Origin of the sequence: Pseudomonas fluorescens, from assembly GCF_902498065.1 — a bacterium.
GTDB classification, from domain to species: domain Bacteria; phylum Pseudomonadota; class Gammaproteobacteria; order Pseudomonadales; family Pseudomonadaceae; genus Aquipseudomonas; species Aquipseudomonas fluorescens_BJ.
Genome location: NZ_CABVIR010000008.1, coordinates 1 through 56,543, shown reverse-complemented (window position 1 = coordinate 56,543; position 56,543 = coordinate 1). Strand labels below are relative to the sequence as shown.

The 56,543-nt window shown below is 59.7% G+C and carries 56 protein-coding genes (1 of these 56 running past the window's edge); 24 read left to right on the top strand and 32 right to left on the bottom strand.

Features of this window, described 5'->3' with window-relative positions; genetic code table 11:
• The 4 genes in view from F8N43_RS23885 to F8N43_RS23870 are tightly spaced (at most 60 nt apart) and all read right to left on the bottom strand, a layout consistent with a single transcriptional unit that may run on beyond the window.
• Positions 1–565: the beginning of an NAD(P)/FAD-dependent oxidoreductase gene (locus F8N43_RS23885; RefSeq protein ID WP_150633606.1), read on the bottom strand. Its footprint begins 734 nt before the window's first position; the window shows 565 of its 1,299 coding nt (coding positions 1–565); the start codon lies at positions 563–565; its stop codon lies beyond the left edge, outside the window.
• A gap of 60 nt (positions 566–625) precedes the next feature.
• On the bottom strand, positions 626–799 hold the full coding sequence (locus tag F8N43_RS23880; protein WP_008028730.1) for a DUF3094 domain-containing protein: 174 nt from the start codon (positions 797–799) through the stop codon (positions 626–628).
• 55 nt (positions 800–854) lie between these two features.
• Complete coding sequence (locus F8N43_RS23875) at positions 855–1,382, bottom strand: MOSC domain-containing protein (protein ID WP_150633605.1); 528 nt, start codon at positions 1,380–1,382, stop codon at positions 855–857.
• Complete coding sequence (locus F8N43_RS23870; protein ID WP_017340830.1) at positions 1,379–2,005, bottom strand: DUF1780 domain-containing protein; 627 nt, start codon at positions 2,003–2,005, stop codon at positions 1,379–1,381. The genes F8N43_RS23875 and F8N43_RS23870 overlap by 4 nt, the downstream gene beginning before the upstream one ends.
• Before the next feature lie 194 nt (positions 2,006–2,199).
• Between F8N43_RS23870 and F8N43_RS23865 the strand changes: the two genes are divergently transcribed.
• The 5 genes from F8N43_RS23865 to F8N43_RS23845 all read left to right on the top strand — a co-directional run bounded on the left by F8N43_RS23865 (position 2,200) and on the right by F8N43_RS23845 (position 7,476).
• Positions 2,200–2,667 carry an FAD/FMN-containing dehydrogenase gene (locus tag F8N43_RS23865; RefSeq protein ID WP_150633604.1) on the top strand — a complete coding sequence of 156 codons (468 nt, stop codon included), beginning with the start codon at positions 2,200–2,202 and terminating at the stop codon, positions 2,665–2,667.
• Between the two features lie 309 nt (positions 2,668–2,976).
• Positions 2,977–4,344 (top strand): aromatic acid/H+ symport family MFS transporter, encoded by a 1,368-nt coding sequence (locus tag F8N43_RS23860; RefSeq protein WP_150638284.1) that lies wholly within the window; start codon positions 2,977–2,979, stop codon positions 4,342–4,344.
• Positions 4,341–5,546, top strand: a complete 1,206-nt coding sequence (locus F8N43_RS23855) for a benzoate/H(+) symporter BenE family transporter (RefSeq protein ID WP_150633602.1) — start codon at positions 4,341–4,343, stop codon at positions 5,544–5,546. Before F8N43_RS23860 ends, F8N43_RS23855 begins: the two co-directional genes overlap by 4 nt.
• A gap of 17 nt (positions 5,547–5,563) precedes the next feature.
• The gene (locus F8N43_RS23850; protein WP_150638282.1) at positions 5,564–6,832 is read left to right on the top strand and encodes an OprD family porin; all 1,269 of its coding nucleotides are present in this window, start codon (positions 5,564–5,566) and stop codon (positions 6,830–6,832) included.
• The gene (locus tag F8N43_RS23845; protein WP_150633600.1) at positions 6,829–7,476 is read left to right on the top strand and encodes a methyl-accepting chemotaxis protein; all 648 of its coding nucleotides are present in this window, start codon (positions 6,829–6,831) and stop codon (positions 7,474–7,476) included. Before F8N43_RS23850 ends, F8N43_RS23845 begins: the two co-directional genes overlap by 4 nt.
• A gap of 18 nt (positions 7,477–7,494) precedes the next feature.
• Here F8N43_RS23845 and F8N43_RS23840 read toward each other — a convergent pair whose 3' ends face one another.
• Positions 7,495–7,734, bottom strand: a complete 240-nt coding sequence (locus F8N43_RS23840) for a DUF2790 domain-containing protein (RefSeq protein WP_150633599.1) — start codon at positions 7,732–7,734, stop codon at positions 7,495–7,497.
• A gap of 464 nt (positions 7,735–8,198) precedes the next feature.
• Between F8N43_RS23840 and F8N43_RS23835 the strand changes: the two genes are divergently transcribed.
• Complete coding sequence (locus F8N43_RS23835; protein ID WP_150633598.1) at positions 8,199–8,888, top strand: energy-coupling factor ABC transporter permease; 690 nt, start codon at positions 8,199–8,201, stop codon at positions 8,886–8,888.
• 63 nt (positions 8,889–8,951) lie between these two features.
• On the top strand, positions 8,952–9,167 hold the full coding sequence (locus F8N43_RS23830) for a hypothetical protein (RefSeq protein ID WP_008033212.1): 216 nt from the start codon (positions 8,952–8,954) through the stop codon (positions 9,165–9,167).
• 10 nt (positions 9,168–9,177) lie between these two features.
• Here the strand turns inward: F8N43_RS23830 and yacG are convergent, their stop codons facing one another.
• Genes yacG through pilB form a run of 5 tightly spaced genes read right to left on the bottom strand, consistent with a single transcriptional unit; the run spans position 9,178 to position 13,789 of the window.
• On the bottom strand, positions 9,178–9,378 hold the full coding sequence (gene yacG / locus F8N43_RS23825) for a DNA gyrase inhibitor YacG (protein ID WP_150633596.1): 201 nt from the start codon (positions 9,376–9,378) through the stop codon (positions 9,178–9,180).
• Positions 9,375–9,998, bottom strand: coding sequence for a dephospho-CoA kinase (coaE, locus tag F8N43_RS23820; protein ID WP_150633595.1), 624 nt, complete (start codon positions 9,996–9,998; stop codon positions 9,375–9,377). Before coaE ends, yacG begins: the two co-directional genes overlap by 4 nt.
• Positions 9,995–10,867, bottom strand: a complete 873-nt coding sequence (locus F8N43_RS23815; RefSeq protein ID WP_150633594.1) for a prepilin peptidase — start codon at positions 10,865–10,867, stop codon at positions 9,995–9,997. Before F8N43_RS23815 ends, coaE begins: the two co-directional genes overlap by 4 nt.
• A 1-nt stretch (position 10,868) precedes the next feature.
• Positions 10,869–12,086: a type II secretion system F family protein gene (locus F8N43_RS23810; protein ID WP_150633593.1), complete on the bottom strand. Its 1,218-nt coding sequence runs from the start codon at positions 12,084–12,086 to the stop codon at positions 10,869–10,871.
• 2 nt (positions 12,087–12,088) lie between these two features.
• The gene (gene pilB, locus F8N43_RS23805) at positions 12,089–13,789 is read right to left on the bottom strand and encodes a type IV-A pilus assembly ATPase PilB (protein ID WP_150654467.1); all 1,701 of its coding nucleotides are present in this window, start codon (positions 13,787–13,789) and stop codon (positions 12,089–12,091) included.
• Between the two features lie 225 nt (positions 13,790–14,014).
• Here pilB and F8N43_RS23800 point away from each other — a divergent pair, with 225 nt between their 5' ends.
• Together F8N43_RS23800 and F8N43_RS23795 are read left to right on the top strand one after the other, a co-directional pair.
• The gene (locus F8N43_RS23800; protein ID WP_150633591.1) at positions 14,015–14,431 is read left to right on the top strand and encodes a pilin; all 417 of its coding nucleotides are present in this window, start codon (positions 14,015–14,017) and stop codon (positions 14,429–14,431) included.
• A 327-nt stretch (positions 14,432–14,758) separates the two neighbouring features.
• Positions 14,759–15,112: a BON domain-containing protein gene (locus F8N43_RS23795; RefSeq protein ID WP_150633590.1), complete on the top strand. Its 354-nt coding sequence runs from the start codon at positions 14,759–14,761 to the stop codon at positions 15,110–15,112.
• 197 nt (positions 15,113–15,309) lie between these two features.
• On the opposite strand, the gene F8N43_RS23790 is transcribed toward F8N43_RS23795, so the two are convergent.
• The 16 genes from F8N43_RS23790 to dksA form a co-directional block, all read right to left on the bottom strand.
• On the bottom strand, positions 15,310–15,606 hold the full coding sequence (locus F8N43_RS23790) for a DUF2845 domain-containing protein (protein WP_150633589.1): 297 nt from the start codon (positions 15,604–15,606) through the stop codon (positions 15,310–15,312).
• A complete protein-coding gene (locus tag F8N43_RS23785) occupies positions 15,606–18,554 on the bottom strand; it encodes a DUF748 domain-containing protein (RefSeq protein ID WP_150654466.1) in 2,949 nt (982 codons plus the stop codon). The genes F8N43_RS23790 and F8N43_RS23785 overlap by 1 nt, the downstream gene beginning before the upstream one ends.
• Before the next feature lie 93 nt (positions 18,555–18,647).
• Entirely contained in the window at positions 18,648–19,664 is a 1,017-nt protein-coding gene (locus F8N43_RS23780) for a class I SAM-dependent rRNA methyltransferase (protein WP_150633587.1), read from the bottom strand.
• 156 nt (positions 19,665–19,820) lie between these two features.
• Positions 19,821–20,693 (bottom strand): oxygenase MpaB family protein, encoded by an 873-nt coding sequence (locus F8N43_RS23775; protein WP_150633586.1) that lies wholly within the window; start codon positions 20,691–20,693, stop codon positions 19,821–19,823.
• 80 nt (positions 20,694–20,773) lie between these two features.
• Positions 20,774–22,711 carry an acetate--CoA ligase gene (gene acs, locus F8N43_RS23770; protein ID WP_150654465.1) on the bottom strand — a complete coding sequence of 646 codons (1,938 nt, stop codon included), beginning with the start codon at positions 22,709–22,711 and terminating at the stop codon, positions 20,774–20,776.
• Between the two features lie 192 nt (positions 22,712–22,903).
• Entirely contained in the window at positions 22,904–24,568 is a 1,665-nt protein-coding gene (gene pgi, locus F8N43_RS23765) for a glucose-6-phosphate isomerase (protein ID WP_150633584.1), read from the bottom strand.
• 221 nt (positions 24,569–24,789) lie between these two features.
• Entirely contained in the window at positions 24,790–25,170 is a 381-nt protein-coding gene (gene panD, locus F8N43_RS23760; protein ID WP_003228271.1) for an aspartate 1-decarboxylase, read from the bottom strand.
• 197 nt (positions 25,171–25,367) lie between these two features.
• Positions 25,368–26,228, bottom strand: a complete 861-nt coding sequence (panC, locus tag F8N43_RS23750; protein WP_150654464.1) for a pantoate--beta-alanine ligase — start codon at positions 26,226–26,228, stop codon at positions 25,368–25,370.
• The gene (gene panB / locus F8N43_RS23745) at positions 26,225–27,025 is read right to left on the bottom strand and encodes a 3-methyl-2-oxobutanoate hydroxymethyltransferase (RefSeq protein WP_150633582.1); all 801 of its coding nucleotides are present in this window, start codon (positions 27,023–27,025) and stop codon (positions 26,225–26,227) included. The genes panC and panB overlap by 4 nt, the downstream gene beginning before the upstream one ends.
• 366 nt (positions 27,026–27,391) lie before the next feature.
• Positions 27,392–27,877: a 2-amino-4-hydroxy-6-hydroxymethyldihydropteridine diphosphokinase gene (folK, locus tag F8N43_RS23740; protein ID WP_150654463.1), complete on the bottom strand. Its 486-nt coding sequence runs from the start codon at positions 27,875–27,877 to the stop codon at positions 27,392–27,394.
• Positions 27,878–27,880: 3 nt separating this feature from the next.
• Entirely contained in the window at positions 27,881–29,284 is a 1,404-nt protein-coding gene (locus F8N43_RS23735) for a polynucleotide adenylyltransferase PcnB (RefSeq protein ID WP_150633580.1), read from the bottom strand.
• A 690-nt stretch (positions 29,285–29,974) separates the two neighbouring features.
• Positions 29,975–31,411, bottom strand: a complete 1,437-nt coding sequence (locus F8N43_RS23730; RefSeq protein WP_150633579.1) for a sigma-54-dependent transcriptional regulator — start codon at positions 31,409–31,411, stop codon at positions 29,975–29,977.
• A gap of 22 nt (positions 31,412–31,433) precedes the next feature.
• Positions 31,434–34,388, bottom strand: coding sequence for a sensor histidine kinase (locus F8N43_RS23725; protein ID WP_162556248.1), 2,955 nt, complete (start codon positions 34,386–34,388; stop codon positions 31,434–31,436).
• Positions 34,372–34,548, bottom strand: coding sequence for a hypothetical protein (locus tag F8N43_RS23720; protein ID WP_003176118.1), 177 nt, complete (start codon positions 34,546–34,548; stop codon positions 34,372–34,374). The genes F8N43_RS23725 and F8N43_RS23720 overlap by 17 nt, the downstream gene beginning before the upstream one ends.
• 77 nt (positions 34,549–34,625) lie before the next feature.
• Positions 34,626–35,513, bottom strand: coding sequence for a tRNA glutamyl-Q(34) synthetase GluQRS (gene gluQRS, locus F8N43_RS23715; protein WP_150654462.1), 888 nt, complete (start codon positions 35,511–35,513; stop codon positions 34,626–34,628).
• A gap of 183 nt (positions 35,514–35,696) precedes the next feature.
• Entirely contained in the window at positions 35,697–36,137 is a 441-nt protein-coding gene (gene dksA / locus F8N43_RS23710; RefSeq protein ID WP_007902025.1) for an RNA polymerase-binding protein DksA, read from the bottom strand.
• A gap of 335 nt (positions 36,138–36,472) precedes the next feature.
• Here dksA and F8N43_RS23705 point away from each other — a divergent pair, with 335 nt between their 5' ends.
• Positions 36,473–37,645 carry a pyridoxal phosphate-dependent aminotransferase gene (locus F8N43_RS23705; RefSeq protein WP_150654461.1) on the top strand — a complete coding sequence of 391 codons (1,173 nt, stop codon included), beginning with the start codon at positions 36,473–36,475 and terminating at the stop codon, positions 37,643–37,645.
• Positions 37,645–38,358 (top strand): DNA/RNA nuclease SfsA, encoded by a 714-nt coding sequence (sfsA, locus tag F8N43_RS23700; RefSeq protein ID WP_150654460.1) that lies wholly within the window; start codon positions 37,645–37,647, stop codon positions 38,356–38,358. Before F8N43_RS23705 ends, sfsA begins: the two co-directional genes overlap by 1 nt.
• Here sfsA and F8N43_RS23695 read toward each other — a convergent pair.
• Positions 38,355–38,672, bottom strand: a complete 318-nt coding sequence (locus tag F8N43_RS23695) for a Rieske (2Fe-2S) protein (RefSeq protein ID WP_150654459.1) — start codon at positions 38,670–38,672, stop codon at positions 38,355–38,357. The two genes, sfsA and F8N43_RS23695, sit on opposite strands and share 4 nt — an antisense overlap.
• 165 nt (positions 38,673–38,837) lie before the next feature.
• Between F8N43_RS23695 and F8N43_RS23690 the strand changes: the two genes are divergently transcribed.
• From F8N43_RS23690 to F8N43_RS23675, 4 genes are read left to right on the top strand one after another with little or no spacing between them, the layout of a single operon-like run.
• Positions 38,838–39,710, top strand: a complete 873-nt coding sequence (locus tag F8N43_RS23690) for a heme/hemin ABC transporter substrate-binding protein (protein ID WP_150633574.1) — start codon at positions 38,838–38,840, stop codon at positions 39,708–39,710.
• Between the two features lie 50 nt (positions 39,711–39,760).
• Positions 39,761–40,744, top strand: a complete 984-nt coding sequence (locus F8N43_RS23685) for a FecCD family ABC transporter permease (protein ID WP_191623744.1) — start codon at positions 39,761–39,763, stop codon at positions 40,742–40,744.
• Entirely contained in the window at positions 40,744–41,511 is a 768-nt protein-coding gene (locus F8N43_RS23680; RefSeq protein ID WP_150654458.1) for a heme ABC transporter ATP-binding protein, read from the top strand. Before F8N43_RS23685 ends, F8N43_RS23680 begins: the two co-directional genes overlap by 1 nt.
• 22 nt (positions 41,512–41,533) lie before the next feature.
• Entirely contained in the window at positions 41,534–42,385 is an 852-nt protein-coding gene (locus tag F8N43_RS23675) for a ChaN family lipoprotein (protein WP_150638257.1), read from the top strand.
• A gap of 233 nt (positions 42,386–42,618) precedes the next feature.
• Here the strand turns inward: F8N43_RS23675 and F8N43_RS23670 are convergent, their stop codons facing one another.
• From F8N43_RS23670 to F8N43_RS23655, 4 genes are all read right to left on the bottom strand, one after another.
• Positions 42,619–43,419 (bottom strand): Crp/Fnr family transcriptional regulator, encoded by an 801-nt coding sequence (locus F8N43_RS23670; protein WP_150634707.1) that lies wholly within the window; start codon positions 43,417–43,419, stop codon positions 42,619–42,621.
• A 15-nt stretch (positions 43,420–43,434) separates the two neighbouring features.
• Positions 43,435–43,707, bottom strand: coding sequence for a TfoX/Sxy family protein (locus F8N43_RS23665; protein ID WP_007971093.1), 273 nt, complete (start codon positions 43,705–43,707; stop codon positions 43,435–43,437).
• Between the two features lie 244 nt (positions 43,708–43,951).
• Positions 43,952–44,296, bottom strand: coding sequence for a pentapeptide repeat-containing protein (locus F8N43_RS23660; protein ID WP_150634706.1), 345 nt, complete (start codon positions 44,294–44,296; stop codon positions 43,952–43,954).
• 91 nt (positions 44,297–44,387) lie between these two features.
• On the bottom strand, positions 44,388–45,944 hold the full coding sequence (locus F8N43_RS23655) for an AAA family ATPase (protein ID WP_150638255.1): 1,557 nt from the start codon (positions 45,942–45,944) through the stop codon (positions 44,388–44,390).
• Between the two features lie 117 nt (positions 45,945–46,061).
• On the opposite strand from F8N43_RS23655, the gene mrcB reads away from it, so the two are divergent.
• The 3 genes from mrcB to F8N43_RS23640 are packed head-to-tail and all read left to right on the top strand — an operon-like array spanning position 46,062 to position 49,472.
• Entirely contained in the window at positions 46,062–48,386 is a 2,325-nt protein-coding gene (mrcB, locus tag F8N43_RS23650; RefSeq protein ID WP_150654457.1) for a penicillin-binding protein 1B, read from the top strand.
• Positions 48,387–48,402: 16 nt separating this feature from the next.
• Positions 48,403–49,137: a hypothetical protein gene (locus F8N43_RS23645; protein WP_150634703.1), complete on the top strand. Its 735-nt coding sequence runs from the start codon at positions 48,403–48,405 to the stop codon at positions 49,135–49,137.
• Positions 49,137–49,472, top strand: a complete 336-nt coding sequence (locus tag F8N43_RS23640; RefSeq protein ID WP_150634702.1) for a YqcC family protein — start codon at positions 49,137–49,139, stop codon at positions 49,470–49,472. Before F8N43_RS23645 ends, F8N43_RS23640 begins: the two co-directional genes overlap by 1 nt.
• 18 nt (positions 49,473–49,490) lie before the next feature.
• Here the strand turns inward: F8N43_RS23640 and F8N43_RS23635 are convergent, their stop codons facing one another.
• Positions 49,491–49,913, bottom strand: coding sequence for a DUF4124 domain-containing protein (locus F8N43_RS23635; protein WP_150638253.1), 423 nt, complete (start codon positions 49,911–49,913; stop codon positions 49,491–49,493).
• A 400-nt stretch (positions 49,914–50,313) separates the two neighbouring features.
• Between F8N43_RS23635 and F8N43_RS23630 the strand changes: the two genes are divergently transcribed.
• From F8N43_RS23630 to msrQ, 6 genes are all read left to right on the top strand, one after another.
• A complete protein-coding gene (locus F8N43_RS23630) occupies positions 50,314–52,038 on the top strand; it encodes an acetolactate synthase 3 large subunit (RefSeq protein ID WP_150638251.1) in 1,725 nt (574 codons plus the stop codon).
• A gap of 2 nt (positions 52,039–52,040) precedes the next feature.
• The gene (ilvN, locus tag F8N43_RS23625; protein WP_003176102.1) at positions 52,041–52,532 is read left to right on the top strand and encodes an acetolactate synthase small subunit; all 492 of its coding nucleotides are present in this window, start codon (positions 52,041–52,043) and stop codon (positions 52,530–52,532) included.
• A 48-nt stretch (positions 52,533–52,580) separates the two neighbouring features.
• Positions 52,581–53,597, top strand: coding sequence for a ketol-acid reductoisomerase (gene ilvC, locus F8N43_RS23620; protein ID WP_007948647.1), 1,017 nt, complete (start codon positions 52,581–52,583; stop codon positions 53,595–53,597).
• A gap of 144 nt (positions 53,598–53,741) precedes the next feature.
• Positions 53,742–54,596, top strand: coding sequence for a CDP-diacylglycerol--serine O-phosphatidyltransferase (pssA, locus tag F8N43_RS23615; RefSeq protein WP_150634805.1), 855 nt, complete (start codon positions 53,742–53,744; stop codon positions 54,594–54,596).
• A gap of 59 nt (positions 54,597–54,655) precedes the next feature.
• Positions 54,656–55,669 (top strand): protein-methionine-sulfoxide reductase catalytic subunit MsrP, encoded by a 1,014-nt coding sequence (gene msrP / locus F8N43_RS23610; protein ID WP_150634806.1) that lies wholly within the window; start codon positions 54,656–54,658, stop codon positions 55,667–55,669.
• Positions 55,669–56,289, top strand: coding sequence for a protein-methionine-sulfoxide reductase heme-binding subunit MsrQ (gene msrQ, locus F8N43_RS23605; RefSeq protein WP_150634807.1), 621 nt, complete (start codon positions 55,669–55,671; stop codon positions 56,287–56,289). The genes msrP and msrQ overlap by 1 nt, the downstream gene beginning before the upstream one ends.
• The last annotated feature ends 254 nt before the right edge of the window (positions 56,290–56,543 follow it).

Sequence of the window (56,543 nt, the reverse complement as noted above, 5' to 3'; positions counted from 1 at the left end):
TGTGCAGTTCGGCGGCCAGCTCGACGCCCGTGGCGCCGGCACCTACGATCGCCACGCTGATCTGCTGCACCACATCCGTCTGCCCGGCGTGCGCGCGCAAATAATGATTGAGCAGTTGCTGATGGAAGCGCTCGGCCTGTTTGCGGGTGTCGAGGAACAGGCAATGTTGCGCTGCTCCCTGGGTACCGAAATCGTTGGTGGTGCTGCCGACTGCGATCACCAGCGAGTCGTATGGCACTTCACGTGCTGGCACCAGTTCCAGGCCGGCTTCGTCATACGTGGCGGCCAACTGGATTTTCTTCTGTTCGCGATCGAGCCCGCTCATGCGCCCCAGCTGGAACTCGAAGTGGTTCCATTTTGCCTGGGCAACATAATTGAGTTCGTCTTCGGAAGAGTTCAAAGACCCGGCCGCCACTTCGTGCAACAGCGGTTTCCAGATGTGGGTCAGGTTCGCGTCGACCAGCATCACACTGGCCGTGCCGCGCTTGCCCAGAGTCTTACCCAGACGGGTAGCCAACTCCAGACCGCCGGCGCCGCCGCCAACGATGACAATACGATGAGTCATGGGGATATCTCGCAAGGCTAAAAGAAATCGGTGCAATTACCCGAGCGAGCGCGATGCAGCTCATAGCGTCAGGTAACTGATAAATCGGCTCAACAGGCCCAGGCCAATGGTCACTGCCAGTACCACCACCAGGAGCATCCACGGCCGGAAAGGCCGGCGCTCGACTCGGTGCTGGGACAGGTGCAGGTACTCTTCGACATGCTTCTGGTCGTCGGGGTTCAGGCGGCTGGTCATATCGGGCCTCGTCAGGGGGTAGACGTTGCTGAATGTGTAGAAGCTACAGGGGGTTTTACCCCACATTGAACGGAGCATAGCCGCTGGCCGGAATCGGCTCGACGCTGACTGTATCGTCCAGGCGAATGATTCCACTTTGTAACACTCGGGCGGTGATTCCGCCATGTCCGCGAACGGCCTGAAAAGTGCCGGGGCCGAGGTTGTTTTGCAGGCGTGCGCAAGGCTGGCACCAACCGGTGGTTTCGAAAATCGCCTGGCCGATTTTGAAGCGGCGGCCCTTGAGGCTGAACAGGTTGATCCCACTGATCACGAGGTTGCGCCGCAAGTCATTAGGTGACACCGGATTATCTTCCGGCCGGCCCATCAGCGAGCTGATCACTGCCAGATGCTCCCATTGAATCAACGTCACTTGTCGCGCATTGCGCGCGCCGGGGCGGGCGCGATCGCCGGTCAGGCCGGCCTCGAGCCGCGCCTCCACGGCCTCCAGTTCGATCATCGGCACATGGGGCTGCGGGCGCACGCCGATCCAGCGGACGCGGCCGGTTTGCGGGACTTCAGCGATCAGTTCCTGCAGCGGACTCACAGGCTGATCCCGACATCGAAGACGATGCTGCGACCGAGGTTGCTGCGCAGGAAATCCGGTGCATCCGGATGGGCGAACAGCACACGAGCGAAGGTCGGCCCGACCAGCGACAACGAGCGCCAACCCTGACGCAAGTATTCGGTGGGCGGTGGGAAATGGCTGTTGAGGTCGAGCACTTCGCGCTTGAGGCTGGCGAAGGCGATGATGTCCAGTTCGCCCAGGTCCATGCCGCGCTCTTTGTAGTTGTGCGCTTTTTTGCGCAAGGTCGGCGCCAGTCTCAGCAGGAACTCATTGGCCGGAATGCGTCTGGGCTTGGCCTCACGGCGCACCAGCGAACTCAAGGAAAACGCACTGCGTCGCCGCTGCAGTTCATCGCGCCACTCATCATTGAGGCGCCGGCCCTCGTCGAGCACGAAAAACACTTCGAAATTCGCATCGCGAAACAACACGTCCGGCGGCTCCCCGGCAGGGGCAAATTCGTCGACGCGGTAAGGAATGTTCAGGCCTTGCAGCAGGCGCTGGCACACCCAACGCTCACGCTCCCATTTGCGGGCATTGGAAAGGAACGCGTTGGCTTGCTCGGCCGCAATGGTCAGCAGGCGTAGATAATCTGAGTCATCCATAGGCCCAAGCTTAGCGTTCAAATGCGACAAGCTGAAAGCTTTGCGTTGAAACAAGGTCGTAATGGCCCCGCAGGCGTCAACGGCGGTCGGGTTCCCACGATGTTTCTGTGATCGGTGTTGCGGCGACTGGGTGTGCAATAAAGGCGGTGTAGACTGGATTCATTGCGCTCAAGCGCCTCAACGAGGGGAATGTCGTGAAATTATGGCCCGTGTTATTGCTCAGTCTTGTGCCTCTCTGGGCTCAGGCGCTGGAGGTGGGTGAGCGGCTGGCGCCGTGGACCTTGCTTGATCAGTTCGATCAGGCCTTCACGCTCGACAACCAGACGCAGACGCTGCTGGTGGCGCGCAGCATGGACGCCGCGAAACTGGTCGACGCAGCACTGCAGGGCCAGCCCAAGGGCTATCTGGAAGCCCGGCACGCGGTATTTGTCGCGGATATCCAGCGCATGCCTCGGCTGATCGCGAAGATGTTCGCCGTGCCGGCCATGCGCGATTATTCCTATCGCGTGATGCTCGACCGTGACGGGCGCGTGGCGCCGCGTTACCCCGGGGCCGTGGATAAAGTGTTGTGGCTGGCGCTCAAGGACGGTCAAGTGGTCGGTGAGCACGAATACGCCACGGCGGCGCAACTGCGTGAGGCACTGGAGAAGGCCCGGCCGTGATCGGGCTTCAGTGACGTATGCGTTGACTTGTTCGGCCGCAACGGCCGGCAGGTGAAAGTAGTCGGGGTCATCCATAGACCCCGGCTTGGCGTCCAAAGGTGATCGCCAGAAAGACTGTTTGTCGCGCAGGAGCAAAAGCCTGCCGCGACATTCCTCCCTCCCGCGCCCGATTCAGGGCCCTGCACAAAACGGATAGCGATCTGCGCAAAGCGGATATTGCCCCGCGCCTGGCAACTTTACCCTCGGCTTTACGGGACGTTAGCCGCTTTACCGACGCTCTGAATAAAACAACAACAAGAGATGAATGCCATGCGCAAGATCGACGTACATGAGGTTATCGACAACGCTCGATTCAACCGCTTCCACTGGATGGTGCTGTTCTGGTGTGCCCTGATCATCATTTTCGACGGTTACGATTTGGTGATCTACGGCGTGGTGTTGCCGATGCTGATGAAAGAGTGGGGGCTCAGTCCCTTGCAGGCCGGCGCGCTGGGAAGTTACGCATTGTTTGGAATGATGTTCGGCGCGCTGTTTTTCGGCCCGCTCTCGGACAGGATCGGCCGCAAGAAAGCCATCACGATCTGCGTGATGCTCTTCAGCGGTTTTACCGTGCTCAATGGTTTTGCCCGCAACCCCACCGAGTTCGGCCTGTGCCGGTTCATCGCCGGCCTGGGCATCGGCGGGGTGATGCCCAACGTCGTGGCGCTGATGAACGAGTACGCGCCGAAGAAAATCCGCAGCACGCTGGTGGCGATCATGTTCAGCGGCTACTCCGTAGGCGGCATGCTCTCGGCGGGGCTGGGCATCGTGCTGATTCCGAGCTTCGGCTGGCAATCGGTGTTTTATGTCGCGGTGCTGCCGTTGGTGTTGTTGCCGCTGATCATGTATTTCCTGCCCGAGTCGGTGGGTTTCATGCTGCGTCAGGGGCGTAATGAAGAGGCGCGCGCCATTCTCCAACGGGTGGATCCGGCGTACGTCGCGCAGACCAGCGATCAACTGCACATGAGCGAAGTGAAGGGCACCGGGACCCCCGTGCTGCAACTGTTTCGCGAGGGGCGCGCGCTGCGCACGCTGATGCTGTGGCTGGCGTTTTTCTGCTGCTTGCTGATGGTTTACGCCTTGAGTTCGTGGCTGCCGAAACTGATGGCCAACGCCGGTTACAGTCTGGGTTCTAGCCTGTCGTTCCTGCTGGTGCTCAACTTCGGCGCTATTTTTGGCGCGGTCGGTGGTGGCGTGCTGGGTGACAAACTGAACCTGCCGCGGGTGTTGGCGGTGTTCTTCGCCGTCGCCGCCGTGTCGATCACCTTGCTCGGTTTCAACAGCCCGATGCCGCTGCTGTACCTGCTGATCGCCATCGCGGGCGCCACCACCATCGGATCGCAGATTCTGCTGTACGCCTGCGCTGCGCAGTTCTACTCCATGACCATTCGCTCCACCGGTCTGGGTTGGGCCTCGGGCATCGGACGTAACGGCGCGATTGTCGGGCCTCTGCTGGGCGGTGCCTTGCTCGGGATCAGCCTGCCGCTGCAACTGAATTTCATGGCGTTTGCCTTGCCCGGCGCAGTGGCCGCGATTGCCATGACCGTGTTCGCCATCAGCAGTCAGCGCAGTCACAGGCAAGCGCTGTCGGGCCTGCGCCACGGTTCGCCAGCCGGGTCTGTCGGCGAAGTTTCGTGAAAGCGTTTGTCCGGGATTTTTCCCTGTCGGCGGCCGTCGCCGGATTTATCGCCACGGTGATTTCCTACGCCGGCCCGTTGGTGATTATTTTCCAGGCGGCCGAGACCGCGCACCTGTCGCGGGAAGTGCTGTCGTCGTGGGTCTGGGCGATTTCCATCGGCAGCGCGGTGCTCGGCATCGGTTTGAGCCTGCGTTACCGCGTGCCGGTGATCATCGCGTGGTCGGCGCCGGGCTCGGCGCTGCTGGTGGCGTTGTTACCGGGGATCTCGATGCCGGAGGCGGTGGGCGCGTACCTGGTCAGCAGCCTGATCATTTTCCTGGTCGGGGTGTCGGGGGCGTTTGACCGGATCATCGGCAAACTGCCGGCGGCGATAGCGGCGGCGATGCTGGCGGGGATTTTGTTCAGTTTCGGCACCGGGTTGTTTGTCTCGTTGCAGGGCAAACCGTGGCTGGTGCTGGCGATGTTTGCCACGTACCTGATCTGCAAACGGCTGATGCCGCGTTATGCGGTGTTGATGGTGCTGCTGGTGGGCTGCTCGATGGCGTTTCTCGCCGGTGACTTGCACAGCGAAGCCCTGGTGATCGGGTTGGCCACGCCGGTGTGGATCACGCCGGAGTTCAGCCTGAGTGCAACGCTGAACATCGCCTTGCCGTTGGTGATGGTGGCGCTGACCGGTCAGTTCGTGCCCGGCATCGCGGTGCTTCGGGCCAGCGGTTACGCGACGCCATCCGGCCCGATCATCGCCAGCAGCGCGCTGGGCACGGCGTTGTTGGCGCCGTTCGGTTGCCACGGGCTGAATCTGGCGGCGATTACCGCGGCCATTTGTACCGGTCGCGAGGCCCATGAAAATCCCGGCAAGCGCTACGTGGCCGGGGTGGTCGGTGGGCTGTGTTACCTGGTGCTGGGCATCTTCGGCGCCACCCTGGTGTCGCTGTTTTCGGCGTTCCCCAAAGAGCTGATCGCGGCGCTGGCCGGGCTGGCGCTGTTCGCCGCGATTGCCGGAGCGCTAGCCGGCGCAATGGCGGTGCCGACTGATCGCGAAGCCGCGTTGGTGACCTTTCTCACCACCGCCTCGGGCATGTCGTTGTTGGGGTTGTCCGCGGCTTTTTGGGGACTGATTTTCGGCATGGTCACCCATGTGTTGTTAAACGCCCGTCGCGAAAGCGCGGCGGCTGAAGCTCTTCCAACTGTCGATCAATAAAAATAAGAGAACAAACGATGAAACAGATTTTTCCAACAACCGGGTCAGTGTTGTCCATGGCGGTCGTCTCGGGTTTCTCCGCCAGCGCGATGGCGGCCGAGAGTGGCTTTATCGAAGACACCACGGCCACCTTGCAAGCACGCAATTACTACTTCAGTCGGGACTTCTCCGACATCGTCGGGGCCAACAAACAGTCGAAGGCCGAAGAGTGGGCACAGGGCTTCATCCTCAACGTCAAATCCGGTTACACCCAAGGGCCGGTCGGATTCGGTGTGGATGTGATCGGCCTGCTCGGCCTCAAGCTCGACAGCAGCCCGGATCGGGTGAACACCGGTTTGCTGCCGGTTAAAGATGACGGGCGCGCGGCGAATGATTACAGCCGTCTCGAAGCGGCGCTGAAGGTGCGTTTTTCAAAAACCGAGCTGAAGGTCGGGGAGCTGCAACCCAATCTGCCGGTGCTGGCGTTCAGTGATATCCGCCTGCTGCCGCCCAGCTATCAAGGTGCAAGCATCAGTTCCAATGAGATCAATGGCCTGACCTTGCAGGGTGGCCATTTGAATACCACCAGCCTGCGCAACGAGGCCGGCGACGAAAAGATGCAGGCCATGCTCGGCCACGTGCCGCAACGTCAGGTCAGCAGTGACGGCTTCAATTTCGCCGGTGCCGATTACGCCTTCAACGATAAACGCAGTTCGGTCAGTGCCTGGTTCGGGCAACTGGAAGATATCTACAACCAGCGCTTTCTCGGTCTCAAGCACAGCGAACCGATGGGGGACTGGATTCTGGGCGCGAACCTGGGTTACTACGATTCGCGCGAAGACGGCAAGAAGCTGCTGGGCAACATCGATAACCAGGCGTTCTTCTCGCTGTTGTCCGCCAAGCGCGGTGGCCATACGTTTTATGTCGGGTATCAGGGGATGTTCGGTGACAGCGCATTCCCACGCGTCTTCGCCAACATCTCGCCGCTGGGCAATGAGGTGCCGACCTACGAGTTCGCCTACACCGACGAACGCTCGTGGCAGGCACGTTACGACTACGACTTCGCCGCGCTCGGTGTGCCTGGGCTGACCAGCACCGTGCGTTACATCTCCGGTAATAACGTCGACACCGGGCAGGGCTTCGAGGGCAAGGACCGCGAGCGGGATCTCGACCTCGGTTACGTGCTGCAAAGCGGCAGCCTCAAAGGCCTCGGGATTCGGGTGCGCAACGTGATGGCCCGTTCCAACTACCGCAGCGATATCGACGAAAACCGCCTGATCCTCAGTTACACCTGGACGCTGCTATGAGCCTTGAAAAAGAACAACCGCCGTACACCATCGGCCTGCAGGTCAAACTGGAGCAATTGACCGAGTCGGTGCTGCAAACCGAGGAAGACATGCGCTTTGCCAATCAACTGGCGCGCACGGCCGGCGATCGGGTCAAGGCGAGTGCGCAAAGCATGCAGTCGTCGGCCAGTGTGCTGGAGGATCTGAACCTCTACATGCAGCGTCTGGATCAGGTGTTCGATGAACTCGGCAGTCAGTCGATGCGCATCGGCGCGATTGTCGGCAGCATTCAGGACATTGCCCGTCAGACCAATCTGCTGGCGCTCAACGCGGCCATCGAGGCGGCGAGGGCGGGCAACCATGGCCGAGGGTTTGCGGTGGTCGCCGATGAAGTGCGCAATCTCTCGCGTCAGGCCGCGGACTCCAGTGCGCAGATCCGGCAAATCGCCACGGGGCTGGAACAGTCGGCGGAGCAGGCGCGCCAGGGTCTTCAGCAGTTATCCGGTTCAACCCGTCTGGGGCTGGAAAAGGCTGGAGTGGCTTTGCACTCGATGGGTGAATTGCAAAGCGGTGCGGTGGCCAGGGTCGAGGTGGTCGAACGGATCATGGCGCGTTTGGCCGGCCTGCATGATTTGGCGTTGCAGGCGAAACGGCTGATCGTGTGAGTCGCGGGTTGCCCGGTGTTACAGGCTGCTCGTGCAATTGCCCATGACTGAGTAGGTCACGCTATGGGTCTGGCCCTGATGGTCAATGTAGACCATGGTTGCCGGTACGACGTCGCACGAGGTGGCGGTGTCGGTGATGGAAACCACCTTGGCGATGTCCAGCGGTTGTGCGGGGTCGTACGGGGTGGCGGCGGGCTCGCTGGCGGCCATGGCTGAGGTGGCGATCAGGGTCAGAAACAGGGTGGTCAGGGTTTTCATTTTTGTCGACTCGGTGTTGGTTTTGATGCTTGAAGTTTAGTCCTCGGCTGTGATGGATAAAGGGGGCTGAGGCTGATTCAGCGTTGCAGGAAACGTAACAATCATCCATGCCGGGTTGCCTACTGCGCAGAACCTCCACTTAGCCGCTCGAGGGGGCGACTACCGCCACAGCACCGCGAGGTGGCGTGTCACTTCAAGCGTACGCATTCCCCTGTGGGAGCTAGCCTGCTAGCGATGGACGTCAACGATAACGCGGGCTGTCTGAATGAACGCGGTGTCCGGACTTTTTTTCGCGAGCAGGCTCGCTCCCACAGAGGATCATGGTACGGCTTTCGCTTTTCCTGTGAGACCGTCAGGCGCCATTACCGCAGAAACGGATATGCCCCCAATCGTAGGGCGCACAAACGGCGGTGTAGACTGAGAGCCTGTCCTCTCCCGGCAAAGAAAAAGGAGCAAGCCCAGCCATGATCGGCGCCGAGCTGCTGTCCCCCGAAACCCTCACCGTCGGTTGGCTGATCTACGTCCCAGCGCTGATCTGGGCCATCGCGCGCGCCCCGTGGGTCGAACTCTTCAGCGACAGCCGCCGCCAGCACCTGTTGTTCGGCACCGTATTTGCACTGTTCATGCTGTGGCTGGTGCGAAGGGATTTCGACACCGGCGTGTCCTATCACTTCATTGGCATGACCGCCGTGACCCTGCTCCTGGACTGGCCGTTGGCAATCGTCGGCGGCCTGGTCGCCCAAACCGGCCTGGTCCTGCTCGGACGCCAGGATCTCGCCGCCGTCGGGGTCAACGGTGCGTTGTTCATTCTGCTGCCCGTGCTGGTCACCGAGTGCTGCGCCATCCTCGTGGAGCGCGCGCAACCGCGAAACCCCTTCGTTTACATCTTCGTTTCCGGCTTCTTCGCCGCGGCGCTATCGGCCTTGCTGTGCCTGTTGCTGGCCCTGTGGTTGCTGTGGTTCAACGAGCTTTTCGTCATGCCCTATTGGCTGGAAGATTTTGTCGGTTACCTGTGGCTGATCATCTTTCCCGAAGCGTTCATCAACGGCATGGTCGTCAGCGCACTGGTGGTGTTCAGCCCGGAATGGCTGGAGACCTTCAACCGCACACGCTACCTTTCGGCGCCCTGGAAGGACGACGATCCGAAATCTTGATCCACATCAAATCCAAAAAACGGCGACGAATCCATGCTCCGCAAAACCTTCAGGAGCATCGAAATGAGTGTCTACGAATGGGCAAGGCAGGAGTTGCGCCACAGTCTGGATGCAGCGCAGGAAGTCGGGTTTGATCCGGGGTTGAGCCTGCGCGCCTTGCTCAGCGCGGTGGTGCAGCAGAGCAAGGCTGTGCGCAGTGTCGAGGATCTGGCCGATGAGTTGCAGTTTCTCGCCGAGAACCTCGATGACGGTCAGGACTATGGCTTCATGCGGCCTTGAACGCCGGACGTCAGTGACGTGGGTCGAAATCGCCGCTGAACAACTCGTCCTCGGCATCGGGGGCCACCGGAATCTTGTGTTCTTCCGACGCCCAGGCGCCCAGGTCGATCAGTTTGCAGCGGTCCGAACAGAACGGCCGGAATGTGCTTTCCGGGGTCCATTCGACAGGGGCGCCGCAGGTGGGGCATTCGACGGTTGGGGTTTGGCTCATGACTGGCCTCCACGCAATGTAAGGTAAAAGTGATGCAGGCGTTCGACCTCGCTGTGCAGCCAGGCGAGGTCGCGGTCGTTGACCACCACATCGTCGGCATGGCTCAGACGATCCTGGCGGCTGGATTGCGCCTTGAGGATCGCCTGGACCTGTTGTTCGCTGGTCTGGTCACGCTGCAGGGTGCGTTCGATCTGTAACTGTTCGGGCGCATCGATCACCAGCACGCGCTGGGTCATGGCGTACTGCCCGGACTCGATCAGCAACGGCGAAACCAGAATCGCATAAGGCGATTGTGCCTTGCCCAAGTGATCGGCGATTTCCTTGGCGATCAGCGGATGCAAAAGCGCCTCGAGCCAGAGGCGTTGCTCAGGCACTTCGAAGATCAGTTTGCGCAACGCCGCACGATCCAGTTGACCGTCGGCTTGCAGCACGCCGGGGCCAAAATGTTCAGCGATCCGGGCCAGCGCCGGGCGCCCCGGCTCCACCACCCAGCGCGCCGCATGATCGGCATCGACCACATGCACGCCCAGGTCGATAAAATGCTGGGCGGCCGCGCTTTTGCCGCTGCCGATGCCACCGGTCAGGCCGAGAATCCAGGGTTTTTCCACAGGGGTATTCATTTCAAACCGACAAACTGCCAATAGAAGTCGGTTATTTGACCACCCCAGAGCAATGCAATCCAGCCGGCAATCGCCAGATAGGGACCGAAGGGAATTGGCGTCGAGGTTTTCGCGTTGCGCAGGCGCAGCAAAATCACGCCGATAATCGCGCCCACCATGGACGACAACAAAATGGTCAGCGGCAAAATCTGCCAGCCGCCCCAGGCGCCCAGCATGGCCAGCAGCTTGAAATCGCCGTGGCCGATGCCATCCTTGCCGGTGATCAGCTTGAACAGCCAGAACACCGACCACAGCACCATGTAGCCCGCAATGGCGCCCCACAGTGCCTCAGTCAACGGCACGAACAACTCGAAGCTGTTGACGATCAGTCCCAGCCACAGCAGCGGCAGCACCAGTACATCCGGCAACAGTTGATGCTCGGCGTCGATCAGGCTCATCGTCAACAGGCCCCAGCTCAACACCAGCACCGTCGTGGCCTGCCACCCTAAACCGAAATGCCAGGCGATGAACGCGGACAGCAGGCCGCAGGCCAGTTCAGTCAATGGGTAGCGTTTGCTGATGGGCGTTGCGCAGCTTGAGCATCGCCCACGTAAAAACACATAACTGAGCAGCGGAATGTTTTCCCAGGCGCGGATCCGGTGCCCACAGTGCGGGCATTGGGAGTGGGGCAGCATCAGGTTGTAGGTCGGCTGCGGCGTTTCGCCTGGCAGGCCCAGAATGTCGTAGGCCTGCAGTCGCCATTCGCGCGCGAGCATTTTCGGCAGGCGCCAGATCACCACGTTGAGAAAGCTGCCGACCAGCAAACCGACCACCAGGGCAAGGAGGACAAACGCCAGCGGGTACACAGTCAGAATTTCGTTCAAGGGCATGTCAGATCGCATTGCCGAGTTGGAAGATGGGCAGGTACATCGCAACCACCAGACCGCCGACGATAACACCCAGCACCACCATGATGAACGGTTCCATCAGACTGGTGAGGTTATCGACCATGTTGTCGACTTCGGCCTCGTAGAAACTCGCGACCTTGTCGAGCATGTCATCCAGTGCGCCGGACTCTTCACCAATGGCGGTCATCTGAATCGCCATGTTCGGAAAGATGCCGGAGGTGCGCATGGAGAAGTTCAGCTGCATCCCCGTCGACACATCCTGCTTGATGCGCAGTACCGCACGTTTGAACACGATGTTGCCCGTCGCGCCCGCCACCGATTCCAGCGCCTCGACCAGCGGCACGCCAGCGGCAAAGGTGGTCGACAATGTTCGGGCGTAACGGGCCACGGCGGACTTGTACATCAACGTGCCAATCAACGGCAGTTTCAGCAGCCAGGTGTCGGTCCGGTCCCGAAAGCCTTGCGATGTCCTGAAGGCATGGCGCACACCGAATATCGCCGCAATCAGCCCGCCAAGCATCAGCCACCACCAATCCTGCATGAACTGCGAGAGGCCGATGACCATCACCGTGAACGCCGGCAATTCGGCACCGAATCCTTTGAACACCGACTCGAACTGCGGCACCACCTTGACCAGCAGAATCCCGGTGACGATGATCGCGACGAACACCACGGCCAGCGGGTACGTCATGGCTTTCTTGATCTTGGCCTTGAGGCTTTCGCTCTTTTCCTTGTAGGTCGCGACCCGCTCCAACAGGGTATCCAGCGCACCGGCCTGTTCGCCGGCATCCACCAGGTTGCAGTAGAGCTCATCAAAATACTGCGGCTTTTTGCGCAGGGCCGCCGCGAAGCTGTTACCCGCAGCGACTTCCTGTTTCACCTCGTCCACCAGTTTGCGCATGGCCGGGTTATCGAAGCCTTCGCCAATGATGTCGAATGACTGCAACAGCGGCACCCCCGCTTTCATCATGGTCGCCATCTGCCGGGTGAACAGGGCAATGTCATGCGCCTTGATGCGTTGGCCGAGGCTGAAAATCGAGGCGGATTTCTTGCGCACCTTGCCAGGGTTGATGCCTTGCTTGCGCAGTTGCGCCTTGATCAAGGCCGGATTCTGCCCGCTGAGTTCGCCGGTGATTTTCGTGCCTTTTTTGTCGGTGCCTTCCCAGGTATACACACTGATTTTTGCTGCTTTGACCGCCATGTTCAGTCCTTGGTGACCCGGTTGATTTCCTCAAGGCTGGTGATGCCTTGCATGGCCTTGATCAGCCCGGAAGTGCGCAGGTCGTTGAAGCCGTCCTTGCGCATTTGAATATCGATTTCCAGCGAGTTGCCTTCGGCCATGATCAGCCGTTGCAGGTCTGGTGTGTTCTTCACCACTTCATAAATCCCCACGCGCCCCTTGTAGCCGCCGTTGCACTGATCGCAACCGACCGGCTCATAGATCGTGAACGTGCCAATGCGTTCCTCGGGGAAGCCTTCCTTGATCAATGCCTCGCGGGGAATGTCGATGGGCTTCTTGCAATGGCTGCACAGTTTGCGCGCCAGGCGCTGGGCGATGATCAGGCTGACCGACGTCGCGATGTTGAACCCCTGAATGCCCATGTTGTGCAGGCGGGTCAGGGTTTCTGCGGCGCTGTTGGTGTGCAGGGTCGAGAGCACCAGGTGCCCGGTCTGGGCGGCCTTGATGGCGATCTCGGCGGTTTCCAGGTCGCGGATCTCGCCGACCATGATCACGTCCGGGTCCTGGCGCAGGAACGAGCGCAGCGCCTGGGCAAAACCCAGTCCCTGCTTGGGATTGACGTTGACCTGGTTGATGCCTTCCATGTTGATCTCCACCGGGTCTTCGGCGGTGGAGATGTTGATGTCCACGGTGTTGAGGATATTCAGCCCGGTATAGAGCGACACGGTCTTGCCCGAACCGGTGGGGCCGGTCACCAGAATCATCCCCTGCGGCTGCTTCAGCGCGGCCATGTACAGGTCTTTCTGGTCCGGCTCGTAGCCGAGGGCGTCGATGCCCATTTGCGCGCTCGATGGATCAAGGATCCGGATCACCACTTTCTCGCCCCACAGGGTCGGCAGGGTATTGACCCGGAAGTCGATGGACTTGCTCTTCGACAGGCGCATCTTGATCCGCCCGTCCTGGGGTTTGCGCCGCTCGGAGATGTCAAGACTGGCCATGACTTTCAGGCGGGCGGCGATGCGGTTGGCCAGTTGAACCGGCGGCTTGGCGACTTCACGCAGCATGCCGTCGGTGCGCATGCGTACGCGGTAGGTTTTTTCGTAGGGCTCGAAATGCAGGTCGGAAGAACCACTCCTGATCGCGTCGAGCAGCATCTTGTGGACGAATCGCACCACCGGCGCGTCGTCGGCATCCTGTCCGGCGATGGCGTCCTGGTCGTGGTCATTGATCGACTCAATGTCCACGCCATCGAGGTCGACGTCGGGCATGTCTTCCAGCCCGGTGGCATGGTTGTCGAAGAACTTGTCGATGGCGTCGCTGAGCTTGTCGTCCTCCACCAGGATGGCTTCCGTACTCAGCCCGGTGCTGAACTGGATGTCGTTGATGGCCTGGTGATTGGTCGGGTCGGAAACCCCCACGAACAACTTGTTGCCGCGCCGCCAGAGGGGCAGGGCTTGGTGCTGGCGAACCAGTTTTTCGCTGACCAGCCCTTTGGGTTGGGACTCTTTGTCCAGGCAGTGGAGGTCTAGCAGCGCCATGCCGAAATGCTCGGAGGCGATCTCGGCGACCTGACGGCTTTTCACCAGTTTGTTCTGCACCAGATAACTGACCAGGGAGAGTTTCTGGCGTTGGGCTTGCTGATACGCCTGTTGCGCGCTTTTGTCAGTGAGCAGTTCGGCCAGGACCAATTGCTTGGCCAGACCGCTAAGGGCGATGTCATTCATGGGGATACCGGACGCAGACAGTTCATGACTTATAGCCTAGTCAACCGGTGGAACCAAACCAGCGCTGCTCTGGTGACAAAAAGTGTCAGTTAGTGCGGATCCTGGGGGCTGGAAGAGGCATCGCATTGTTCTCGCGCCCCGTTAACAGGGGGCGGCGGGCTTGGCACGGGCTGTGCTGTGGCTAATTCAGATCATGAGATTTCGACTCATGCATGGAGCTTGTCTATGAATACTCAGAAAGGTTTTACGCTGATCGAACTGTTGATCGTGGTGGCGATCATCGGGATTCTGGCGACGTTTGCGTTGCCGGCTTACTCGAAGTATCAGGCCCGGGCGAAAGTGACGGCCGGGTTGGCGGAAATTGCAGCGTTGAAGGTTTCGTTTGAAGACCTGATGAATGCTGGCACTGCAGAACCCACCACACTGGCAGGTGCCGGAACCACTACGCAGAACTGCGCAATCTCGGTCACCGGAACGGTTGCATCCGGCGCCGGCACCATTGTTTGTACCCTGCAAAAGGCCCCCGCACCTGTGGCAGGTAAAACCATTACGCTGACTCGTAGCGCGACTACGGGCTGGTCATGCGCAACCGGCGTCACTGCCGATTACGCACCACCTGGCTGCACGGCCTCTGCAACGTAACGCTGCAGACGTGTAAACAGAAAAATGCCCCATCGTCAGATGGGGCATTTTTTTTGTGAAAAACCTCGAGTTTGCTGCGCGGTTTGATGAGATTTGGAAAACCTCGAAAATTCATGGCCTTAGGCCAACGGTAAAACCCGCAACTTGCATGTAGAGAATGTCGAAGTCATGCAATTTGCATGATTCCGAAAAACAGTAGATTTATTAACTTGTTGATTAATAAGGAATTAATAGCTGTCTCAAAGTTGGCACAGCGTTCGCAATATACCCAGTAACCCTGCTGACAAGACACGCAGCAGACTTTATGAAAAAACAGGAGTTACTCGTATGAAGAAGTTCGCTATCGCTGCCGCTGCTGCTACCGCGCTGACCCTGACCATGGCCAACGCAGCATTCGCTCAAACCCAGGCTACCCAGGCCCCAATGGTGCTGGCTGCCGGTGAGGTCACTGAAGCCAAAGAAGCCACTTCCGATACTTGGATCACCACCAAAGTCAAAGCGGACCTGGTTACCGAGAAAGGCATTCCTGGTACCGACATCAAGGTTGAAACCAACAAAGGTGTTGTTTCCCTGTCGTCTACCGTCGCGGTGACTGACGCTCAGAAAGAAACTGCTGTGGCCATCACCAAGAAAATCAAAGGCGTCAAAGCGGTCTCCGCTGACGGCCTGAAAGCCGAGTAAGGCAAGACTTCTCGCCTGAACCGGGAGAAGACGCGGTAGACGAGCCGAGTCATACGTCTGCCGCAACTTGAGAGTTCATGCGACGGCCACAAGGATGTGGTCATTACAGGCCCCGGACATTCGTGTCTGGGGCCTGTTCTATTGTGGACACCGCAAAACCAAACGGTAGGAGCCGGCTTGCTGGCGATTACGGTGTGTCAGTTACCGCGTTTGCTGGTGATCTGCCTAAGGCGATTACCTTCAAACCGCAGGTAATGGTACATCCCGCCGTTGGGCCCGTAGGTCCATTCCTCGACCTGGAATTCTTCCCGGCGGTTGGCGCTGCGCTTGTAGCCCAACAGATCGCGACTGACCGGCTCTCCGCATTTCTGTAGCACTTCGCTGGACCTGTCCCCCACGCTGATCAATTGACTGCCGCAGCGCAGGGTATCGGCGGCCGAAGCCTGACTGGCCGCCAGTGCCAGCGCCACGCCGAACAGCAATCGCCTGATCATCACTCGGCATCCAGGTGCAACGGCGTCACCACCCGACCGTCACTTTCGGCTTCGCCGAGGCTGGCGTCGATGAAGTACACGCGGTCATCGGCCAACTGACCCTTGTCGACCAGATAATCCTTGATGCTGCTGGCGCGATCCTGGCCCAGTTGGCGCAACAGCACGTCGCTGGTACTCCAGAACTTGATCACGTCGGCGCGCATTTTTGCGGTGCGTTCTTCCTTGCCCAGATCCTTCCATTCGGCGGGTGGCTGGGTTTTCAGGCGGGTGCGGTAGATGCCTTCCAGCAGTGGGCCTTTCTCACCGTCCGGTACTTGCAGCAATGAAGCCTGTGCCGGCACTTTGTCGCCGCGACGCTGGAGCATCTTGTAGTAGTTGTACTGGTATTCCCGTTCCAGGCGTTGCTCGGCGATCGGCGGGCCATCGCTGCTGGCGGCAGCGGTGCCTTCGATTTCCAGGCGCAGGGCCGGGCGTTCCTTGAGCGCATTGGACAGTTTGACCAACGAACCCTCGGCCTCCTTGCTCAGGTCGCTTGAACCCGGTGCGAACGACACCGTACCCAGGTCTTCCGAACCACCGCCACTGACCAGCCCGCCAATCATTTTGAACGGCGCGGCGGCGGCTTTGACGATCAGATTGCGCAGGGTCTGCCAGACAATCGGCATGACGCTGAACTGTGGATTGTTGAGGTCACCCGTCACCGGCAGCTCGATGGAGATCTTGCCGTCGACATCCTTGAGCAGGGCAATCGCCAGTTTCAACGGCAGGCTGACGGCGTCCGGGCTGTCGACCTTTTCACCGAGCTGCAACTGCTCGACCACCACTTTGTTTTCCGCCTTGAGCTGACCTTTGGTGATCAGGTAATGCAGATCGAGATTGAGCCGGCCCTTGCGGATACGGTAGCCGGCGAACTTGCCGGAGTAGGGCGTCAGTGTGGTCAGCTCGACCCGTTTGAAACTGGTGGCGATGTCGAGGCTGGCCATCGGGTCGAACGGATTGACCGAGCCCTTGATGGTCACCGGTGCATAACGATCGACCTTGCCCTTGATGTCGACGGTCGCCGGTTTCGCCTGACGGCTGTCGATGGTGCCGATCTGGCCGTTGAGCTGTTGCACGGCGGTGGCGAAGTTAGGGGTCAGGCTGAAGTCGGCAAAGTTCGCCGAGCCGTCATTGATGGCAATCCCGCCAATGTGGATGCCCAGCGGCTTGTCCTTGCTGGCGGGTTTGGCCGCCGCTGTTTTTGCGCCGGAATCGGGCGGTTGCGGGATCAGCAGGTCATCGACGTTGGTGGTGCGGTCATCGTTGATCATGAAACGCACATAGGGCTGGAACAGGTTGACCTTGTCGATCGACAGGCTGTCGCCGTGCTGATAATTCAAGCCTTCGACCACCACCTGCTGCCACTTGAGAAAGTCGCGGGTTTTCAGGGTGTCGAGGGTGTGCAACTGATCGATCTGCGCACGTCCTGTGACGCTGAGTGCCAACGGCTCGGTGCTTTTCAGGTTGACCGCCAGGTCGCTGCCGAGCATGCCGCTGCGCAGTTCGAGGCGAATGAACGGGGTGATGTAGGACTGGGCAACCCGCAGGTCGATGTCTTTGGTCTGCACGTTGAGTCTGGCGCTGACCGGGGCCAGGTTGACCTCGCCCTCGGCAGTGATCTTGCCTTGCTTGCCCACGCCGGTGTCGAGCTTGAGGGTAAAAGGCGAGCCATTGAGGCTGTCGAAATTCTGCAGGTCCAGGTTCAGCGGGTTCAGGTCCAGCGTCACGGCGGGTTGCGCTTTGCGGTCAGCCAGGTGCACCTGGTAATCGCGCAGTTGCACGTCTTTGAGCAAAACCTGCCAAGGCTTGCTCGGCGCGGCAGGGGCTTTCGGCGAGTCGGCTGCTGCTGGCGTGCTGACGGGCTCGGCTTTGGCCTTGGCTGCTTCCTTGGACGGTTGGCTGGCGAACAGCTTCTGCCAGTCGAGTTGGCCATCAGCTTCAAGCGCCGCCCAGGTTTCCAGTTTCTGGCTGCGAATCTTGCCGACCACAACTTGCTGTTTGGCCAGGTCCACCGTGGTGTCGGTGATGTCCAGTCGCGCGAGTTTCGCCAGCGGTCGACCGTCCGGGGCGTTGATGGCGAAAGGCGCGACGCTGACCGCGACGTTGCTCAGCAGCAGTTCGGTTTCCTTGGAGAGGTTGAGTTTGTAGTCGGTGCTCAGGTTCAGCACGCCGTTTTCCAGCACCAGCGGCAGCGCGTCGCGCACATAGGGCCAAAAGGCTTTCATCTGGCCGTCGGTGACTTTCAGCTTACCTTCGGAGGCAATCGGGATCAGGCTGAAATTGCCGGTCCAGTCGATCTGGCCACCGTTCGGACCGATGGCCACAAGGGTCATGTCGGCGCTGTCTTCGGGCAGGGTGCTGAGGTTGTTCAGCTCGAAATCGAGTTTGTCGTAGAGGAACTCGATAGCTTCGCTGGGACGTTCATCCTTGAAGTGCACGGCACCGTCGGCCAGTTTGATCCGCTCCACGCGCAGCGGAAACGGTTTGGCGTTCGGGTCGGCCGGGGTCGGTTCGCTGGCGGGGATTTTGAACAGGCCGAGCAGATTGAGCTTGCCGTCCTTGCCAAAGAGGATTTCGGTCTTGGGTTTGTCCAGTTCGATATCGGACAGGTGCAGCGCTTTGGTCCAGAGGCTGTCGATCTGCAGGTTGGCGTAGAGGCGTTCGAAGCCGACCTGTTCCTTGCCCGGTTCGCCGATGATCAGGCCCCACAGGGTGACTTCGAGGCTGAACGGGTTGAGTTCGATTCGCTGAATCGTGGCGGGCGTCGTGGCGTAGGTGGCCAATTGCTGGTTGGCCACCCGCAATGCGATGCCCGGCAAAATCAGAAACCCCAGCAGGCTGTAGAGGGCCAGAGCAGTCAACAAGGCGCCGATAGCGCGGATCAATCCTTTGGGCATGTGCGGCTTCATCTGTCTGAATCGGAGTGCCTTGGAGTATGGCATGCGAATCCGGTTCCGAAGTAATCGCTCAACCCAGGATTTTTCAGATTTATCTGACGTGAATCAGAGCTGCAGGATCAGGGTTTTAAGCGGCGGCTGTTGATCCATTGACGGGAAATCGGCTCCCGGTTTCATCACCGTCCACTCGCGCACCGGTCGTCCGGCTTTCTCCGCGCAGCGCAAAACCTGTTCGCGCCAGTCATCCATGCTGACTTTTGCCAGGTTGTTGCAGCAGATCAGTACGCCATTGTCGGCGGTGGTCAGCAGCGCAGGTTTGAGCAGGCTCTGGTAGTCGCGCAGCAGGTCGACGGTGCCGAAGGCGCTCTTGGCCCAGGCCGGTGGATCCAGCAACACCAGGTCGTATTGACGTTGTTCCAGGCGTTGATAGCTCGGCAGTTTCTGCCCGCGACGCTGACTGATGGGCAGGCCGGCGAGTTGGCGAATCGCCGGGAAATAATCGGACTGGATGAACTGCATCGTCGGCAACTGCGGATTGAGCAGACCGTTTTCGCGGCCGACCGCCAGATTGCCCTCGGCGAAGTCCAGGTTGCACACCTCGCTCGCGCCACCGGCCGCCGCGCTCAGGCCGACGCCGCAGGTGTAGGCAAACAGGTTGAGCACGCTTTTGTGCTGGCTGTGTTCCTTGACCCAGCCGCGAGTGTTGCGCAGGTCGAGGAACAGCAACGGATCCTGGCCTGCATGGCGGCCGCGAACCCGGTAATTGAGGCCCCATTCGTGACCGATCAAGTCTTGCAGCGCGGCTTCGTCGGCGCGGTAGACCGTGTCTTCACGGTCGATGCGCGAGTTGCCCCGGGAGCGGTCGTTGTAGACCAGCAGGGTCTCGAAGCCCAGATGTTGGTTGATCGCCTCATGCACGTGCAGCAGGGCGTCGCGCTCCAATGACTGGTGAAAGCTCTGCACCAACAACTGCGGGCCGTAGCGGTCGATGGTCAGACCGCCGACGCCTTCCTGGCTGCCGTGGAACAGGCGATAGCAATCGGTGCCTTGCTGATGCAGTTCGGCAAGCAGGTCCTGGCGATGTTCGAGGGCGGCGCGCAGCGCCTGATTCAAGGAAGACATGCTGGGCGCCTTGCAGGAGGGAATTTGGCGCGGGAGTTTAACAGCTTGGCATGAGACCGAGTTGCTGCCATCGCAAGCAAGCTCGCTCCCACACTGGATTTGTGAACACATAACCCTGTGGGAGCGAGCCTGCTTGCGATGCTCTTAAGCTCTTTTTCAGGTCAACAACCCCATCCGCCGTTTCGCCCGATGCACCGAGCCATTACGCACAGCCCAGCGCAGCATCGGCGCGCTGCGGTTGACGCTGGCGCGGATCAGCGTGCGTTGCAGCGAACTCTGGCGCACCCCCAGCATGTCGCTGGCCCAATCCGGCAACAGGTCAATGCCGGCCTGCATCATCAAACCGCCGAATGGCTTGGCCAGACGGCTCGGGGAGGGTGCGTTCAACAACAATCGCAACACCTCGCGACTGCGCTCGTCGCACAGCAGGTGCGGGCGAATACGCTCAAGGTATTCGGCCATTTCCTGTCGCGAACGGGGCACATCACGAGCACCGAGTCTTTCGGCGACCAGAGCAATTTCGTCGTAGTAACGGTCCTGATCGGCCCCAGACAGGCGCGGATTGCGGTAACGCAAATGTGCCGCGAGGAAGTTACTGACTTCGGCCACGTGCACCCAGGTCAACAGATCGGGATCGCTGGCGGCGTAAGGCCGGCCATCCGCCGCGGTGCCGGTTACTTGCAGGTGAATGGTGCGAACTTTCTCGATCAGCCAGTCGGCATCTTTGCGCGAGCCGAACGTGGTGCCGGAAATGAACTGCCCGGTGCGGCGCAGGCGACCGAGCATGTCCTCGCGAAAATTCGAATGGTCCCAGACCCCGGCCAGCGCCAAAGGGTGCAGGGCTTGCAGCATCAGCGCACTGATGCCGCCGATGAGCATGCTGCTGAAGTCGCCGTGGACTTGCCAGCTGACCGAATCGGGGCCGAACAGGCCGGGATCGCCCTTGGGGTTTTCCAGGTCGAGCTGACCGAGGGACAGACCGGTGAGGCTCATGACCTGGGTTTCGATGCGGCTGCGGATGAATTCCATGGCGACTCGGTGGTGAAAAAAAATGTCATCGCATTGCCCCTGTAGGCGCCTGCTTGCTGGCGCCTACAAAGGGTCGTGCGTTACTGGTTCAGGCGCTTATCGACCAGGTCCTGAACCACGCTCGGATCGGCCAGGGTCGACGTGTCGCCCAGACTGTCCAGCTCATTGCAGGCGATCTTGCGCAGAATCCGCCGCATGATCTTGCCCGAACGGGTTTTCGGCAAGGCCGGTGCCCACTGGATCAGGTCCGGTTTGGCGAAACTGCCGATTTCCTTGCTGACGTGGGCCAGCAGCTCTTTCTTCAGTTCGTCGTTGGGCTCGGTGCCGTTCATGGGCGTGACAAAGGCATAGATGCCCTGGCCTTTGACGTCGTGAGGGTAACCGACCACCGCCGCTTCGGCGATGCTGTCGTGCAGCACCAGGGCGCTTTCCACTTCGGCGGTGCCGATGCGGTGGCCGGAAACGTTGATCACGTCGTCGATGCGCCCGGTGATCCAGTAATCGCCGTCCTCGTCGCGCCGCGCGCCGTCGCCGGTGAAGTAGTAGCCGGGATAGGGTTTGAAATAGGTGTCGACCATCCGTTGCGGGTCGCCGTAGACGCTGCGGATCTGCGCCGGCCAGCTGGACTTGATCGCCAGTACGCCGCTGCCGGCGCCTTTGATTTCCTTGCCCACTTCGTCCAGCAACACCGGTTGCACACCGAACATCGGTTGTGTGGCACTGCCGGGTTTGATCCGCTGCGCGCTGACCAGCGGGCTGAGCATGATGCCGCCGGTTTCGGTCTGCCACCAGGTATCAACGATCGGGCAACGCTGCTCGCCCACAACATTGAAGTACCAGTCCCACGCTTCAGGGTTGATCGGCTCACCGACGCTGCCGAGTAATCTGAGGCTTGCGCGAGACGTTTCTTTCAACGGTTCGGGGCCTTCGCGCATCAGCGAACGCAGGGCGGTGGGGGCGGTGTAGAAAATGTTCACGTGGTGTTTGTCGATCACCTGCCAGAAGCGCGAGCTGCTCGGGTAGCTCGGCACGCCTTCAAAGATCAGCGTGGTCGCGCCGTTGGCCAGCGGGCCGTAGACGATGTAACTGTGGCCGGTGACCCAGCCGACATCGGCGGTGCACCAGAAGACTTCGTTGTCGCGGTAATCGAGCACGTATTTGAAGGTCATCGCCGCTTGCAACAGATAGCCGCCGGTGGTGTGCAGCACGCCTTTGGGTTTGCCCGTGCTGCCGGAGGTGTAGAGGATGAACAGCGGGTCTTCGGCGTCCATGGGTTCCGGCGGGCAATCGTCGCTGACGTCACGCAGGGCCTGGTGATACCAGAGATCGCGACCTTCGACCCAGTCGACATCGCCCTGAGTGCGCTCGACCACGATCACGGTGCTGACGTTCGGGCAACTTTGCAGCGCCTGGTCGACTTTTTGTTTGAGCGGGACGAATTTACCGCCGCGCACGCCTTCATCGGCGGTGATCACGGTGCGGCAGTCGGCATCGAGAATCCGGTCGCGCACAGAATCGGGGGAGAACCCGCCAAACACCACCGAATGCACCGCGCCGATTCGCGAACAGGCGAGCATGGCGTAGGCGGCTTCGGGGATCATCGGCATGTAAATGCACACGCGGTCGCCTTTCTTCACACCACGGTTTTTGAGCACGTTGGCCAGTCGGCAGACGTTGTGATGCAGTTTTTTGTAAGTGATCTGGGCCGATTCGGCGGGGTCGTCGCCTTCCCAGATGATTGCGATCTGATCACCGCGTTTTTCCAGGTGGCGGTCGATGCAGTTGTAACTGACATTCAGCTTTCCACCCGCAAACCAGCTGGCTTCACCGGTTTTCAGGTTATAGCGCTGGACGGTATCCCACGGTTTGCTCCAGTCGAGAAAGCGTGAAGCCTGTTCGGCCCAGAATTCGGTGGGGTGTTCGATGGATTGGCGGTACAGGCGCTTGTAGTCGTCTTGACTGAGTTGCGCGGCCCGGCGGACGGCATCGGCTTGGGGGAACGTGCTGATATCGAACATGACGGTTCCTTATTCTTGTTTGCACGACAAGATCTAAAGATGCGCCCTGAGAATATCGAGTTCAAGGTGTACATCGAACCAATGTGGGAGCGAGCTTGCTCGCGATGGCGTCGTATCAGTCAACATCAATGTTGAATGACTAACCGCTATCGCGAGCAAGCTCGCTCCCACAGGGATCGGGTTTTGAGTGACTTAACCGCGGTGACGACCGCGGAAGTAGTTGATCAGGCCCTGGGTGGATGCGTCATCAGCCGGGGTTTCTTCGCTGCCGACCAGGCGGTTGTAGACGCCTTTGCCCAGCTCTTTGCCCAGTTCCACGCCCCACTGGTCGAAGGCGTTGATGCCCCAGACCACGCTTTGCACGAAGACTTTGTGTTCGTACATCGCCACCAGTGCGCCGAGACGACGCGGGCTGATGCGTTCGACCACCAGGGTGTTGCTCGGACGGTTGCCCGGGATCACCTTGTGCGGCGCGAGTTTCTGCACGTCCGCTTCGGCCATGCCTTTGTCACGCAGCTCGGCTTCGGCCTCGGCGCGGGTCTTGCCGAGCATCAGCGCCTGGCTTTGCGACAGGCAGTTGGCGTACAGCCACTGGTGGTGATCGGACACCGGGTTGAAGCTGACGATCGGCACAATGAAGTCGGCCGGAATCAGTTGGGTGCCTTGGTGTAGCAACTGGTGATACGCGTGCTGACCGTTGCAACCCACGCCGCCCCAGATCACCGGACCGGTGTCGGTGGACACCGGTGTGCCGTCCTGGCGCACGCTCTTGCCGTTGGATTCCATGTCCAGTTGTTGCAAGTGCTTGGTGATGTTGCGCAGGTAGTGGTCGTACGGCAGGATCGCGTGGCTCTGCGCGCCCCAGAAGTTGCCGTACCAGACACCGAGCAACGCCAGCAGCACCGGCATGTTCTGCTCGAACGGTGCGCTCTGGAAATGCTGGTCCATGGTGTAGGCACCGGACAGCAGTTCCTTGAAGTTGGACATGCCGATGGCCAGGGCAATCGGCAAACCGATGGCCGACCACAGCGAGTAACGGCCGCCAACCCAGTCCCACATCGGGAAGATGTTTTCTTCGCGGATACCGAACGCCACGGCGGCGGCGTTGTTGCTCGAGACCGCGATGAAGTGACGATACAGCTCGGCTTCCGAACCGCCCTGAGCCAGGTACCAGGCGCGAGCGGCCTGAGCGTTTTTCAGGGTTTCGAGGGTGTTGAAGGATTTCGACGAGACGATGAACAACGTGGTCTCGGCGCGCAGCTTCATGGTCAGTTCGTGGAACTCACTGCCATCGATGTTCGCCAGGTAGTGGCAGCGCACGCCTTTCTGCGCGTAGGACAGCAGCGCTTCGGACACCAGCTCCGGGCCGAGGAACGAACCGCCGATGCCGATGTTCACCACATCCGTGATCGGCTTTTCGGAATAACCGCGCCACAGACCGTCGTGGATGCGGCCCACGAGGTCGGTGATCTGGTTCAACACCTTGTGTACTTCCGGCATCACGTTGACGCCGTTGACCGACAGTTTTTCGCCCACTGGGCGGCGCAACGCGGTGTGCAGGGCCGGACGCCCTTCGGAAGAGTTGACGATTTCTCCTTCGAACAGCGCCTTGATCGCGCCCTGAAGGTCGACTTCGTTGGCCAGGCCCACCAGCAGATTGCGGGTCTCGGCGTTGATCAGGTTCTTCGAGTAGTCGAGAAACAGGCCGCAGCTGCTGAGGGTGAATTGGGTGAAGCGCTGCGGATCGGCATTGAAGGCTTCGCGCATGCTGAAATCCTGCATGGCTTGGCGGTGGTCATTCAGCGCCTGCCAGGCGGGCAGAGCGGTCACGTCTTGAGGAGTGCGGTAGTACGCCATCGCTGCGGGTTTCCTTTTTACTTGAACGGCCTTTTGAACACTAAAAAATCCCGGAGCGCTGCGGGTGGGCGTCCGGTCAACTGCGTCGACACGATTTCATGGCACAGGGCGAATACAGTAAACCTCGCGCTGCGATCTGTCTTGACTTTGTCTGACCCGTTCCCGGTACTTTTTTGTACATGAAGCAGGGAACGGTCCGACAAACGGAAGAGAAGATTCGGTCAGGCGACCTGAACCGGAATGGCATTGCTGGTGTGGCTCAACTCGTTACCTGGTGCCATGTAGAGCATGCGCGGCTTGAAGTTGAGCAGTTCGGCTTCGCTGTAGTGAGCGTAAGCGCAGATGATCACACGGTCGCCGACCTTGGCCTTGTGGGCGGCGGCGCCGTTGACCGAGATCATGCGCGAACCTTCTTCGCCGCGAATGGCGTAGGTGGTGAAGCGCTCGCCGTTGTCGACGTTGTAGATCTGGATCTGTTCGTATTCACGGATGCCGGACAAGTCCAGCCATTCGCCGTCGATGGCGCAAGAACCTTCGTAATCGAGTACTGCGTGGGTGACTTCGGCGCGATGCAGCTTGGCCTTGAGCATGATGGCGTGCATGAGTGTTTTCCCAGGTCGGAATCGAACGGCGGGCAGTTTGCCCGAAGGCTTAAAGGGCGGCAATACGGTCCGGAGATCGCCACAAATACCAATGTGGGAGCGAGCTTGCTCGCGATAGCGAACTGTCAGGCAACACCTATGTTGAATGTCAGTCCCTCATCGCGAGCAAGCTCGCTCCCACAGGGTTCGTTGGTGAGTCAGACAGTGGCGTCGAGGTTCAGGTGCAGGTTGTCGATCAACCGCGTGGTGCCGAGGAAGGCCGCGACCAGAATCACCAAGTCCCGATCTTCCGCCGTCGCCGGACGCAACGTCAGCGCATGACGGATTTCCAGGTAATCGGTGCGCAAACCCGCTGCCTCAAGCTGCTTGGTCTGGGCGTCGATCAACGCAGGATAATCGCGTTCACCTTGTTTAATGGCTTCGGCAATCGACGACAGCGTGCGATACACAACCGGCGCCACGGCCCGCTGTTCTTCACTGAGAAACCCATTGCGCGATGACAGCGCCAGCCCATCGGCCGCACGCACCGTTGGCTCACCGATGATCTGGATCGGCATGTTCAGGTCATGCACCAGCGCGCGAATCACGGCCAGTTGCTGGAAGTCTTTCTGGCCAAAGATCGCCAGGTCCGGCTGGACCATGTTGAACAGTTTGCTGACCACCGTCGCCACACCTTCGAAATGCCCCGGACGGCTGGCGCCGCACAGGCCTTCGGACAGTTGCGGAACGCTGACGCGGGTCTGGCCGGTCATGCCGTCGGGGTACATTTCTTCAACGGTCGGCGCGAACAGCAAGTGGCAACCGGCCTGGAGCAGTTGTTCCTGATCCGCCGCCAGGGTGCGCGGGTACTTGTCGAGGTCTTCGCCGGCGCCGAATTGCAGCGGGTTGACGAAAATGCTCGCAACGACGAAATCCGCGCGCTGGCTGGCTTTGGTAATCAGCGCAATATGGCCGCTGTGCAGGTTGCCCATGGTCGGTACGAAGGCGATGCGCTTGCCTTCACCGCGGGCGCGGGCTACAGCGGCCCGCAGTTCGCGTACGGTTTTTACGGTGTTCATGCAGAGAATCCGTGTTCGATACCAGGGAAAGTCGCTGCTTTGACTTCAGTGACGTATGCGCTCAGGGCCGCTTGAATGCTGGTTTGGCCGTTCATGAAGTTCTTCACGAATTTTGGCACTCGACCAGTAATCGACAGACCGAGCATGTCGTGCAGCACCAGGACCTGGCCGTCGGTGCCGCTGCCGGCGCCGATGCCGATCACCGGAATCCCCACCGCCTGGGTAATTTCCTGAGCCAGTTCGCTCGGTACGCATTCGAGCAGCAGCATGGCGGCACCGGCCTGTTCCAGGGCGATGGCGTCGGCGCGCATCTGCCGGGCCTGGTTCTCGCTACGGCCCTGGACTTTGTAACCGCCCAGAATGTTGACCGATTGCGGCGTCAGGCCCATGTGCGCGCACACCGGGATGCCGCGTTCGGCCAGCAGACGAATTGAGTCCGCCAGCCACAGCGCGCCTTCGACCTTGACCATGTGCGCACCGGCCTGCATCAACAGGGCGCTGTTGGTCATGGTTTGTTCGAGGGTGGCGTAGGCCATGAAAGGCAGGTCGGCGAGGATCAACGCGTCAGTGTTACCGCGTTTGACGGACGCGACGTGGTAAGCCATCTCGGCGGTGGTCACCGGCAGGGTGCTGTCGTGACCTTGCAGAACCATGCCGAGGGAGTCGCCCACCAACAGCACTTCGACACCCGCCTCATTGCAGGCGTGGGCGAAGGTCGCGTCATAGCAGGTCAGCATGGTGATTTTTTCACCTTTTTGCTTGAGACCTTGCAGAGTGGTCAGGGTGATGGCTGGCATGAAAAGTTCCTCATTCAGGCGCTGTGGAAACTACTGCGAGTAACGCGCGTGATTCTTCGTTAAATACAGGCGCACGGTCTGTTGTCGTGCTTTTAAGGCCTGGATTGCGCCCTTCAACGCCGTGTTGGCGGCAGCGGGACGCCTATAGTCGTGAGGAGAACTCGGGAAGTCAATTGCGTGTGTTACCGCATTGTTACGCGTGGGGTGTTACCGACGTAACTGATGCGATTCAGCAGCTGCAATCTTGTGTTCGACACAAAAACAATGTGGGAGCGAGCTTGCTCGCGATGGCGGTATATCAGCCAACATCAATGTTGAATGGGCTGCCGCTATCGCGAGCAAGCTCGCTCCCACAGGGGATTGTGGTCAATTCTGGGAGAGGCGTTCCAGCCCGACAAACGGGCAGGACGCGAGCAGTTCGGCCAAGGCACGGCCATCCGCCAAGCGTAAATCCACCGGCGCCAGTTCGGCCAGCGGATACAGAACGAACGCGCGTTCCTGCATATGGTAGTGAGGCACCTTGAGGCGCGGTTCGTCGATCAGCCGATTACCGAACAGCACGATGTCGAGATCCAGCGTGCGTGGCCCCCAGCGTTCGAGACGCTCGCGGCCCTGTCCGTTCTCGATGGCTTGCAGCGCGTCGAGCAGCGCCAGCGGTGCAAGCGTGCTGTCGAGGGCGGCGACCGCGTTGGTGTAACGCGGTTGGCCGGGCAGCAGCGAGTCGCTTTGATAAAAAGCGGAAACCCCGACCAGTTCGGTCTGCGGCAACCGCGCCAGCGCTTCGACGGCGCTGCGCAATTGTTCGGCGGGGTCAGCCAGATTGCTGCCCATGCCGATGTAGATGCGTTCCATCGATTACTCGCCCGTGGTGCTCGGCGCGCCAGCTGCACGTTTGCGCTTGGCACCGCCGCTGCGGCGACGTTTGCGCGGCGCACCGCTGGCGCCCTCGTCCTTGCCGCTGAGGTCGCGGATCATGTCGCGGCGCTCGCTGTCGTTGGCGTCCTGATAATCCGTCCACCATTCGCCCAGGCCATCGGTCTGCTCACCGGCGCTTTCGCGCAGCAGCAGGAAGTCGTAACCGGCGCGGAACCGCGGGTTGTCGAGCAACAGGTCGGCACGTTTGCCACTGCGGCGCGGCAGACGTTCCTGCATGTCCCAGATCTCGCGGATCGGCATGGTGAAGCGTTTTGGAATCGCGATCCGCTGGCACTGCTCGGCAATCAGCTCGTGCGCCGCTTCCTGCATCGCCGGAATCGGCGGCATGCCACGTTCCTGCAAGCGCAATACGCGGGCGGGCAGGGCAGGCCAGAGCAGGGCCGCAAACAGGAACGCCGGGGTCACCGGTTTGTTCTGCTTGATGCGCAGGTCGGTGTTGATCAGCGCTTCGCTGATCAGGGTGTGGGTGTACGTCGGGTTGTATTCCAGCGCCTCGGCACTGGCCGGGAACAGCGGATCGAACAGCTGCAAGTCGACCAGCATCTCAAAGGTGTCCGCGGCGTGGCCGGAGAGGAACAGCTTGAGCACTTCTTCGAACAGGCGAGCCGACGGGATCTCGCGCAGCATTGGCGCCAGATCGCGGATCGGCAGGGCGCTGTGTTTTTCGATGCCGAAATTCAGCTTGGCGGCGAAACGCACGGCCCGCAGCATCCGCACCGGGTCTTCCTGGTAGCGTTGCTTCGGATCGCCAATCAGGCGGATCAGGTGATTGCGAATGTCGTGTACGCCGTTGGCGTAATCGAGAATGCGCTCGCTGACCGGGTCGTAATACAGGGCGTTGATGGTGAAGTCGCGGCGTTGCGCGTCCTCTTCCAGCGTGCCGTAAACGTTATCGCGCAGAATGCGCCCGCTCTCGTTGCGGGAAGACTGGTTGCTGTCTTCCTCTTCGTCGTTTTGCGGGTGATTGGCGCGGAAGGTCGCGACTTCAATGATTTCTCGGCCAAAGTGGATATGCACCAGTTTGAAGCGGCGGCCAATGATCCGCGCATTGCGGAATTCGGCGCGCACCTGCTCAGGGGTAGCACTGGTGGCGACGTCAAAATCTTTCGGCGTGATGCCCAGCATCATGTCACGCACACAACCGCCGACCAGGTAAGCCTGGTAACCGGCGTTCTGCAGGCGTTCGACGATATTCACCGCGTAACGGCTGAATTGCGCCTTCTGCAGCGAATGTTGGCCGCTGTTGAGCACTTCAGGCGTGCTGCGAATGTGTTGCGTATGACGCTTGGGAGAACGGAATGACTGGAACAACTTCTTCAGCATGGGATGCACTGTTTGAAGGAATGTTCGGCCATAACGAAGAATGACCGCATGATGGGCGGGGATTCTAGCATTTAGTCGGGGGATGGTGTAGGAAGCTGCGCAAGCGCTTGAAGGGCATGTCTGGTACGGGGGTAAACGCCAGAAACTACAAGGGGAGCCGAAGCTCCCCAAGAAGTAGTTGCATGTTCTATTTTTGTTATTGGTTTCGGGCTTTTTGTTTTTGTTGAGTGCCCGCGTCATGAAGTTTTCCTTCATGACCCTCCCAATCGGGAGCCAAGAGCAAACGGATTGCTTTGGTCGCTGTGCTGCAGTGATCTTGCGATCCAACCAGTTCAGGCTCTGTCTTAGGACAGTTTTTGTTGTTCTCGGCCTGGTCGTGGGGCTAGCCCCAAATACAACGCCTCTCCAAAAGAATCAGTTAGCTGCGCCTCATGCCGTCTTGTTTTTATTGTGCGTGAGTCGATTCGTCTTATTTTTATTGTCTTGTGCATTGCTTGTTATTGTTCTTGTACCAAACATATAGCAGGGTGCGTGCCAACTTTTGTGATGCCCAGCAAAACAAGGGGTTATGTCACTTGATTGGCTTTTTCGAGGCCCAAAAAAACCGGGGCTTCGTTACCGTAAGCCCCGGTTTCTGTTACGTGAAAAAGCTGAGGTAACAGTTTTTTCACACAGTTATGTGTTACCCGCTCAGCTCTCGCTGGCCACCCCGGTCTTGCGCCGCGGAATACCCAGGCGCTGACGGCGTTCCCACAGGCATTTGCGACTGACGCCGAGTTTGCGTGCCAGCTCGGTTTCGGTCATGTGGTCCTGATGCTCGAGAACGAAGTGCTGGAAGTAATCTTCCAGAGACAGGTCTTCGGTCGGCTCATGATTGTTGTTGCCGGCACCGTTGCCCTGTTGCGGAGGCAGGCCGATGAAATCGTCGTCTTCCAGGTCGCTCAGCTCGATGTCGATGCCCAGCAGCTCGGCGGAAATTTCCGGGCTCTCGCACAGGATGACCGCACGTTCGACCGCGTTTTCCAGTTCACGCACGTTGCCCGGCCAGGAGTAATGACGAATTGCCTGCTCGGCGTCCGCGGCGAATTTCAGGTCGGTGCGGTTGACCCGCGCGCTCTGCCGCGCCAGGAAAGCATTGGCGATTTCGTTGACGTCGGCGCCACGCTCGCGCAGGGCCGGCAGTTTCAGGGCGATCACGTGGAGGCGGTAATACAAGTCTTCACGGAACTGACCGATCTTGGCCAGGCTCTTGAGGTCGCGGTGGGTCGCGGCGATCAAACGCACATCGACCTTCTGCGACTGCACCGAGCCCACTCGGCGAATTTCACCTTCCTGCAACACGCGCAGCAAGCGAGCCTGGGCTTCCAGCGGCAGTTCGCCGATTTCATCGAGGAACAAGGTGCCGCCGTCCGCCGCTTCCACCAGGCCGGCACGTCCGGCGCTGGCGCCGGTGAACGCGCCTTTTTCGTGGCCGAACAGTTCGGACTCGATCAGACTTTCCGGAATCGCTGCGCAGTTCACCGAAATCATCGGTGCCTTGGCACGTCTGGAGAGGTTGTGCAGGGCGCGCGCCACCAGTTCTTTACCGGTGCCGGATTCGCCCTGGATCAGGACATTGGAATCGGTCGGCGCCACTTTGCGGATCTTGCTGTACAGGTCCTGCATCGGCGGGCATGAACCGATGATGCCGATTTCGCCGTTGCTGTTGTCGACACCCGGTTTCGCGGCGCCATTGGCGGCTTTGCCGGCCACGGGTTCACCGCTGGTCTGTACCGTTTGCCGATCACGCAGGATGCGTGCGACGGCCTGGAGCATTTCGTCGTGGTCGAAAGGCTTGGCGATGTAATCCACCGCGCCCATCTTCATGGAGTCGACCGCCGAGCGCAGGCTGGCGTAGCTGGTCATGATCAGCACTGGAGTGCCCTGGCCGAGTTTGATCAACTCGGTGCCCGGCGCGCCAGGCAGGCGCAAGTCGCTGACGATCAGGTCGAACGTGGGAATGGTGAAGCGTTCTTGTGCTTCCTGCACTGAACCGGCTTCGCTCACCTGGTACTGGTTTCGTTCCAGCAGGCGGCGCAAGGCGGAGCGGATAATTGTTTCGTCTTCGACGATCAAAATGTGCGGCATTGATTCGATACTCTCGACGGTCTCAGTTCACAGCGGACGTCGCTTCGACATGACGCGGCAAGGTCACCCGGATACGGGTGCCGCGTTGGCTTTGAACATCAGCCGGGCTGTCGATGGTGATTTGTCCATAATGCTCTTCAACGATGGAATAGACCAGTGCAAGGCCCAGACCGGTGCCTTCGCCAGGATCCTTGGTGGTGAAGAAAGGTTCGAACAATCGGTCCATGATGTTCTTCGGAATACCGCTGCCTTCGTCCTCCACGATCAGGTCGACCGTGTGTTCGCCGGCTTCGCTTTTTACCCGCACCGCGCTGCCGGGAGGCGAGGCGTCACGGGCGTTTGAGAGCAGGTTGATCAGTACCTGGGCGAGTCGCTGCGGATCGCCTTCGACCCAGTGATCGGGGTCGCACAGGTTGTAGAACTGCACTTCGAAATTACGTCGGTTCAGGGCCAGCAAACCGATGGCATCCTGCGCCACTTCGGCCAGACAGACGGGCTCGTCGCTGTGCTGATGACTGCCGGCGTGGGCGAAACTCATCAGCGACTGCACGATGCGCGATACGCGTTTGGTCTGCTCCAGAATCTGCCCGCTGATTTCCTTCAGCTCGCCATCGTCTTCGCGTTCTTCGCGCAGGTTCTGCGCCAGACACGCGATGCCAGTGATCGGGTTGCCGATTTCATGGGCCACGCCCGCAGCGAGGCGCCCGATGCTGGCCAGACGCTCGGAGTGCACCAGTTTGTCTTCGAGCATTTGTGTTTCGGTCAGGTCTTCCACCAGCAAGACCAAGCCACTGTTACCCGGCGCGAGCGGCTCGTCGATTGCCGCTTTGTGCAGGTTCAGCCAGCGGGTCTGGCCATCAAGCGCCAAGTGCTGTTTGTGCAGGTGCTCGTCCGGCAGGTTGATGAAGCCTTGCAGCAGTTCTTTCCACGGATCGGCGATGGTGCTCAGGCGCGAACCGACCACGCGCTGCGCGGCAATGCCGGTCAGCTCCTCCATGGCTTTGTTCCACATGAGGATTTCCTGATCCTTGGCCAGCGAGCAGACGCCCATCGGCAATTCTTGCAGGGTCTGGCGGTGATAGCGGCGCAGGGCATCGAGTTCAGCGGCAAGGCCGGTGAGGCGCGAGTGGTAGTCCTCGAGTCGGCTTTCGATGAAGTGGATGTCCTCGGTGACGTAGTTTTCGCCGCCGGCCTTGTAGGGCAGGAAGGTCTCAACCATGTCCTGGGCGACGCTCGGCCCCATCAGGCCCGAGAGGTTGGCCTCGATCCGGTCACGCAAGCGGCGCAAGGCGTAAGGACGGCGCTCGTCAAACGGCAGATAGAGATCGCGCAGCGCTTGTTCGACTTCCTTTTGCGCAGCCTTGGCGCCCAAGGGTTTGGCCAGTTGCGTGGCAAACTCTTGAGGCGAGGCCGCGTGCAGTTCGCGGCGTTGCGGGCGACGCACGTTGTCCACGGCGCAGGCTTCGGCAGCGCTGGCCTCCTCGGGACTGGCGTTGGTGAACAGTGAAATCAGGGTGAACATCAGCACGTTGGCGGCCAGCGAAGCGATTGCGGCCATGTGCCAACTGGTGTCGTCCAGCACGTAGATCATGTTTAGCAGCGGGATGTAGAAGCCTTGCAGGTTGCCGACCAGTGGCAACAGCATGGTCACCAGCCACACCAGAATCCCCGCCAGCAAACCGGCGATGAAGCCGCGACGGTTGGCGGTCGGCCAATACAGGACAGACAGTACGCCAGGCAGGAACTGCAACGTCGCGACAAACGCGACGATGCCGAGGTTGGCCAGATCCTGCTCCGCGCCCAGCAGCAGATAGAAGCCGTAACCGGCCATGATGATCGCGACGATCAGCGCCCGACGCGTCCACTTCAGCCAGCGGTAGATGTTGCCTTCGGCCGGTGGCTGATAAAGCGGCAGCACCAGGTGGTTCAACGCCATCCCGGACAGTGCGAGGGTGGTGACGATGATCAGCCCGCTGGCTGCCGATAGCCCGCCAATGTACGCCAGCAGCGCCAGGGCTTTGCTGTTGGCGGCGATGCCGATGCCCAGCGTGAAATATTCAGGATTGGTGGTCGCGCCCAGTTTCAGGCCGGCCCAGAGAATCAGCGGCACCGCCAGGCTCATCAACAGCAGGAACAGCGGCAAGCCCCAGCTCGCACTGACCAGTGAGCGCGGGTTGAGGTTTTCGGTAAACGTCATGTGATACATGTGCGGCATCACAATCGCCGAGGCGAAGAACACCAGCAGCAGCGTGCGCCACGGGCCTTCCTGCAACGGCGTGTGCAGCGCGGCGAGGGCGGTCTGGTTTTGCAGCAACCAAAGCTCAAGCTGTTGCGGGCCGTCGAACACGCCGTAAAGTGCATACAAACCAACGCCGCCAATGGCGATCAGCTTGATCACCGACTCGAATGCAATCGCGAACACCAGCCCTTCATGTTTCTCGCGGGTGGCGATGTGGCGCGAGCCAAAGAAAATCGTGAACAGCGTAATCAGTGCGCAGAAGCTCAGGGCCACGCGATGCTGCACCGGCTCGCGGGTGAGAATACCGATCGAGTCGGCCACCGCCTGAATCTGCAACGCCAACAACGGCAGTACGCCGATCAGCATGAAGATCGTGGTCAGTGCGCCGGCCCAGGTGCTGCGGAAACGGAACGCGAACAGGTCCGCCAGTGACGACAGCTGATAGGTGCGCGTAATTTTCAGGATCGGATACAGCAACACCGGCGCCAGCAGAAATGCCCCGGAAACCCCGAGGTAGCTGGAGAGAAAGCCGTAGCCGTACTGATAGGCCAGGCCCACCGTGCCGTAAAACGCCCAGGCACTGGCGTAAACACCCAGCGACAGGGTGTACGTCAGCGGGTGGCGAATGATCGCCCGGGGGATCATGCCCCGTTCGCTGATCCAGGCGACGCCGAACAGCACCGCCAGGTACGCGGCGCTGATCAGGATCATCTGGGTCAGGCTAAAGCTCATCGGCATCTTTTTGGCTCTGCAGGATGAAGGTCACGACGATCAGAATCAGCCAGAGCAGATAAGGGCGATACCAGGCGCCAGTGGCGTCGATCCACCAATCCATGATGGCCGGGGAGAACAGGTAAATCCCCACTACCAGGAGCAGGACCAAGCGATAGATGTACATCCCGGCCTCTCTTTTTTATGCGCGTGCCCGAAAACGTGCGGCGATGGTAACGGATGGGCGCGCCACTGCAAGTCTGATCACTGTAGTTGCGCTTCGGGCAGGTTGAGTGTGCGTGGGATCTTCAGCGCATCCCAGTGGGCAATACCCCAGTTCAGCACTTCACGTGGGGTGGCATACGCCAGTTCGGCGCCCGGATTCTGCCCGAGCGCGCGCAATGCACGCAGTAACAAAGGTGTGGCCTGATCTTCGGTCAGCGGTGGCGAACGGTAGGACTTGCCGAGCTTGTTGCCGTCAGGCTGGGTAATCAGCGGGATGTGCAGATAGCGCGGTTGCGAGAAACCCAGCAGTTCCTGCAGATAGAGCTGACGTGGCGTGGAGTCGAGCAGGTCCGCGCCACGGACGATGTCGGTGACGCCTTGCCAGGCGTCATCGAGGACCACGGCCAATTGGTAGGCGTAGAGTCCATCGCGGCGGCGGATCACGAAATCACCGACATCCCGACCCAGATGCTGGCGGTATTCACCTTGCACTCGGTCGATGAAGTGGTATTCGAGCTCGGGCACACGCAGGCGAATCGCAGCGTCTTCAGTGCCATGGCCGGCATTGCGGCACAGGCCCGGATAAATGCCGTGATAGGGCTCAATCTGTTTGCGCGAACAGGTGCAGGCGTAGGCCAGGCCATGATTGAACAGGCGATTGAGCACTTCGGCGTAGGCATCGTGCCGGTCGCTTTGTCGGACCATTTCGCCGTCCCACTCGAAACCGTAGCTTTCCAGCGCCTTGAGGATGGCCGCTTGCGCGCCGGGTTCTTCCCGTGGCGGATCGAGGTCTTCCATGCGCATCAGCCAACGCCCGCCCACCGACCGCGCGTCGAGGTACGAGGCCAGCGCGGCAACCAGCGAACCGAAATGCAGGTGGCCGCTTGGCGTGGGGGCGAAGCGACCGATGTAGGAGGTGGCAGTCATATAGGCGATGTTACTTTTCCAGGCTTGTGCCAGACCCTGTGGGAGCGAGCTTGCTTGCGAAAGCGGTGTATGAAGCTTAAGGCCTCTTCGCGAGCAGGCTCGCTCCCACAGTTTTGCTGTCGGGGCAAATGTCGGAAACAAAAACGGAGCGTTCGCACGCTCCGTTCTTCGTTCAAGTCGAGATTACTTGCCGACTTGCTTTTCCTTGATTTCCGCCAGGGTCTTGCAGTCAACGCACATGTCGGCGGTAGGGCGGGCTTCCAGTCGCTTGACGCCGATCTCGACGCCGCAGGACTCGCACCAGCCATATTCTTCGTCTTCGATCAATTGCAGCGTCTTGTCGATCTTCTTGATCAACTTGCGCTCACGGTCGCGGGCGCGCAATTCAAGGCTGAACTCTTCTTCCTGGCTGGCACGGTCTGCCGGGTCAGGGAAGTTGGCCGCTTCGTCTTTCATGTGATCAACCGTGCGGTCGACTTCCTGCATCAAGTCCTGTTTCCACTTATTCAGGATCTTGGTGAAGTGAGCGCGCATGGGTTTGCCCATGTACTCCTCGCCCTTTACTTCTTTGTAGGGTTCGAAGCCGCTGATCGACTGATTTTGCTGCTTTGCTTGGGTGGGCATGAAATGGACCGCCTCTACTCTTGTAATCCATCTGCGCAGGATTGCTCCATCACCGACACCTGCCGGCCCTGCGGCTGCAAGCGGGCGAACTTACCAGATCAAATCGGGCCGCGCTACTCCCGGATGTCGAGGTAGTGGCCCGAAGGGCTTGCAAATGATTGCAAAGCCTTGACTGGTGGTGCTGGAGACCTGATCAATTAATGATTTTAGTCAAACCTCGCGCACTCGCATGAGTCGTTTGTGGCCAGGGTCTTAAGGCGTCTGACCGCTTTAGGTTCTCGCTCGTTCCTGCGCTTGGGTAGAATCGGTTTTTTTCCCTCGTTGAAGGAAGGCTAATGGCTCAGTCCTACAGTGCCCGCAGTCGCGCAATCGAACCGTTCCATGTCATGGCGCTGCTGGCGCGGGCCAATGAGCTGCAAGCCGCCGGCCACGATGTGATCCACCTGGAAATCGGCGAACCGGACTTCACCACCGCCGAGCCGATCATCCAGGCTGGCCAGGCCGCACTGACGGCGGGGAAAACCCGTTACACCGCTGCCCGTGGCATTCCCGAACTGCGTGAGGCCATTTCCGGCTTCTATCAGCAGCGTTACGGTTTGAACATTGATCCGCAGCGAATCCTCATCACCCCCGGCGGTTCCGGCGCATTGCTGCTGGCCAGCGCCTTGCTGGTGGATCCGGGCAAACACTGGCTGCTGGCGGACCCGGGTTACCCGTGCAACCGGCACTTCCTGCGGCTGGTCGAAGGTGCGGCGCAGCTTGTCCCCGTCGGTCCGGAGGTGCGGTATCAACTGACACCGGACCTGGTCGAGCGTCATTGGGATCACGACAGCGTCGGCGCGCTGGTGGCGTCGCCGGCCAACCCGACCGGGACCATCCTGACCCGAGACGAGCTGGCGGGCCTGTCGACCGCGATCAAGGCGCGGCATGGCCATCTGGTGGTGGACGAGATCTACCACGGTCTGACCTACGGCACCGATGCCGCCAGCGTACTGGAAGTCGATGACAGCGCCTTCGTGCTGAATAGTTTTTCAAAGTATTTCGGCATGACCGGCTGGAGACTCGGTTGGCTGGTGGCGCCGGAAGCGGCGGTCGGCGAACTGGAAAAACTCGCACAGAACCTCTACATCAGCGCGCCGAGCATGGCCCAACATGCCGCACTGGCGTGTTTCGAGCCTGCGACCATCGCCATTCTTGAAGAGCGTCGCTCCGAGTTTGGTCGGCGTCGGGATTTTCTGCTGCCCGCCCTGCGAGAGTTGGGTTTCGGCATCGCCGTTGAACCTGAGGGGGCGTTCTACTTGTATGCCGATATCAGCAAGTTCGGCGGCGATGCCTTCGCGTTCTGTCGGCATTTCCTTGAAACCGAACACGTGGCGATTACCCCGGGCCTCGACTTCGGGCGTTATCAGGCCGGCCATCACGTGCGCTTTGCCTACACCCAAAGCCTTCCGCGCTTGCAGGAAGCGGTCGAGCGCATCGCTCGCGGCTTGAAGAGCTGGCAAGGCTGATGCGCTTCAATCCTCCCCTTGAAGAAGGTCGCTTGATCCGACGTTACAAGCGTTTTCTCGCCGATATCGAAACCGTTCATGGCGAGTTGCTGACCATTCACTGCCCGAACACCGGCTCGATGCTCAATTGTCAGGTGGAGGGCGGGCAGGTCTGGTTCAGTCGCTCCAATGACCCCAAGCGCAAGTTGCCCGGGACCTGGGAAATCGGCGAAACCCCTCAAGGACGTCTGTTCTGCGTGAACACCGGGCGAGCCAACGGTTTGATTGAAGAGGCGCTGCGGGCCGGCATCATTACGGAGCTCAACGGCTTCAACGAGCTGAAACGCGAAGTGGCCTACGGGCAGGAGAGCAGCCGCATCGATTTTCGCCTCGATTACCCGAGTGGACCGGCGTATGTGGAAGTCAAAAGTGTCACGTTGGGCTTCGATGGCTCATCGGTGGCGGCGTTTCCCGATGCGGTGACCCAACGCGGTGCCAAGCATTTGCGCGAATTGGCGCATCTGGCGCGGGACGGGATTCGCGCGGTGCAGTTGTACTGCGTGAACCTCACCGGCATCGATGCCGTGCGTCCTGCAGAGGAAATCGATTCTGCCTACGCGGCCGCTTTGCGAGAAGCGGTGGCGTGCGGGGTCGAGGTATTGGCTTACGGCGTGCACTTGACCCACGAAGAAATGGCGGTCGACCGGCGCCTGGAGGTGGTGTTCGGCGGTTAAAGATTGATCCAGATGCCTTGAGCGTCTTCGCGACTCTCAACAGTGGTCAGGTACTGCCCGGCGCATGGGCCGGCGACGCACTCGCCATCTTCGATCATGAACAGTGCGCCGTGGGTGGCACACTGGATCAGGCTGTTGCTGGGGTCGAGAAACTGGTCGGGTGTCCATTCCAGCCCGACGCCACGGTGCGGGCAACGGTTGATATAGACGTAGACCTGGCCTTTGCGGCGCACGGCGAAGAGCTTCGCGCCGTCAATCTCGAAACCGCGGCTGCTGGATTCGGCCAGCTCAACGCCTGCGCAAAGAAACTTCATGTCTATCCTCAAGTGCGGCGGCTCGTGACTGGATATGTCCGAGCTTGACGTTCAAATGCAAACAATTATCAAATGGCCGCTTCGCCCATCGGGGCCGGTGCCGGATGCCGAGGATACTTGGCCTGTCACCTCAATGCCTGGGAAAACCTTTAAAGGAAGCTGTTTATGCGCCTGAGTACCCGCATTGCTGCGCTCTGTGCCGGACTCCTCATCAGTCACCACGCCGTAGCGGCCGAGTTGCAACAACGCTGGGTCAGCGCCGGCGGGGCCTTGTCGGAGTGGGTCAGCGCGATGGGCGGCGAATCGAAACTGGTCGGCGTCGACACGACCAGCCAGCATCCGGAATCGCTCAAGGCGTTGCCGAGCATCGGCTATCAACGGCAGCTGTCGGCGGAAGGCGTCTTGAGCTTACGCCCGCAGATCCTGGTCGGCACCGAAGAAATGGGGCCGCCGCCGGTGATTTCGCAAATTCGCACGGCGGGGGTGCAAGTTGAACTGTTCTCGGCTCAGCCGAACCTGCCGACGTTGCAGGCCAACTTGCAGCACTTGGGCAAGTTGCTCGGCGCCGAGGACAAGGCTGCGCGACTGTTCCAGGCTTATCAACAGCAGCTCGATCAGCAAAAGGTTCGGGTGACCAAAGCGCAACTGACGCAACCCTCGCCGGGTGTGCTGGTGCTGATCGGTCACGCGGGCGGCAAGCCGCTCATTGCTGGCAAAGATACCGCCGCAGATTGGCTGATCCAAAAGGCCGGAGGGCACAATCTGGCGACGCACACCGGTTACAAACCTTTTTCCAACGAATCCTTGATCAGCCTGGACCCAGAGGTGCTGGTGTTTGCCGACCGCGCACTGTCCGGCGAGGCGGCGCGTGCGGCGCTGTTCAAGGAAAACCCGATTCTGTCTTCAACCCGCGCCGCCAAGGACGGGCGTGTCATGGAGCTCGATCCAACGCTGCTGGTGGGTGGGCTTGGCCCGCGGTTGCCCGAGGCGTTGAAAAAAATCAGTGACGGCTTTTATCCCGGCACTGCTGATCAATGACCGTCCTGGTAAAACCCCGTGCTTTATTCTTGGGGCTGAGTGTTCTGTGTTTGTTGGCGATCTGGCTGTCGTTGGCGCTCGGACCGGTGAGCCTGCCGTTGCTCGATACCTTGCGCGCGGCGTTGCGCATGGTTGGCCTGCCCATTGCGCCTGACGGACTGGAGCAGGCCGAGCTGATCCTGGGCCAGATTCGCCTGCCGCGTACCTTGCTTGGGTTGGCGGTCGGTGGCGTGCTGGCGTTGTCGGGCGTGGCGATGCAAGGATTGTTTCGCAACCCGCTGGCCGATCCGGGCCTGGTGGGTGTTTCCAGCGGCGCGGCGTTAGGCGCGGCGATTGCGATTGTTGGCGGTTCCCTGTTTGGCGGTTTGCCAGAATCCTTCGGACCTTATCTGCTTTCGCTGTGCGCATTTCTGGGTGGCCTCGGCGTGACCGCGCTGGTGTATCGACTGGGCCGGCGTAACGGACAAACCAATGTCGCGACCATGCTCCTGGCGGGTATCGCCTTGACGGCGCTTGCAGGTTCGGCAGTGGGACTGTTCACCTATCTGGCGGACGACGCGACCCTGCGCACGCTGACCTTCTGGAACCTGGGCAGTCTCAATGGCGCCAGCTATTCGCGGCTCTGGCCATTGCTGCTGATCAGTGTCGGCGTGGCGCTGTGGTTGCCGCGTCGGGCCAAGGCCCTGAATGCGTTGCTGCTGGGAGAGTCGGAGGCCGGTCACCTGGGGATCGACGTCGAAAGGCTCAAGCGCGAATTGGTGTTCTGCACCGCACTGGGAGTCGGGGCGGCGGTGGCAGCGGCGGGAATGATCGGGTTTGTCGGATTGGTGGTACCGCATCTGGTGCGTCTGCTGGCCGGTCCCGATCATCGGGTGTTATTGCCGGCCTCGGTGCTGGCGGGCGCCAGTCTCCTGTTGTTCGCTGATCTGGTGGCGCGACTGGCACTGGCACCGGCCGAACTGCCGATCGGGATCGTCACCGCGTTCATCGGTGCACCGTTCTTCCTCTATCTACTGCTCCGAGGGCGTTCCTGATGTTGCGAACGCAAAATCTGCAAATTCTCCGGGGCCGCAAGATCGTCCTGACGGACATCACGCTTGAGCTCAATCCGGGGGAAGTCCTCGGTGTACTGGGGCCTAACGGTGCCGGTAAAAGTACACTGCTGGGTGCCTTGTGTGGTGAGTTGCCGGCGAATCATGGCAGCGTATGGCTGGATGAACGCGAGTTGCATGACTGGACCGGTGCCCAGCGAGCCCAGCGTCTGGCGGTGTTGCCGCAAGTCTCGAGCCTGGACTTCGCCTTTCGCGTCGAGGAGGTCGTCGGTATGGGCCGTTTGCCGCATCAGAGCGGCCGGGTCCGTGACGACGAAATCGTCGCTGCCGCTTTGCAGGCCGCCGATGCCGGGCATTTGAGTGGTCGCAGCTATCTGGCGTTGTCCGGCGGCGAACGTCAGCGGGTGCATCTGGCGCGGGTGCTGGCGCAACTGTGGCCCGGCGAGGCGGGGCAAACGCTGCTGCTCGACGAGCCGACTTCGATGCTTGACCCGCTGCATCAACACACCACGTTGCAAGCGGTGCGCGAGTTTGCCGATCGCGGCGCATCCGTGTTGGTGATCCTGCATGATCTGAACCTGGCGGCGCGCTATTGTGATCGCCTGTTACTGCTCGAAGGCGGGCGCCCGGTGGCGCTGGATACCCCGGAGCACGTGTTGCGCCCGGAACCGCTCAAGGCGGTATTCGGGCTGGAGGTTTTGGTGCAGCAGCATCCGGAGCGTGGGCATCCGCTGATCATCGCCCGTTGATTCATTGATTGAGGGGGTGGGCATGCGTTTGATGGTGATTCTGGCGGTGCTGATGCTGAGTGCTTGTCAGCATGTTTCGAAGCCGCCACCGGTTGTCGGCGAGATTCGCGACTTGCACAGCGGTGAGAGGCTGACGGCACAGGAGCTGTTGGCGCGTCTGGCCAAGCCGTCGCGATTGATCGTGGGGGAGCAGCATGACAATCGCGATCACCATGAACTGCAACGCTGGTTGTTGCAGGCGCTGGGAGAGCGGCGCCCGCAAGGCAGTCTGCTGCTGGAAATGCTCACGCCGGATCAACAGCTGCGCGTCGACGACGTGCGCCACGCCTCGACACAGCCCGCCGATTTGCCCGGTGCATTGGCGTGGCAGTCTGGTTGGGACTGGAATCTGTATGGGCCGATCATTCGTTTTGCCCTGACCCAACCGTATCTGTTGCTGGCCGCCAATCTGGACACGGTCGAAGTGCGTGCTCTTTACGCCCAGCCACCCGCGTTGAGCGGCACTCGCTCCAATGCCGCCCCGGTCAAGTCTGAGTTGCTGGCGCAGATCAGTGAATCCCATTGTGGCCTGCTGCCCCAATCGCAAATGCCGGCGATGCTCGCCGTCCAGCAGCAACGTGACCGGCGCATGGCCGAGCGACTGTTGGCGGCACCCACCCCTTCTTTGCTGTTCGCCGGCGCTCACCATGCGCGAAAGGACGTCGGCGTGCCGATCCATGTGCTGGATCTGGGTGCGCCCGAGGCGCCCGTGGTTTTAATGCTGGCGCAGCAGGGCGGCGAAGTCACAGCGGCGATGGCCGATTACGTCTGGTACACGCCTGACACGCCGGCACCGGATTACTGTGCAGAGATGCGCAAGCAGTTCGGCCTGTAAGCCAGGGACTTTTCCACAGGCAAAAAAAGACCCGGCAAGAGCCGGGTCAAATAACCGTGATTAGCCTGATGAGGAGATATCTGAGAGTCCGAACCAAGGGCTTTTCAAATATCGACCAGTCTCGCGACCAGTTGTGATAATCATAGCGATTCTCATTACCAAGTCAACCGCTGATTTTTCATTTGCTTGAAAATTGTCAGTCGCTTGCCGAAGAGCCCCGTAATCATTGGGCTTCAGCCTGTTTTTTGGGGTGAGCTCAACTGCGTGATCTGCTTGTTTAGCAGGTCAATGCGTCGGGCCATACTCTCGATCAGGCTGTGGGCGATCTTCGGATTGCTTTGTGTGAGGCTGAGAAACTGCTCCTTCGGGATCAGCATGACGGTGCTCGGTTCGCTGGCGATCACGCTGGCATTACGCTTCTCGCCGGTGAACACCGCCATCGCACCGAAAATCTCGTCCCGGGGCACGTCACCGACTTTACATCCGTCGACGAAGGCTTCCGCGTGGCCTTCGATGATGACAAACACGTGATCGGCCTCATCGCCCTGATGGATCAGCACGTCGCCCCGCGCCACCCGTTGAAAACCATTGGTGGCGCGGAACTCGGGTTGTTTCAGGCGCGCGACTGCGTCGGACAGCAGTGCAGTCTGGCCGGCCAGATATTGCAGGAACAGTTCTGAGCGTTCCAGGTTGGCATAGATGTGCTGAAAAACTTCGGAACGCAGGTAAGGCGTCAATGCCAGTGGGCTGTCACTGCACAGGCGAAAGCGTGGCAAGTCCATGTCCTGGCGCAAACCGACCAGATCGCCTTCATGCAGATAAAACAGGGCGCGCTCGTTGACACATCCATGCAGCAGCCCATTCTTCAGCACAAACAATTGATTGCCCGGCAACAGGGGCGTCAGGTCGTCCACGGCGGAAAACTGCAAGGCCGGGCCACAAGGCGACAAACGCTCCAGCAGTCGGGCGGGAATGTTTTGCAGTCGGTTGATCAGTGCATCGGCATAAGCCGGTTGTTCCCCAAGCAAGTACATGGCGGCGGTGCCTGTTCAATTCTTGTGACGTGACGAGATCGCTTCCAATTGTTTATTCAGGGCTTCCTTGCGCTCGGCGGGGATGTCGTTCCAATGCACATCCATCAACGCGCCTTCGATCGCATACAACAACACCTTGGATGCCCGAAATCCGCGCGTGCGCACGGCCCGATAAGCATCCACCGCCCCCAGGCGACGCAAGTCCGAGGCGCTGTGGATGCCCACGGCATGCAGCCACTGCGCCGATGTCTTGCCAAGATTCTTCAGGTGCTGCAGTTCATCATTCATCAAGCCTCCTTGCGACGGCCGAACGGTGCGTGGGCAAGCTTCTGAGGAGTGTAGCCATCAGTAGGAAAAGCGTGATTGTTTGGTCGGTTTCGGCGTAAATGCTTCTAAGAGGCGTGCTTGCGCAGCGACGGAAAAGTTCGCGAGTGCGGTCAGAAGAGAAGGGGAAGCGATCAGGTTTACTGGCAAAAAATGCCCAAAGTCCAGCGCAAGGCGGGGGCGCTGGACCTGTCAGTCAATGTCGTTTTTAACGGGGGCGATAGCGCAGACGTGTACCGAAATTCATCGACATCAGAATTTCGTCGGCACTCAGCTCTCGCGGAAAGTAGGCGCCGGAGATCTGCGCGTGAGCCAGGCTCGCGCCTTCCAGGTTTGCGTTGCTGAAATCGATGCCGCGCAAGTCGGCGGAGCGGAAATAAGCATCGGTAAAGTCGATGCCGTCGGCGTTCAGTTCGCGCAGGTCCAAACCTCGGAAATCACCACCGACCATGTCGATAGGTCCGCTGGATGGACGTTCGTTGTTGAAGCCTGTGATGTCGTCTTTGTGCAGCAAGGCATAAAGCGGGGTGTCGAGAAGTTTCGGCTGGCTCATGTCACATCACCTGTTGGTTTTATGACGCCAGTATAGTGCCACTATTTGACAGCCGTGAAGCCGGTGAAGGCTTCACGGCTGAAATACTTTTTTACAGGCCTGGCAAGCGTTGGCGAATTTGCGCAACGACGGTGTCGAGGGTCCCGCTTTCATTGGTCTGCACGCGTTTGCTGCACAGAATCTCTTCTGGCGTCAGGGCTTCACGATTGGCTTGCTGCGCTTTGATAACGGCCAGGTTGGCGTCGGACGGATCCTTTTTATCTGCCTGACGCAGGGCCAGCCAGCTTTCGATCACGGCTTGTGGTGCGTTGCAATCAAGAATCAGGAATGGCGCGCCGGTGGCTTCGGCGATTTTCGCCGCGCCGTCACGCTGGTCGCGTTTGAGGTAAGTGGCATCGACCACCACCGGGAAACCGGCACGCAGGATGACCGCGGCGATTTCGTGCAGGCGCGTGTAAGTCGCAACGCTGGCTTCGGCGCTATAAATGCCGGCTTGCGGATCGTTGGTGACGGTCTGCTCGCCGAACAGGCGTTTGCGCTCGACATCGGAACGCAGACGAATCGCGCCCAGCGCTTCCACCAGGCGCATGGCCACGTGGCTTTTGCCAACAGCGGAAACGCCGTGGGTGATGGCCATGAAGCGCGAAGGAATGGTGCTGTAGCTTTCTGCCAGGTTCGCATAGTTGCGGTACTGGCGCAGGGTAGTGGCGCGCTGCACCGGGTCGGCCTCGGCCGGCATGCTGAACAGGCTGACCTTGGCGCGAACCAGCGCACGGTAGGCTTTATAGAAGTTCAGCAGTTCCAGGCCCTGGTAATCGCCGGTCAGCTCCAGGTATTGGCTGATGAAGCGACGGGCCAGGCTTTTGAGGCCGCGGTCTTCAAGGTCCATCGCCAGGAAGCCGGTGTCGGCATAGACGTCGGTGAAGCGGAACGGTTCGTTGAATTCGATGCAGTCGAAGATCACGACCTTGCCATCGATCACGGTGGCGTTGCCCAGGTGGATGTCACCGTGGCATTCACGGATGAACCCCTCGGCCTTACGCTGGGCAAACAGTGGCTTGAGGCGTTCGAAGCTGCTTTCGGCCCAGGCTTGCAGGGCATCGAGTTGCAGCAGGTCAGCCTTGTCGCTGAGGAATGGGCGGATCTGTTCGAAGTTCTGCCGCACCGGCGCCATGACGCTGTCCGGTGTCCCGGCTTCGTGTTCCGCAGGCACTTTTGGTGCGGTGAGGTGGAATTGCGCAATCTGTGCGGCCATCTCGTCGATGTGCGCGGTGGTCAATTCGCCGTTGGCCTGCAGCGTGCTGAGCAGTTGGCTCTGTGGGAACTGACGCATTTTCAGCGCGTAATCGACGACCGGGCCCTCGCCGCCCAGTTGTGGTGCTTCGGCGCTGCCGGTAATCGGCAACACTTCGAGGTACAAATCATTGGTCAGACGCTGGTTCAGGCGCAGCTCTTCGCCGCAGAAATGCTCGCGAGCCTCGAGGCTGGTGAAGTCGAGGAAGCCGAAATTGACCGGTTTCTTCACTTTATAAGCAAAGGGGCCTGTGAGAATCACCCAGGAGATGTGGGTTTCGATGAGCTGGAACCCGTCTACCGGATGCGGGTAAAGGGCCGGGTTTTGCAGCGCGGCAATCAGGGACTGGCTCACAGGTGTTCCTTCAGAGTCTGAGAAAATTCACGGCCGTCATTATGGCCGCAAGTCCGCCCGACGCAAACCTCGGAGGGCTCCTGTTGAGTATGAATAAAGTGCGTATAATCCGGCGCCATGACTCGTACTCGATCCCCCCGTACCCCCAAAAAACCACCTTCCAGGGGCCTGAGCCCTTGGCTGGGCTGGGCCCTTAAACTCAGTCTGGTCGGCCTCGTGGTGCTCGCCGGATTCGCGGTTTACCTCGACGCTATTGTCCAGGAGAAGTTCTCCGGCAAGCGCTGGACCATCCCGGCCAAGGTGTATGCGCGCCCGCTGGAGCTGTTCACCGGCCAGAAGCTGAGCAAGGATGACTTCCTCACCGAACTCGACGCCTTGGGCTATCGCCGCGAAAGCGTGAGCAACGGCCCCGGCGCCGCGGCGGTCAACGGCAACACTGTCGACTTGAATACCCGTGGTTTCCAGTTCTATGAAGGCCTGGAGAAAGCACAGCCCGTGCGCGTGCGATTCTCTGGCGACTACGTAGGCGAACTCTCCGCGACCAATGGTTCGAAGCTTTCTGTGGTACGGCTGGAGCCGCTGCTGATCGGCGGGATTTATCCGAAGAATCTCGAAGACCGCATTCTGATCAAGATCGATCAGGTGCCGCCGTATCTGCTGGAAACCCTGGTCGCCGTGGAGGATCGGGACTTCTATAGCCACTGGGGCGTGTCGCCGAAGTCGATTGCCCGCGCCATTTGGGTCAACACCTCTGGCGGCAAGATGACCCAGGGCGGCAGTACCCTGACGCAACAGTTGGTCAAGAACTTCTACCTGACCAGCGAACGCAGCCTGACCCGCAAACTCACCGAAGCCATGATGGCGATGCTGCTTGAGCTGCATTACGACAAGCGGGAAATTCTTGAGGCTTACCTCAATGAAGTGTTCGTCGGTCAGGATGGCCAGCGCGCGGTGCACGGTTTCGGCCTCGCCAGTCAGTTCTTCTTCGGGCAACCGTTGTCCGAACTGAAACTGCATCAAGTCGCGATGCTGGTGGGCATGGTCAAGGGGCCGTCCTATTACAACCCGCGTCGCAATCCGGAGCGGGCGCTCGAGCGGCGCAACCTGGTGCTCGACGTACTTGAGCAGCAAGGCGTCGCCACCGCCGAACAGGTCGCTGCGGCGAAGAAAATGCCGTTGGGCGTGACGACGCGCGGCAAACTGGCCGACAGTTCGTTCCCCGGTTTTATCGATCTGGTTAAACGTCAGCTGCGTGAAGACTATCGCGATGAAGACTTGACCGAAGAAGGTCTGCGGATCTTCACCAGTTTCGATCCTATTTTGCAGATGAAAGCCGAAGCGTCGGTCAACGATACGTTCAAGCGCTTGTCCGGGCGCAAAGGCTCCGATGACGTTGAAGCGGCGATGGTCGTGACCAACCCGGAAACCGGCGAAGTCCAGGCCATGATTGGCAGTCGTCAGGCGAGCTTCGCCGGTTTCAATCGGGCGCTGGATGCTGTCCGGCCGATCGGTTCGTTGATCAAACCGGCGGTTTATCTGACAGCCCTGGAGAAGCCAAGCCAGTACACATTGACCAGTTGGCTGTCGGACGAATCCTTCTCGGTCAAAGGCGCGGACGGTCAGGTCTGGAAACCGCAGAACTATGATCGCCGCTCCCATGGCACGGTTTTCCTTTATCAAGGCCTGGCACATTCCTACAACTTGTCGACTGCGCGTCTCGGGTTGGCGGTGGGCGTGCCGAATGTCTTGAAGACGGTGGCTCGCCTGGGTGTGAGTCGTGAGTTTCCGGCATTCCCGTCGATGCTGCTGGGCGCTGGCGGCATGACCCCGATCGAAGTGGCGACCATGTACCAGACACTCGCCAACGGTGGATTCAATACGCCGATGCGCGGGATCCGTAGCGTACTGACGGCCGAAGGCGAACCGCTCAAGCGTTATCCGTTCCAGATTCAGCAGCGTTTCGACCCGGCTTCCATTTACCTGATCCAGAGCGCCATGCAACGGGTCATGCGCGAAGGCACCGGCAGTTCGGTTTACAACGTGTTGCCGAAAACCCTGACCCTGGCCGGCAAGACCGGTACCAGTAACGATTCGAGAGACAGCTGGTTCGCCGGTTTCAGTCAGGATTTGCTGGCGGTGGTCTGGTTGGGGCGCGACGATAACGGCAAGACTCCGTTCACCGGTGCCACCGGTGCGTTGCAGGTCTGGACGAGTTTCATGCGCAAGGCCGATCCATTGCCGCTGGACATGCCGCAACCGGACAACATTGTTCAGGCGTGGGTCGACTCGCGTACCGGGCAAGGCTCTGATGCCAACTGCCCAGGCGCGGTGCAGATGCCGTATATTCGCGGCAGCGAACCGCCTCCCGGCGCCGCTTGCGGTGGCGATAGCCCTGCTTCCGGCGAAACGGTGATGGATTGGGTCAAGGGCTGGATGAATTAAGCAAAGAGGGTTTCAAGTGAACAAGTGGTTGATTCCAGCAATTACCGCCGTGGCTTTGCTCAGCGGTTGCTCCAGCGTACAACGCGGTTCGATTCCGGTTGTGGATTCAGGCAGCGCCGTTTCCAACAGTGAGCGAATTTCGGCAAACGGTGGTTATCGTCAGACGACGGTTAAACGTCCTGTGCAATCCCAGACCCAGGCGATTCCGCAAGGTGACACCGGCGTCGTGGTGATGGTACCGGGTGGCGGAGCAGTCGCATCGGCACCGATCAGCACTTCGCCGATTACACCTGGCCCGATGACTTCGAGTCCGATCGACACTTCGCCAGTCCAGTCGGCACCGGTCAACCAGGGCAGCTACAGCATGCCATCGACGCCGAGCGGGATTCCTTCGTCGAGCGCCGGTGGTTTGTCAGCCGATGAGCAACTGGACGGTCCGGTATTGGCGCTGCTGACCACTGCTCAGCAGCAACAGGCTGGCGGTGACCTCAACGGTGCGTCTTCCAGTCTGGAGCGTGCCCAACGGGTTGCGCCGCGTGAGCCGCAAGTGCTTTATCGTCTTGCGCAGGTGCGCATGGCCCAAGGTGATGCAGCACAAGCCGAGCAGTTCGCTCGTCGTGGTCTGACCCTCGCCAATGGACGTCCGGCACTTCAGGCCAGTCTGTGGGAATTGATCGCTCAGGCACGTGAGAAACAGGGTGATTCCGCTGGCGCTTCACTGGCCCGTCAGAAGGCCAAGGTTTCGCTGTGATGGACGCACGATTTCCGAAAATCGCCGAGCAGTTGCTGTTGATCGAGCGCGAACTGCGGGTTCAGGGATGGTGGGACGATGTCTCACCATCGGTTGAAGCGCTGTCCAGCGTCGAGCCGTTCTCGGTCGATACGCTGGATTTCGAGCAGTGGCTGCAATGGATCTTCCTGCCACGCATGAAAGTAATCCTCGAACAGGATTTGCCGCTGCCCAATGCCTCGGGCATTCAGGAGATGGCCGAAATGGTCTTCGCCGCCCGCAATGTCCAGGGCAAGGATCGGCAGTTGCAGGTGCTGCTCAAAGAGTTTGATCTGCTGATCACCGCCTCCCGCTGACCTCGATCATGCAGGTGCCTACTGGCAGTTCTCTGTGATCTGTCGCTGTGCTTCGGTGATGCGCTCCTGACGTTGCTCGTCGGTCAGGCGGCGCATCTCACCGTCGACGTCCTCCCGTATCCGCGGATTGTTCTGCAGTTGAGCCAGGTTGGTTCGGGCCTGCTCGCAGAATACCTTGAGCTGGGCTTGCTGCTCGGCGACCTGTTTTTTCACCGATTTATCGATGGCCTGTTGATCGCCAATGGCGTTACTGCGCGGCAGCGTAGACGGCTTGCTCGCAGAGGAGGAGGGCGTGACCACGGTCGTGGCTTCCCGGCCCTGGGGCGGTTGCGCATCGAAGTGGGTAACGCCTTGTTCATCGACCCATGTGTAAATCTGAGCGGCCATGCACAAAGGGCTGGTGCCAATCAGCAGGCTGGCGGTCAGGAAAAACGTTCGCATGCCATTTCCTTGTATTGGGTTGCGCAATTGAAGCTAACACAGTTGCTGTTTAGCGGTTTTTTCTTGCTTTCTCATGTGCTTACTTCAATAAAGCACATTGACGACTTGACTTGCAGGGGACGAAACAGAAGAATCCAAAGTCCGCTGTAGAGGGACTGCCAGAAGCAGACCCACTCAGCAGATCATGAGGCGCACATCCGCGCCGACCTGTTACACCCGCAACGCGTTACCTCGCGCTGGGTGGGAAAGGCCCGCAACACTTGGGACGATCCCAATACTTGCTCAGTCAGTGCTGACGTAGTCGGCGACCACCGTCGCTCATGCTCTGCTGAGAAGTAAACCTATTAAGACCCGTCCTCGTGTATGTGGGCGGTATTCTGGCGTTTTAGAGGTGAACAACGTGGAGCTTTTATCTGGCGGTGAGATGCTCGTCCGCTTTTTGCGTGACGAAGGCGTCAAGTACATCTACGGGTACCCGGGTGGTGCTCTTCTTCATGTTTACGATGCCCTGTTCAAAGAACCGGAAGTGACCCACATCCTGGTTCGTCACGAACAGGCTGCGACCCATATGGCTGACGGCTATGCTCGTGCCACCGGTAAAGCCGGTGTGGTACTGGTGACCTCCGGCCCGGGCGCAACCAACGCCATCACCGGTATTGCCACGGCCTACATGGACTCCATTCCGATGGTGGTCATTTCCGGCCAGGTGCCGAGCACCATGGTTGGCACCGATGCGTTCCAGGAAACCGACATGATCGGTATCTCCCGGCCGATCGTGAAGCACAGCTTCATGATCAAGCACGCGTCGGAAATCCCGGAAGTCATGAAGAAAGCGTTCTACCTGGCGCAATCCGGTCGTCCTGGTCCGGTCGTTGTCGATATCCCGAAAGACATGACCAACCCGGCCGAGAAGTTCGAATACATCTTCCCGAAAAAAGCCAAGCTGCGTTCCTACAGTCCGGCCGTTCGCGGTCACTCCGGACAAATCCGCAAGGCAGCCGAGATGCTCCTTGCGGCCAAACGCCCTGTGATGTATGCGGGCGGCGGCGTGATTCTCGGTGGTGGCTCCGCGCCGCTGACCGAGTTGGCGAAGATGCTCAACCTGCCAGTGACCAATACCCTGATGGGCCTGGGTGCCTACCCTGGCACCGACCGTCAGTTCATCGGCATGCTCGGCATGCACGGCAGCTACACCGCAAACCTGGCGATGCACCATGCTGACGTGATCATCGCAGTCGGCGCACGCTTCGACGATCGTGTCATCAACGGTCCGTCGAAGTTCTGCCCGAATGCGAAGATCATCCACATCGACATCGACCCGGCTTCGATCTCCAAGACCATCAAGGCCGACGTGCCGATCGTTGGTCCGGTCGAGAGCGTCCTGACCGAAATGGTCGCGATCCTCAAGGAGATCGGCGAGACCCCGAACAAGGAGTCTGTTGCCAGCTGGTGGAAGCAAGTTGATGAATGGCGCGGTGATCGCGGCCTGTTCCCGTACGACAAGGGCGACGGCAGCGTCATCAAGCCGCAGGCCGTGATCGAAACCCTGTGCGAAGTCACCAAGGGCGATGCCTTTGTTGCCTCCGATGTGGGGCAGCACCAAATGTTCGCGGCGCAGTACTACAAGTTCAACAAGCCAAACCGCTGGATCAACTCCGGTGGCCTGGGCACCATGGGCTTCGGTTTTCCGGCGGCCATGGGCATCAAGTTGAGCTTTCCGGACGCCGACGTCGCCTGCGTAACGGGCGAGGGCAGTATCCAGATGAACATTCAGGAACTGTCCACCTGTCTGCAATATGGCTTGCCGGTCAAAATCGTCATCCTGAACAACGGCGTTCTGGGTATGGTTCGCCAATGGCAAGACATGAGCTACGGCAGCCGTCACTCGCACTCTTACATGGAGTCGCTGCCTGACTTCGTGAAGCTGGCAGAGGCCTATGGTCACGTTGGCGTGCGCATCACCGAATCGAAAGATTTGAAGTCGAAGATGGAAGAGGCGTTCGCCATGAAAGATCGCCTGGTGATCATCGATATTTCGGTCGACACCAGCGAGCACGTCTACCCGATGCAGATCAAAGACGGCTCGATGCGAGATATGTGGCTGAGCAAGACGGAGCGTACTTAATCATGCGGCACATTATTTCCTTGCTTCTGGAAAACGAACCTGGCGCTCTGTCTCGTGTAGTCGGCCTGTTCTCGCAGCGCAACTACAACATCGAAAGCCTGACCGTGGCGCCAACCGAAGACCCGACGTTGTCGCGTCTGACGCTGACCACCGTTGGCCACGATGAGGTCATCGAGCAGATCACCAAAAACCTGAACAAGCTGATCGAAGTGGTCAAGCTGGTCGACCTGTCGGAAAGTGCTCACATCGAGCGCGAACTGATGCTGGTCAAGGTCAAGGCCACCGGCGCCCAGCGCGCCGAGATCAAGCGCACCACCGATATTTACCGTGGGCAGATCGTTGATGTCAGCGCTAGCGTGTATACCGTTCAATTGACCGGTACCAGCGACAAGCTCGACAGCTTCATTCAGTCCATCGGCACCGCCTCGATCCTGGAAACCGTCCGCAGCGGCGTAACCGGTATTGCTCGCGGCGACAAAGTACTCAGCATCTAAACCAAATTAGCGAACGGCCTGAACGGCCTGGATATATAGGGGAATTTCATGAAAGTTTATTACGAAAAAGACTGCGACCTGTCGATCATCCAGGGCAAGAAAGTTGCCATCATCGGTTACGGTTCCCAAGGCCACGCTCAAGCGTGCAACCTGAAAGACTCCGGCGTTGACGTCACTGTCGGCCTGCGTAAAGGTTCGGCGACTGTTGCCAAGGCCGAAGCCCACGGCCTGAAAGTGACCGACGTTGCTTCCGCTGTTGCGGCGGCCGACCTGGTCATGATTCTGACCCCGGACGAGTTCCAGTCTGCCCTGTACAAAAACGAAATCGAGCCGAACATCAAGAAAGGCGCCACCCTGGCCTTCTCCCACGGCTTCGCGATTCACTACAATCAGGTTGTTCCGCGCGCTGACCTCGACGTGATCATGATCGCGCCGAAAGCACCGGGCCACACCGTGCGTTCCGAGTTCGTCAAAGGCGGCGGTATCCCTGACCTGATCGCTATCTATCAGGATGCTTCCGGCAACGCCAAAAACGTTGCGCTGTCCTACGCTGCCGGCGTTGGCGGTGGTCGTACCGGTATCATCGAAACCACTTTCAAGGACGAGACCGAAACCGACCTGTTCGGCGAGCAAGCCGTTCTGTGCGGCGGTACCGTTGAACTGGTCAAGGCCGGTTTCGAAACCCTGGTTGAAGCTGGCTACGCGCCGGAAATGGCCTACTTCGAGTGCCTGCACGAACTGAAGCTGATCGTTGACCTCATGTACGAAGGCGGTATCGCCAACATGAACTACTCGATCTCCAACAACGCTGAATACGGCGAGTACGTGACCGGTCCGGAAGTGATCAACGCCGAATCCCGTCAGGCCATGCGCAACGCTCTGAAACGTATTCAGGACGGCGAATACGCCAAGATGTTCATCAGCGAAGGCGCAACCGGCTATCCTTCGATGACCGCCAAGCGTCGTAACAACGCCGCTCACGGTATCGAAATCATCGGCGAGCAACTGCGCTCCATGATGCCGTGGATCGGTGCCAACAAGATCGTCGACAAAGCCAAAAACTAAGTCGCGCACTTGTACGGAAAACGCGGCCTAGGCCGCGTTTTTTCGTTTGGGAGGCCGGTTCTGGTATAAAGCTGCATCGTTTGTGGCCGAACCGTCGTCCCAGACACCTGTCGAAACTTTCCACCCCGTTGCAAGGTAATGTCCATGAGCGAACGTCCCGAAGAGCCAAACCAGGCTTCTGACGCCGAAAGCCTGCTGCCCATCGATGAGCACATCGAAGAAGGGCATGACGCTGAAGGTCGTAAAGTCCGGCATCGTGGTATCTATCTTCTGCCGAATCTGTTTACCACTGCGAACCTGTTTGCAGGGTTCTATTCCATCATCAACTCGATGAGTGCCCAGAGCGCCTTGAGTGCCGGTGATGCGATTGGCGCGAGCAAGTATTTTGCCTTTGCCGCGATCGCCATTTTTGTCGCGATGGTGCTCGACGGTCTCGATGGCCGCGTTGCCCGTATGACCAACACCCAAAGCGCCTTCGGCGCCGAGTACGACTCGCTGTCCGATATGGTCGCCTTCGGTGTCGCGCCGGCACTGTTGGCCTTTGGCTGGGCCTTGGGCGATATGGGCAAGGTCGGCTGGATGGTCGCGTTCATTTATGTCGCTGGCGCTGCGTTGCGTCTGGCGCGCTTCAATACTCAGGTAGGTACTGCGGACAAACGCTACTTCATCGGTCTGGCCAGTCCGGCTGCGGCGGGTGTGGTTGCGGGTATTGTCTGGGCATTCAGCGATTACGGTATTCAGGGTTCCAAGATGTCGTTCCTGGTCGCGCTGATGGTCGCGGCTGCCGGCATGCTGATGGTCAGCAATATCAAGTACAACAGCTTCAAGGAGCTGGACTTGAAGGGTCGTGTACCTTTCGTGGCGATTCTTGCTGTAGTGTTGGTGTTTGCTGTCGTGTTCAGTGATCCGCCGCGCATTCTGCTGCTGGTTTTCCTCGCCTATGCAGCGTCTGGTCCGGTTCAATATCTGTTACGTCTTCGTCGGCACAAAAGCACGTAAATTTCCCTCATACTCCGCAGTCTATTGGTGCATCTGTCCTCCAATGCTGCGGAGTTGCCATGCTGATCAAAGTCCCCAAAGCGTCCGACTGCAATGAGTCGGATGTCACGCCTGAATCCCTCTATCTGTCTCGCCGTCATGTGCTCGGGGCTGTCGTTGCCGGTCTGGCTGTCAGCAGCTTGCCGCGTTGGTCCAATGCTGAAGATGCCGCGCGATACGCGGATGTCGAGGCGGGCAATGCGCCGTCCTGGTTTGCCGAGAAACTCCCTTCTACCAAGTGGGGGGCGGTCACCGTCAAGGATGAAGCGATCACACCGTTCAAGGATGCGACTCACTACAACAACTTTTATGAGTTCGGTACCGATAAGGGGGATCCGGCCGCCAACGCCGGTTCGCTGAAAACCGAGCCGTGGAGCGTAGTGGTGGACGGGGAGGTGGGTAAGCCGGGGCGATATGCGCTGGAAGATTTCATGAAGCCTTACCAGCTGGAGGAGCGTATCTATCGGCTTCGCTGTGTAGAGGCCTGGTCAATGGTCATTCCATGGATCGGATTTCCCATCTCTGCGCTGCTCAAAGCCGTTGAGCCCACCTCCAAGGCAAAGTTTATTCGCTTCGAAACACTGCAGGATCCAAAGACCATGCCGGGGCAGCGCTCCGGTTTTGCCTTGATCGACTGGCCCTATGTAGAAGGGTTGCGCCTGGATGAGGCAATGAACCCATTGGCGATTCTTGCGGTGGGTATGTATGGGCGCGAATTGCCAAACCAGAACGGCGCGCCTCTGCGTTTGGTCGTTCCGTGGAAGTACGGCTTCAAAAGCGTCAAATCCATTGTGCGGATCAGTCTGGTCAGCGAGCAGCCGACCACTACTTGGCAAAGCATCGCTGCGGACGAGTACGGCTTCTATGCCAACGTGAACCCGACAGTCGATCATCCGCGTTGGACGCAGGCTCGGGAGCGACGGCTGCCGAGCGGACTGTTCAAGCCTAATGTGCGTGACACGCAGATGTTCAACGGCTACTCGGACGAAGTTGCTTCTCTATATACAGGGCTCGATCTGCGGAAGAACTACTGATGCGATATCCGCTCTGGCGTATCGGTGTCTTCATCGTAGCGGCGATGTGGCCGCTGGTTTGGTTGTATCAAGCATGGGCGGACGTGCTGGGGCCGGATCCAGGCAAGGTGCTGGTTGATCGGTTGGGGTTGGGGACACTTGTACTGCTGCTTGTTGCGTTGAGTATGACGCCGTTGCAGAAACTCACCGGTTGGGTGGGGTGGATTGCTGTCCGGCGGCAACTGGGTTTGTGGTGCTTCGCTTACGTGGTACTCCATTCGGGTGGCTATTTAGCGTTCATTCTTGGCTTCGATTGGTCCCAACTGGGTGTCGAGTTGCGCAAGCGGCCGTACATTATTGTCGGTGCTTTGGGGTTCCTTTGTTTGTTGGCGTTGGCGATAACCTCTAATCGCTACAGTCAGCGACGGTTGGGGTCTCGCTGGAAGAAGCTGCATCGAATGGCTTATGGGGTTCTCGGTCTTGGTTTGCTGCATATGTTGTGGATCGTTCGTGCTGATTTGAAGGAGTGGGCGGTCTATGCATCGATAGGCGTACTGCTATTGGTGTTACGGCTGCCGCCTGTAGCTCGTCGAATTCCGCGTTTAATAGCTAAAAAGACACCATCTGCAAGAAAAGCGTAATTAGGTGTTGACGGCAGATTCTGGAAGTCTATAATTCGCCCCACTTCCGGCGCAGTCGAAACGAAAAACTCCTTGGTAAACAAAGAGTTACGCAGTTTTCGACAGCGAGTTGCTTCAGGTCATCGAAGCCCAGAAGGAGTTGGTTGAGCAGTGTGTTGTCGCTCAATTGACGGTTCGATCTTCTCGGTCGAAAGCGGAGAAAAAGAGGTGTTGACAGCAGCGAGTAACGCTGTAGAATTCGCCTCCCGCTAACG

Coding starts and splice junctions, on each gene's coding strand:
- F8N43_RS23880 (WP_008028730.1), bottom strand. CDS start 799: ATGACCAGCCGCCTGAACCCCGACGACCAGAAGCATGTCGAAGAGTAC.
- F8N43_RS23870 (WP_017340830.1), bottom strand. CDS start 2,005: ATGGATGACTCAGATTATCTACGCCTGCTGACCATTGCGGCCGAGCAA.
- F8N43_RS23860 (WP_150638284.1), top strand. CDS start 2,977: ATGCGCAAGATCGACGTACATGAGGTTATCGACAACGCTCGATTCAAC.
- F8N43_RS23850 (WP_150638282.1), top strand. CDS start 5,564: ATGAAACAGATTTTTCCAACAACCGGGTCAGTGTTGTCCATGGCGGTC.
- F8N43_RS23845 (WP_150633600.1), top strand. CDS start 6,829: ATGAGCCTTGAAAAAGAACAACCGCCGTACACCATCGGCCTGCAGGTC.
- F8N43_RS23840 (WP_150633599.1), bottom strand. CDS start 7,734: ATGAAAACCCTGACCACCCTGTTTCTGACCCTGATCGCCACCTCAGCC.
- F8N43_RS23835 (WP_150633598.1), top strand. CDS start 8,199: ATGATCGGCGCCGAGCTGCTGTCCCCCGAAACCCTCACCGTCGGTTGG.
- F8N43_RS23830 (WP_008033212.1), top strand. CDS start 8,952: ATGAGTGTCTACGAATGGGCAAGGCAGGAGTTGCGCCACAGTCTGGAT.
- yacG (WP_150633596.1), bottom strand. CDS start 9,378: ATGAGCCAAACCCCAACCGTCGAATGCCCCACCTGCGGCGCCCCTGTC.
- coaE (WP_150633595.1), bottom strand. CDS start 9,998: ATGAATACCCCTGTGGAAAAACCCTGGATTCTCGGCCTGACCGGTGGC.
- F8N43_RS23815 (WP_150633594.1), bottom strand. CDS start 10,867: ATGCCCTTGAACGAAATTCTGACTGTGTACCCGCTGGCGTTTGTCCTC.
- F8N43_RS23810 (WP_150633593.1), bottom strand. CDS start 12,086: ATGGCGGTCAAAGCAGCAAAAATCAGTGTGTATACCTGGGAAGGCACC.
- pilB (WP_150654467.1), bottom strand. CDS start 13,789: ATGAATGACATCGCCCTTAGCGGTCTGGCCAAGCAATTGGTCCTGGCC.
- F8N43_RS23800 (WP_150633591.1), top strand. CDS start 14,015: ATGAATACTCAGAAAGGTTTTACGCTGATCGAACTGTTGATCGTGGTG.
- F8N43_RS23795 (WP_150633590.1), top strand. CDS start 14,759: ATGAAGAAGTTCGCTATCGCTGCCGCTGCTGCTACCGCGCTGACCCTG.
- F8N43_RS23790 (WP_150633589.1), bottom strand. CDS start 15,606: ATGATCAGGCGATTGCTGTTCGGCGTGGCGCTGGCACTGGCGGCCAGT.
- F8N43_RS23785 (WP_150654466.1), bottom strand. CDS start 18,554: ATGAAGCCGCACATGCCCAAAGGATTGATCCGCGCTATCGGCGCCTTG.
- F8N43_RS23780 (WP_150633587.1), bottom strand. CDS start 19,664: ATGTCTTCCTTGAATCAGGCGCTGCGCGCCGCCCTCGAACATCGCCAG.
- F8N43_RS23775 (WP_150633586.1), bottom strand. CDS start 20,693: ATGGAATTCATCCGCAGCCGCATCGAAACCCAGGTCATGAGCCTCACC.
- acs (WP_150654465.1), bottom strand. CDS start 22,711: ATGTTCGATATCAGCACGTTCCCCCAAGCCGATGCCGTCCGCCGGGCC.
- pgi (WP_150633584.1), bottom strand. CDS start 24,568: ATGGCGTACTACCGCACTCCTCAAGACGTGACCGCTCTGCCCGCCTGG.
- panD (WP_003228271.1), bottom strand. CDS start 25,170: ATGCACGCCATCATGCTCAAGGCCAAGCTGCATCGCGCCGAAGTCACC.
- panC (WP_150654464.1), bottom strand. CDS start 26,228: ATGAACACCGTAAAAACCGTACGCGAACTGCGGGCCGCTGTAGCCCGC.
- panB (WP_150633582.1), bottom strand. CDS start 27,025: ATGCCAGCCATCACCCTGACCACTCTGCAAGGTCTCAAGCAAAAAGGT.
- folK (WP_150654463.1), bottom strand. CDS start 27,877: ATGGAACGCATCTACATCGGCATGGGCAGCAATCTGGCTGACCCCGCC.
- F8N43_RS23735 (WP_150633580.1), bottom strand. CDS start 29,284: ATGCTGAAGAAGTTGTTCCAGTCATTCCGTTCTCCCAAGCGTCATACG.
- F8N43_RS23730 (WP_150633579.1), bottom strand. CDS start 31,411: ATGCCGCACATTTTGATCGTCGAAGACGAAACAATTATCCGCTCCGCC.
- F8N43_RS23725 (WP_162556248.1), bottom strand. CDS start 34,388: ATGCCGATGAGCTTTAGCCTGACCCAGATGATCCTGATCAGCGCCGCG.
- F8N43_RS23720 (WP_003176118.1), bottom strand. CDS start 34,548: ATGTACATCTATCGCTTGGTCCTGCTCCTGGTAGTGGGGATTTACCTG.
- gluQRS (WP_150654462.1), bottom strand. CDS start 35,513: ATGACTGCCACCTCCTACATCGGTCGCTTCGCCCCCACGCCAAGCGGC.
- dksA (WP_007902025.1), bottom strand. CDS start 36,137: ATGCCCACCCAAGCAAAGCAGCAAAATCAGTCGATCAGCGGCTTCGAA.
- F8N43_RS23705 (WP_150654461.1), top strand. CDS start 36,473: ATGGCTCAGTCCTACAGTGCCCGCAGTCGCGCAATCGAACCGTTCCAT.
- sfsA (WP_150654460.1), top strand. CDS start 37,645: ATGCGCTTCAATCCTCCCCTTGAAGAAGGTCGCTTGATCCGACGTTAC.
- F8N43_RS23695 (WP_150654459.1), bottom strand. CDS start 38,672: ATGAAGTTTCTTTGCGCAGGCGTTGAGCTGGCCGAATCCAGCAGCCGC.
- F8N43_RS23690 (WP_150633574.1), top strand. CDS start 38,838: ATGCGCCTGAGTACCCGCATTGCTGCGCTCTGTGCCGGACTCCTCATC.
- F8N43_RS23680 (WP_150654458.1), top strand. CDS start 40,744: ATGTTGCGAACGCAAAATCTGCAAATTCTCCGGGGCCGCAAGATCGTC.
- F8N43_RS23675 (WP_150638257.1), top strand. CDS start 41,534: ATGCGTTTGATGGTGATTCTGGCGGTGCTGATGCTGAGTGCTTGTCAG.
- F8N43_RS23670 (WP_150634707.1), bottom strand. CDS start 43,419: ATGTACTTGCTTGGGGAACAACCGGCTTATGCCGATGCACTGATCAAC.
- F8N43_RS23665 (WP_007971093.1), bottom strand. CDS start 43,707: ATGAATGATGAACTGCAGCACCTGAAGAATCTTGGCAAGACATCGGCG.
- F8N43_RS23660 (WP_150634706.1), bottom strand. CDS start 44,296: ATGAGCCAGCCGAAACTTCTCGACACCCCGCTTTATGCCTTGCTGCAC.
- mrcB (WP_150654457.1), top strand. CDS start 46,062: ATGACTCGTACTCGATCCCCCCGTACCCCCAAAAAACCACCTTCCAGG.
- F8N43_RS23640 (WP_150634702.1), top strand. CDS start 49,137: ATGGACGCACGATTTCCGAAAATCGCCGAGCAGTTGCTGTTGATCGAG.
- F8N43_RS23635 (WP_150638253.1), bottom strand. CDS start 49,913: ATGCGAACGTTTTTCCTGACCGCCAGCCTGCTGATTGGCACCAGCCCT.
- ilvN (WP_003176102.1), top strand. CDS start 52,041: ATGCGGCACATTATTTCCTTGCTTCTGGAAAACGAACCTGGCGCTCTG.
- ilvC (WP_007948647.1), top strand. CDS start 52,581: ATGAAAGTTTATTACGAAAAAGACTGCGACCTGTCGATCATCCAGGGC.
- pssA (WP_150634805.1), top strand. CDS start 53,742: ATGAGCGAACGTCCCGAAGAGCCAAACCAGGCTTCTGACGCCGAAAGC.
- msrP (WP_150634806.1), top strand. CDS start 54,656: ATGCTGATCAAAGTCCCCAAAGCGTCCGACTGCAATGAGTCGGATGTC.
- msrQ (WP_150634807.1), top strand. CDS start 55,669: ATGCGATATCCGCTCTGGCGTATCGGTGTCTTCATCGTAGCGGCGATG.